The organism is Burkholderiaceae bacterium, from assembly GCA_024235995.1.
In the GTDB taxonomy this organism is placed as follows: Bacteria; Pseudomonadota; Gammaproteobacteria; order Burkholderiales; family Burkholderiaceae_C; genus Ottowia.
This window is the reverse complement of record JACKLI010000001.1, coordinates 836,051-893,483: the sequence shown is the minus strand read 5'-3', so window position 1 is coordinate 893,483 and position 57,433 is coordinate 836,051. Positions and strand designations below refer to the sequence as shown.

Here is a 57,433-nt window from a genome sequence, read left to right as displayed (position 1 = left end):
GCAGGCGGCGCGTGCGCAGCAGCCAGGCCATAGCCTCACGCACGCTGGGGTCGTCGTCGATGATGTGGACGATGGCGGGGTTCATCCTTGGGATTCTAGAAAGCCGGCTGGCGCATCGCGCATGACAAAATGACCGCCCGGCTGCGCCGGGCATGACGAAATGACCAAGACGCCTTGGTCATCGACGCGAAGCGAGGTCATTGAGCGCAGCGAAGTCATTGGTCGTTCATCCAACACTCACAGGTCCATCATGGCATCCACTTCTCCCATCCGCATCGGCATCGTCGGGCACGGCAACCTCGGGCGCGGCGTCGAAGCCGCCATGGCGCACAACCCCGATATGCGCGTGGCCGGCATCTACACCCGGCGCGACCCTGCCGGCGTCAAGCCCCTGGTGGCCGGCACGCCGGTGCACGGCATGGCCGCGCTGGCGGGCCACGCCGGCCAGCTCGACGTACTGATCCTGTGCGGCGGCTCCAAGGACGATCTGCCCCAGCAGTCGCCCGAGCTGGCGGCGCGCTTTTGCATCGTCGACAGCTTCGACACCCACGCCCGCATCCCCGAGCACTTTGCCGCCGTCGATGCCGCGGCGCGCGCCGGCCAGACCACGGCGCTGATCTCGGCCGGCTGGGACCCGGGCCTGTTCTCGATCAACCGCGTCTATGCCGAGGCCCTGCTGCCCGACGGCGAGACCTACACCTTCTGGGGCAAGGGCGTGAGCCAGGGCCACTCCGACGCGCTGCGCCGCGTACCCGGCGTGGCCGGCGCCGTGCAGTACACGGTGCCGGTCGAGGCCGCCATGCAGCAGGTGCGCAGCGGCACGCGCCCGCAGCTGAGCACGCGCCAGAAGCACACGCGCGAGTGCTACGTGGTGCTCAAGGACGGCGCCGACCCCGAGGCGGTGCGCCAAGCCATCGTCGGCATGCCGCACTACTTCGACGAGTACGACACCAGCGTGCACTTCGTCAGCGCCGAGGTGCTGGCGCGCGAGCACGGCCGGATTCCGCACGGCGGCTTCGTCATCCGCAGCGGCAACACCACGGCGGCGCACAAGCACGTCGTCGAATACCGCCTGCAGCTGGACAGCAACCCCGAGTTCACCTCCAGCGTGCTGGTGGCCTATGCGCGCGCCGTGCACCGCCTGCACCAGCAAGGCCGCTTCGGCGCGCTGACGGTGTTCGACGTCGCCCCCGGCCTGCTGTCGCCCAAGAGCGCCGAAGAACTGCGCCGCAGCGATCTGTAAAGGCAGCCCCGTCATGCCAAGCGCCCAGGATCCCTGGGACTTGGAGCGCTTCGTGCAAGCGCAGCAGCGCCACTACGCCGACGCGCTGGGCGAGTTGCGCGCCGGCCGCAAGCGCACACACTGGATCTGGTACGTGCTGCCCCAACTGGCCGGCCTGGGCCGCAGCGACCTGTCGCGGCGCTACGCCATCTCGGGCCTGAACGAGGCACGCGCCTATCTGGCGCATCCCCTGCTGGGCCCGCGCTTGCACGAGTGCGTGGCGGCGCTGAACCGACACCCGGGCCAGAGCGCCACCGACATCCTGGGCCCGATCGACGCGCTCAAGCTGCACTCCTGCCTGAGCCTGTTCCTGCAGGCCGCGCCCGACGGCGAGCCCTTCCAGAGCGCCATCGACCGCTTCTTCGGCGGCACGCTGGATGCGGCGACACTGCGCTTGCTCGCCGTCCCGCCGGCGACGCGCTGACCGGCAAACGCGAAGCACTGCACGGATCGGCCGTCGCGCGTACAATTGCATAGTCATACTATGTAGTTGTACGCTTCGCGATGCCCACACCACATCCTGACGCCTCGGTCGGCGCCGAGTTGCTCGACGTCATCGTGCGACTCAACCGCTGGGTGACGCACCACAGCGACTGGACGCTGCCGGTGGCCCAGATGCGCGTGCTGTCGCAGATCGACGAATGGGGCGAGGCGCGCACCAGCGACCTGGCCCGTGCCGAGCGCTGCAGCCAGCCGACGATGACCGCGCGCCTGCAGCAACTCGAGACGCTGGGCTGGGTGGCGCGGTCGCGGGACCACCAGGACGCACGCGCCACCCCGCTCACGCTCACGGACGCCGGCCGGACCGTGCTGGCCGACGCCCGCAAGGCGCGCGCGCGGGTGATCGACACCCTGATGGCGCCCATGGACGCGCCCCAACGCCAGCGCCTGCACGACGCCACCCGCGCGCTGCGCGAGCTGCTGGACGCCACCTACAACCACCTTCCCCCAACACGCCGTTCATGATGAATTTCCTGCACCAACCCAAGGCCGTGCTGGCCGTTGCCTTCGCCTGCGTGATCGCCTTCATGGGCATCGGGCTGGTCGACCCCATCCTCAAGCCCATCGCCGATTCGCTCGGCGCCACGCCGTCGCAGACCTCGCTGCTGTTCACCAGCTACATGGCGGTGATGGGGCTGGCCATGCTGATCACCAGCGCGGTTTCCAGCCGCCTGGGCGCCAAGCGCACGCTGCTGCTGGGGCTGGCCATCATCATCGTCAGCGCCGGCCTGGCCGGCGCCTCCGACTCGATCGGCGCCATCGTCGGCTGGCGCGCGCTGTGGGGCCTGGGCAACGCGCTGTTCGTCGCCACCGCGCTCACGGCCATCGTCTCCAGCTCGGGCGGCTCGGTGCGCGAAGCGGTGATCTTCTACGAGGCAGCGCTGGGCGTGGGCATCGCGGCTGGGCCGCTGATCGGCGGCGTGCTGGGCACGATCTCGTGGCGCGGGCCGTTCTTCGGCGTCTCGGTGCTGATGACCGTGGCGCTGCTGGTCACGGTATTCCTGCTGCCATCGACCGTGACCCGCTCGCAGCCGACTTCCCTGGGCGAGCCGTTTCACGCCCTCCAGCATCGGGGACTGCTGGGCGTCGCGCTGACCGCGCTGCTCTACAACTTCGGCTTCTTCACGCTGTTGGCGTACACGCCGTTTCCGCTGAACATGAACGCGCACCAGGTCGGACTGGTGTTCTTCGGCTGGGGCGTGGCGCTGGCCATCGCCTCGGTGGTCATCGCACCGCGCCTGCAGCAGCGCTGGGGTACCGTGCCTTCGATCCTGGCCGCCCTGGTCGGCTTTGCGCTGGTGCTCGTTGCGATGGCGGTCTGGACCGAGCACAGGGCGGTGCTGGTGGCCGGCGTGGTGGTGGCCGGACTGTTTCTGGGCATCAACAACACGCTGGTGACCGAGACCGTGATGAACGCCGCGCCGGTGCCACGCGGTGTCGCCTCGGCCGCCTACAGTTTCGTGCGCTTTGCCGGCGGCGCGGTGGCGCCGTGGCTGGCGGGCTTTCTGGGCGAGCGCATCAACGACCACGTGCCCTACTGGGTCGGCGCCGTCGCGGTGCTGCTGGGTGCCGGCGTGCTGGCGTTCAGTCGGCGCCACCTGCTGCACGTCGACACCGTACTGGCGCACGGCGCCGCATCCATGCCGCTGGCGACCGCCCCCCGGTAGCACTCACAAACCCACCGGCAGCACCAGGCTCTCCTTGACCTCCTCCATCACTACGTAGCTGTTGCTCTGCGCCGGCACCGGGATCTGGCGCAGGATCTGGCCCAGCAGGTCGCGGTACTCGCGCATGGCCGACAGGCGCGCCTTGACCAGGTAGTCGAAGGCGCCCGAGATCAGGTGGCATTCCAGCACGCGCGGCTCCAGCAGCAGCGCCTGGCGCACGGCGTCGAACACGGCGGCCGACTTGGACGCCAGCGTCAGCTCGACGAACACCAGCAGCCCGCGCCCCAGCGCCTCGGGGTTGACGCGCGCGTGGTAGCCCAGGATGACGCCCGAGCGCTCCAGCCGGCGCACGCGCTCGGTGCAGGGCGAAACCGACAGGCTGACGCGCTCGGCCAGCTCGGTCATCGAGATGCGGCCCTCGCGCTGCAGCTCTTCGAGGATTTTGCGGTCGATGCGGTCGAATTCCATGATTTCACTTCACAAACGCTGTTATGCAGTGATTTTTACTGAAACCAGACCGATCACCAAGCTATTTCGGTGTCTTTTACCATGGTCATCTCCATAAACTGGCGGCACTGAAAACACGATTTCTGGAGACGGACATGAAAGTCATCGTTCTGGGCGGCGGCGTGATTGGTGTCAGCACCGCGTACTACCTGGCGCGCGCCGGCGCCGACGTGACGGTGCTGGAGCGCGAAAGCGGCGTGGCGCTGGAGACCAGCTTTGCCAATGCCGGCCAGGTGTCGCCCGGCTACTCCACCCCGTGGGCCGCGCCCGGCATTCCGCTGAAGGCCGTCAAGTGGATGTTCCAGAAGCACGCGCCGCTGGCGATCCGCCTGGACGGCAGCATGTTCCAGCTGCGCTGGATGGCCGCCATGCTGCGCAACTGCACCAGCGCGCGCTACGCCGTCAACAAGGAGCGCATGACGCGCCTGGCCGAGTACAGCCGCGACTGCCTGCGCAATCTGCGCGCCGACACCGGCATCGAATACGAGCAGCGCACCCTGGGCACGCTGCAGGTGTTTCGCACCGCCAAGCAGATGCAAGCCGCGCAGCGCGACACCGCCGTGCTGCAGGAGTGCGGCGTGCCCTACCGTCTGATGACAGACGCCAGCGCCCTGACCGAGTACGAGCCGGCGCTGGCCCACGCCAAGGGCCTGGTCGGCGGCCTGCAGCTGCCGGGCGACGAGACCGGCGACTGCCAGCGCTTCACCACCGAGCTTGCCGACAAGGCGCGCGCCCTGGGCGTGCAGTTCCGCTTTGGCGTGGAAGTGGCCGAGCTGCAGCAGCGCGGCGGCCAGATCAGCGGCGTGAAGCTGGCCGGCGAGGCGGGCGAGGTGCTGACTGCCGACCGCTACGTGCTGGCGCTGGGCAGCTACTCGCGCGCGCTCCTGGGCCCGCTGGGGCTGGACCTGCCGGTGTACCCCGTCAAGGGCTATTCGCTGACGGTGCCGCTGGTGGACGAAGCGCGCGCCCCGCGCTCGACCGTGATGGACGAGACCTACAAGGTGGCCATCACGCGCTTCGACCGGCGCATCCGCGTGGGCGGCATGGCCGAGCTGGCGGGCTTTGACCTGGGCCTGAACCCGGCGCGGCGCGCCACGCTGGAGATGGTCACGCGCGGCCTGTTCGACGGCGGCGGCGACCTGCCGGCGGCCGAGTTCTGGACCGGCCTGCGCCCGATGACGCCCGACGGCACCCCCATCGTCGGCGCCACGCCGCTGGCCAACCTGCTCATCAACAGCGGCCACGGCACCCTGGGCTGGACCATGGCGGCGGGCTCGGGCAAGCTGATGGCCGACCTCACGCTGGGTCACCGGCCCGACATTTCGACCGACGGGTTGGGCCTCGATCGCTACTCAAAACAGAGCGCCTCGGGCTTGGTTGGCGCGGGCCACAGGCCTATTCATGCCTGAATTTGGTCGACCCGGCGATGCGTCGCCGGGCCGCGAGAAACCTCAAGCCGGCCGATAGACCTCGGGCTCGAAGGCCAGCGTGGCGAAGTGGTCCTGCAGCGTCTCGGCGCGGCGGATCAGCTCCACCTGGCCATCGGCGCGCAGCAGCAGCTCCTGCGGGCGCAGCCGGCCGTTGTAGTTGAAACCCATGGCATGGCCGTGGGCGCCGGTGTCCTGGATGAGCAGCAGATCGCCCTCCTGCGTGGGCGGCAGCGCGCGCTGCACGGCGAACTTGTCGTTGTTCTCGCACAGCGAGCCCACCACGTCCACCACCGGGTCCTGCGGGCCGGGCGCCTTGCCCAGCACGTCGATGTGGTGGTAGGCGCCGTACATGCCGGGGCGCATCAGCGCCGACATGCAGGCGTCCACGCCGACGTAGTTGCGGTAGATCGCCTTGTGGTTGATGACCTGCGTGACCAGCACGCCGTGCGGGCCGGTGATGTAACGCCCGCTTTCCATGTAGACCTTGGGCTGGTAGCCGTGGCGCTGCTTGAACTCGCCCAGCAGGCTGGCCGTGGCCCGGCCGAGCTTGCGTACGTCGAAGGCTTCTTCGTCGGGGCGGTAGGGGATGCCCAGGCCGCCGCCGATGTTGATGAACTCGAAGCGGATCGACAGCTGCTGGCCGACCTGCGCGATCAGCTCCAGCAGCATCTGCACCGTCTGCACCATGTAGTCGGCGTTGCGCTCGTTGGAGGCCAGCATGGTGTGCAGGCCGAAGCGCCGCGCGCCGCGCTGCTGCGCCTTGCCGAAGGCGGCCACCAGCTGCTCGTGCGCCACGCCGTACTTGGCCTCCTCGGGCTTGCCGATGATGACGTTGCCGGTGCGCGCCGGGCCGGGGTTGTAGCGAAAGCACACCAGCTCGGGCATGCGCGGCACCTTGTCGACCAGGCTGATGTCGTCCAGGTTGAGGATGCAGCCGCCGTCGCCCAGCGCCGCGTCGAACTCGGCCGGCGTGGTGTTGTTGGAGGTGAACATGATGTCCTCGCCCCGCCCGCCGGCCTGGCGCGACAGCTGCAGCTCGGCCACCGAGCTGCAGTCGTAGCCGAAGCCCAGGCTCTGCATGATGCGCAGGATGGCCGGGTTGGGCAGGGCCTTGACGGCGTAGTACTCGCGAAAGCCCGGCACGTCGGCAAAGGCCTCCTTCAGCAGACGGCCGGTGTCGCGGATGCCGGCCTCGTCGTAAATGTGGAACGGCGTGCCGAAGTGCGCGGCGATGTCCTGCAGCGAAGGCAGCAGGCGCTGGCGAAAACCCGAAGACATTGGCATGAGTGCAACCCGATGGCGTTGGTGTTGAGGGGAGAAGCGTTTATTTCTGCAGCGCGTCGGCGATGCGCTGCATCGCCTTTTGCACGTTCTCGAAGCTGTTGAAGGCGCTGATGCGGATGTGGTTCTCGCCGCAGCGGCCAAAGCCGGCGCCGGGCGTGCAGACCACGCCCGCCTGCTTGAGCAGGAAGTCGAAGAAGTCCCAGGAGCCGCGCTCGGAGCGCACCCAGATGTAGGGCGAATTGTCGCCGCCCACGCAGTCGAAGCCCATGCGCTGGAAGGCCTGGCGCACATAGTCCGCGTTGGCCAGGTAATGGTCGATCAGCGCGCGCACCTGGCGGCTGCCCTCGGGGCTGAACACCGCCTCGGCGGCGCGCTGCACGGGGTAGGACACGCCGTTGAACTTGGTGGTGTGACGGCGGCTCCACAGGTCGCGCACCGACACCACCGTGCCGGCCGCGGTGTAGGCCATGCAGCGCTTGGGCACCACCGCGTAGGCGCAGCGCACCCCCGTGAAGCCGGCGGTCTTGGAGAAGCTGCGGAATTCGATCGCCACGTCCTGCGCGCCCTCGATCTCGTAGATCGAATGCGGCAGCTCCGGGTCGCGGATGAAGGCCTCGTAGGCCGCGTCGTACAGGATCAGCGCCTTGTTGGCGCGGGCGTAGTCCACCCAGCCCTTGAGCTGCTCACGCGTGATGGTGGCGCCGGTGGGGTTGTTGGGAAAGCACAGGTAGATCAGGTCGACCGGCTGGGTGGGCAGCGCCGGCACGTAGCCGTTGGCGGGCGTGCATTCCAGGTAGACCAGGCCGGCGTAGCGCCCGTCCTGGCTGGCGCCGGTGCGGCCGGCCATGACGTTGGTGTCCACGTAGACCGGGTACACCGGGTCGGGCACGGCGATGCGGACGTCGCCCGCGAACAGCTCCTGGATGTTGCCGGTGTCGCACTTGGCGCCATCGCTGACGAACACCTCGTCGGCCGAAATGTCGGCGCCGCGCGCCTGGAAGTCGTGCCTGGCGATGGCCTCGCGCAGGAAGTCGTAGCCCTGCTCGGGCCCGTAGCCGCGAAAGGTCTCGGCGCGCGTCAACTCGTCGACGGCCTTGTGCATGGCCGTCACGCAGGCCTCGGGCAAGGGCTGGGTCACGTCGCCGATGCCCATGCGGATCAACTCGCGCCCGGGGTTCTCGTCCTGGTACTCGCGCACGCGCTTGGCGATGTTGGCGAACAGATAGCTGGCTTGCAGCTTCTGGTAGTTCTCGTTGATCTTGATCATGGCTGGATGGCCCTGTGAGCGTGGATGAGGCTCCGCATGCGCCTCTGTCCGCAAACCCTGATGCACGGCCCTCATCGGGCCCTCGCTTTCAGCCAGCCTTGGACCCTCGCCATGGGCGGGGCCCGACTTGATCCCGACAGAGTGTCGGATTTCGGGGCGCTGATTTTAGGGCAAGGCGGCGACAGCCGCTTTGCCCACCTCAAGGCTTGATGATGTTGTCGGGGTTGGGCTGCTGGTCCCTGGGCGCCTGGCTGTAGTCGCCGAACACGCCGTCGCGCTGGCGGATGGCTTCGCGCACGCCGCCTTTTTCGGCCAGCTCGATGAAGGCGGCCGCGTCGGGCGTGTTGCGCATCAGGCCGTCGAGGATGGGGCCCAGGGTCTGCGTCGAGGCCAGGCCCATGTTCTCGTAGGCCTGGTTGACGATCAGCTTCATGGCCGACAGCTGCGACAGCGGGATGCTGGCCAGTTGCCGCGCGACGGTCAGCACACGCGCCTCGAGCTCGGCAAACGGCACCGCCTCGTTGATCAGGCCGACGTCGGCCGCCTCGCGGCCCGACAGCGGGCGGCCGGTGAGCGCGTATTCCTTGGCCTTGGTCAGGCCCAGCCGGTAGATCCACATGCCGCTGAGGTACGAGCCCCACATGCGCGAATAGGGCGTGCCGATGCGCGCGTCCTCGCTGGCGATCACCAGGTCGGCGCACAAGGCGTTGTCGCTGCCGCCGCCCACGCACCAGCCGTGGATCTGCGCGATGACGGGCTTGGACGAGCGCCAGATGCTCATGAACTTCTGGTGCGGCGACAGCGCGGGCGTGGTGGCAAAGGCGAAATCCTTGCCCGGGTCCCAGCGGCCCTCGGTGTTCATGTGCTCGTCCCAGTGGTGGAAGCCCTGGCCGAAGTTGTAGCCGCCGCAAAACGAGCGCCCCGCCCCGCGCAGGATGACGACCTTGACCGACGGATCGCGCGTGGCCTGGTGCATGGCCGCCTCCAGCTCGTCGGGCATGGGCGGCACGATGGTGTTGAGCTGCTCCGGCCGGTTCAGCGTGATGGTGGCGATGGGGCCGTCGACCGTGTACAGGATGGTTTCGAAGTTCATGGGGATCTCCGGTTGGCAGGTGGATGCCAGCTTAGCGCCCGCATGAAAAACCCCCGCGGCATCGCTGTCGCGAGGGTGTCTTTGTGCAGGCGGCGAGCCTGCTCAGGCTCAGGCGTGGTGGCTCGGAAAGCTGAACACCGCGCCCTCGCGCAGCCCCGCCGAGGGCCAGCGCTGGGTGATGGTCTTGCGCTTGGTGTAGAAGCGCACGGCGTCCGGCCCGTAGGCGTGCAGGTCGCCGAACAGGCTGCGCTTCCAGCCGCCGAAGCTGTGGTAGGCCACGGGCACCGGCAGCGGCACGTTCACGCCCACCATGCCGACCTGGATGTGGTCGGTGAAGTGGCGCGCGGCCTCGCCGTCGCGCGTGAAGATGCAGGTGCCGTTGCCGTACTCGTGGTCGTTGATGAGCTGCATGGCCTCGTCCAGCGAGTGCACGCGCACGATGCCGAGCACGGGGCCGAAGATTTCCTCCTGATAAATCTTCATGCCGGGCTTGACGTGGTCGAACAGGCAGGCGCCCAGGAAGTAGCCCTCCTCATGGCCCTTGACCTTCAGGCCGCGGCCATCGACCAGCAGCGTGGCACCCTCGGCCACGCCGCTGTCCACATAGGCCTTGACCTTCTCGAAATGCTGCCGCGTGACCAGCGGGCCCATGTCGTTGCCGTTGTCGCTGCCTGGGCCGACCTTCATCTTGGCGATCTCGGTCTTCAGGCCGGCGATCATCTTGTCGGCCACTTCGTTGCCGACGGCGACGATCAGCGGCACGGCCATGCAGCGCTCGCCGCAGGAGCCGTAGGCGGCGCCCATCATGGCGGTGACGGCATTCTGGATGTCGGCGTCGGGCATCACCACCGCGTGGTTCTTGGCGCCGCCCAGCGCCTGCACGCGCTTGCCGTGCCGGCTGCCGGTGGCGTAGATCGATTCGGCGATGGGAGTGGAGCCCACGAAGCTGATGGCCTTGATGCGCGGATCGCACAGCAGCGCATCGACGCAGTCCTTGTCGCCGTTGACGACGTTCAGCACGCCGGGGGGCAGGCCCGCTTCCAGCGCCAGCTGGGCGATGCGCAGAGCCGACGAAGGATCGCGCTCGCTGGGCTTGAGGATGAAGCAGTTGCCGCACACCACGGCCATCGGCCACATCCACAGCGGCACCATGGCCGGAAAGTTGAAGGGCGTGATGCCGGCCACCACGCCCAGCGGCTGGTGCTCGGCCCAGGAGTCGATGCCGGGGCCGGCGTTGCGGCTGTGCTCGCCCTTGAGCAGCTCGGGCGCGTAGCTGGCGTATTCGATGTTCTCGATGCCGCGCTGCAGCTCGCCGTGCGCATCGTTCAGCACCTTGCCGTGCTCGGCGGTGATGAGCGCGGCGATCTCGTCGGCGTGCGCTTCCAGCAGCCCCTTCAGCTTGCTCATCACGCGGGCGCGCTTGAGCGGCGGCGTGTTGCGCCAGGCCGGAAAGGCTTTCTCGGCGCTGGCGATGGCCGCCTCCACGGTGGCCGGGCCGGCCAACTCGACGCTGGTGGACGAGGTGCCGGTGGCGGGGTTGAACACCGGCTGCACGCGGCCGTGCTCGTGCACGATCTGGCCGTCGATCAGGTGGCCGACGGTGGCGGTGACGTTCTTGTCGTGTTTCATGGAAATGGCTTTCTTGAAGAAAACAGGCCTCTGGCCCGCATCCATGCGGCGCCGTCAGCTATCAAATCAGGAATTTTCAGGTTCAGGCGGTTTCGGCCAGCGCATCGCCCAGCGCGCTCGCCAGGCGGTCGATCTCGGCCGGCGTGCTGATGAAGGGCGGCGCCAGCTGGATGGTGTCGCCGCCGTAGCGCACGTAGAAGCCTTTCTTCCAGCAGGCCATGGCGATCTCGTACGGACGCCTGGCGGGCTCGCCGGGCAGCGGGGCAATGGTCAGGCCCGCGGCCAGGCCGTAGCTGCGGATGTCCAGCACGTGTTTGGTCCCCTTCAGGCCGTGCACGGCGGCCTCGAAGTGCGGCGCCAGCGCCTTGGCGCGGCCCACGCCGTCCTCGCGCTCCAGCAGGTCCAGCGCGGCGATGCCGGCGGCGCAGGCCACCGGGTGCGCGCTGTAGGTGTAGCCGTGGGCGAACTCCAGCATGTACTCGGGCCCGCCCGCGGCCATGAAGGTATCGTAGATCTCCTTGCTGGCCACCACGCCGCCCAGCGGCTGCGCGCCGTTGGTGACCTGCTTGGCGAAGGTCATGATGTCGGGCACCACGCCGAAGGCCTCGCTGCCGGTCATGGCGCCGCAGCGGCCGAAGCCGGTGATGACCTCGTCGAAGATCAGCAGGATGCCGTGCTGGGTGCAGATCTCGCGCAGGCGCTGCAGGTAGCCCACGGGCGGAATCACCACGCCGGCCGAGCCGCTGAAGGGCTCGACGATGACGGCGGCGATGTTGCTGGCGTCGTGCAGGGCGATCAGATCGAGCAGGCGGTCGGCAAGCTGCACACCCCCTTCGACGGGCTGACCCTTGATGAAGCTGCCCATGGGCGGCTGCGTGTGCGGCAGGTGGTCCGCCTCGATGCCCTGGCCGTAGACCTTGCGGTTGCCCACCATGCCGCCCACCGAGATGCCGCCGAAGTTGACGCCGTGGTAGCCCTTCTCGCGCCCCACCAGGCGCGTGCGCCCGCCCTGGCCCTTCAGGCGCCAGTAGGCGCGCGCCATCTTCAGCGCGGTGTCGGCGGCCTCCGAGCCGCTGCCGGTGAAGAACACGTAGTCCAGCCCGGCGGGCGTGAGCTGCTTGATCCGGTTGGCCAGCTCGAAGGACAGCGGGTGGCCGAACTGGAAGCCCGGCGAATAGTCCAGCCGCGCGGCCTGCTGGCCCACGCTTTCTGCGATCTCGCGCCGGCCATGGCCCAGGCCGCTGCACCACAGGCCCGACAGGCCGTCGAAGATCTTGCGGCCCTCGCCGTCGGTGTAGTAGGCCCCCTGGCCCGCCACCACCATGCGCGGGTCGCGCTTGAACTGGCGGTTGGCGGTGAAGGGCATCCAGTGCGCGTCCAGCCAGGCGGCGTCGGTCCGCACGGGGCTGCTGGCAAGGGCGGGGCTGGCGATGGCGCTCATGGCGTTCTCCTCGGATCGGGGCGACAAAAAAAGGGGGCTGAAGCCGCCATTGTCGGCCGGTGATTTAATCGGTCAAATCAGCAAATATTCAAGCTTGTTTGCAAAATGACGCAAGTAAAAGCCCACCAGCCCCGTGCCCGCGCCCTGCTGGGGCAGCTCAGCGACATGGACCTGCGCCTGCTGCAGGTGTTCAAGGCGGTGGTCGAGTGCGGCGGCATGGCGGCGGCCGAGCTGGAGCTGAACATCGGCATCAGCGCCGTCAGCCGCCACGTGAAGGACCTGGAAACGCGCCTGGGCCTGGTGCTGTGCCGGCGCGGGCGCGCCGGCTTCGCGCTGACGGCCGAGGGCCAGCGCGTGTACGACGAGACACTGCGCCTGCTGGCCGCGGTGGATGGCTTTCGCGCCAGCGTTCACGACATCCACGCGCGCATGGGCGGCAAGCTGGCCATCGCGCTGTTCGACAAGACCGCCAGCAACCCCGCCGCGCGCATCCACCAGGCCATCGCCGCGTTTCGCGACCAGGCGCCCGACGTGGCACTGGAGCTGCACGTGGGCACCATCCAGGCGATCGAGCGCGGCGTGCTGGACGGCAGCTTCGCGGTGGGGGTGATCCCGGCCCACCGCAGCTCGGGCAGCCTGCGCTACGAGCGGCTGTTCGGCGAGACCATGCGCCTGTACGCCGGCGCCGGGCATCCACTATTTAATCAGGAGCATGCCGCGCTGAACTGGAAAGCGCTGCAGGCCCGTTCGGACTTCGCCGGCCTGGGCTACCACTCGCCCAACCTGGAGCTGGCGCACGCCCGCCACCTGCAGCGCGGCGCCACCGCGTTCGACCAGGAGGCGATCGCCACGCTGATCCTGTCGGGGCGCTTCGTCGGCTTCCTGCCCGAGCACTACGCCGACGCCTTCGTGCAGCGCGGCCAGCTGCGCGCGGTGGCGCCCGCCACCCTGCACTACGCCTGCGACTTCGTCAGCGTGCTGCGCCGCTCGCCCCAGCCGGCACGCGCGGCGCTGGCCTTTCATCGGGCGCTGCGGGCGGCGCATGCGCCGGCGCATCCGCCACCGTCAGGCCAAAGCTGAACACCGTGCCGCGCGGCCGCTGCGGCTCGTGCACCAGGGTGCCGCCGTGCTGCTCGATGGCGGTGCGGCACAGCGACAGGCCCAGGCCCATGCCCTCGGCCTTGGTGGTGAAAAAGGGCGTGAACAGCTGGCTGGCCACCTCGTCGCCGATGCCGCTGCCGGTGTCCGACACGGCAAAGCGCAGCGCGGCGCGCGCGCCGCGCGGCTGCGGCTCGGGCTGCACCGCCAGGCGCAGCAGGCGCGGCGGCGGGGTGTCGGCCATGGCCTGCATGGCGTTGCGCGCCAGGTTCAGCAGCACCTGCTCGATCATGGTCGGCTCGCACCACACAGCCGGCAGCGTGGGCGCGCAATCGATCTGCACGCGCACGTCCAGCTTGCGCGCCTGCAGCTGCACCAGCGGCAGCACGGTGTCCAGCAGGGCCTCGGGCGCCACCGCCTGGCGCTGGCTGGCGCGCCGGCGCACCAGCTCATGCACGCTGTGGATGACCTTGCCGGCCCGCCCGGCCTGCTCGGCGATGCGCGCCAGTGCCACGCGCACGTCGGCCATGGTCTCGGTCGGCGCGGGCGCGCCGGCCAGCAGGTTGAGCGAGCCGTTGGCGTAGCTGGAGATGGCGGCCAGCGGCTGGTTCAGCTCGTGGCTCATCAGCGAGGCCATCTCGCCCACGGTGGCCAGGCGCGCGCTGGCGGCCAGGCGCTCCTGGCTGGCGCGCGACATCTCCTCGGCGCGGCGCTGCGCCGTCAGGTCCAGCACGGCCCCCATCCAGCCGCTGTGCTTGCCCGTCGGGCCGATCAGGGGGGCCTCGATGATGAGCACCGGAAAGCGCGTGCCGTCCTTGCGCATGAACACCGACTCCACGCCCTCGCGCGACGGCGCCGCGCCGGTCAGCCGCACGGCCTGGCGCTCGGTGTACTCCTGCACGTGTTCGGGCGGCCAGTAGGGCGCGGGCAGGGCGTGGCCGATCAGCGCCTCGGGCGCAAAGCCGGTCATGGCGCAAAAGGCCGGGTTGACGTAGGTGATGCGTCCCTGCAGGTCGCGCGCGCGCAGGCCGGTGACCAGCGAGTCCTCCATCGCCTTGCGGAAGGCCAGCGCCTCGCCCAGCTCGGCTTCGGCCTGCTGGCGCCGCCTGAAGTCGCGCGCCAGCAGGATCAGCACCGTGACCAGCGCGATCGACAGGCCGGTGACCAGCGCCGTCATCACGTTGGGCAGGGTGTCGGGCGCCTGGCGGCCGCCCTCCATGCGCAGCACCAGGGTGTCGCCCGGCAGGTCCAGCAGCAGCTGCGACACGAACAGGCGCGCGCCGCGCCGCGGCCCGCCCTGCACCGCCAGCCGGGTGCCGTCCAGCTCGGTGAAGGCCACGCTCTGGCGCTGGGTGTAGGTGGGCGCCAGCATGCTGCTGAGCATGCCGCTGAGCGAATACGTCACCACCAGGTAGCCGCTGCGCCGCGCGCCAGTGCCGATCGGCAGGCACATCTGCATCACTTCCTCGCCCACGCCGCCCGAGCGCTGCACGAAATGGCTTTCGGTGTAGGCCGCGCCGTCGAGCCGGGCGGCATTGGCGCAGACCTCGCGGATGCGCTGCGCCTGCTGCCCGCGCGGCCCCTCGTCGGGCGGCTCGAAGGGCGGGTAGTAAGGGCTGTCGGCGCTGGCCAGCACGCGCAGGTGGGCGTCGCGCCACTCCACGCGCAGCCAGTCACGGTAGCGGTCCAGCAGCGCCAGCGCGGCGGGCGGCCAGCCCTCGGGCGTGAGCTGCAGCATCGCCAGGCCGTGCAGGTCCTGCTGGCGCCGCGCCAGGCCCTGGCGCAGGGTCTGCACGGCGGCGGCGTTGTCGCGGTCGAGCGCGCGCTGCAGCTCGTCGATCTCGTGGTTGCGCGCCAGCCAGACCAGCACGCCCAGCATCAGCGCCACTACCAGCACCAGCGCCACCCACAGCCGCCAGCGCCGCCACAGCGCCAGCAGGCGCCGCCACCGCGCGCGCGCGCGCCGCGCCAGGCGTGCGGGGTTCACAGCCGCCGGTGCTCCAGTGCCGGCAGTTGCTGGCGCCGGGCGCACAGCGCGGCGGCGTCCAGCTCGGCCAGCACCACGCCCGCGCCCTCGGGCCGCTGGGCCAGCACCTGGCCCCAGGCATCGACCACCATGGAGTGGCCCCAGGTGCGCCGGCCGTTCTCGTGCACGCCGCCCTGGGCGGCGGCGACCACGGCGCTCAGGTTTTCGACCGCGCGCGCGCGCAGCAGCAGCTCCCAGTGCGCCCGGCCGGTGACGTGGGTGAAGGCGCTGGGCACCAGCAGCAGGTCGGCGCCCTGCGCCGCATAGGTGCGGTACAGCTCGGGAAAGCGCAGGTCGTAGCACACCGACAGGCCGACGCGCCAGGCGTGGCCGTCGCGCGAAGGCAGCTCGAACACGACCGGCCGGCTGCCGGCGGCCAGCACCGCGGCCTCATCGTACTGGCGCTCGCCGTCGTTGAAGCGAAACAGGTGGATCTTGTCGTAGTGCGCCACGCGCTCGCCCGTCGGCGCGAACACCAATGAAGCATTACGAACCCGGCGCTCATCGCGCGGCTCGCACGACAGCGGCAGCGTGCCGCCCACGATCCACAGCCCCAGCTCGCGCGCGGTGGCGGACAGCCAGGCCTGGATGGACCCGCTGCCCAGCGGCTCCTGCAGCGCCAGCTTGTCGGTGTCGCGCCGGCCCATGACGCAAAAATACTCGGGCAGCACCGCCAGCTCGGCGCCCGCGGCGGCGGCCTCGGCCAGCAGGGCGCGGGCCGCGCGCAGGTTGGGCTCCACCTGCGTGCCGGAAACCATCTGGATGGCGGCGACGTGCATCATTTCTCCTTCGGTGCGCTGGCCGCGGCGGCAGCGGAAGCGGCGGCCGCCGCGGCATCGGCCGACGGCTTGACCGGCACCACCTCCGGATTGTCCCAGCTGCCGGTGATCTCGAACTCGCGCGTGGCGGCCTGCGCCAGCGGCTGCTTGAGCACCAGCTGCGCGACGAAGGCGCCCAGCCCGATGGCGGGGTTGATCAGCGCCGTCGCCAGCGCGGCGGTGCCGGCGTCGATCTCGGGCACCACCAGCACGCGCAGCTTCTGCGTCTCCGCATCCAGGTTCACCTGGCCGTCCATCAGCACGGCGGCGTTCACGCCCTTCATCTGCAGGTTGCTGGTGCGCGCCACGCCGTGCGTGACCTTGGCGTCGCCGCGCACAAAGTCGAACGCGAAGCCGCTGCTGAACACGTCGCGGAAGTCCAGCGTGAGGCGGCGCGGCAGCGCCTGCAGGCTGAGCACGCCCAGCAGCTTGGCCAGGCCCGGCTCGGCCTTGAGGAACTGGCCGGCGCCGATGTCCAGGTGCAGCTGCCCGTCCATGCTGGCGTAGTGCGGCGAGTAGGGCGAGCCCACCCAGCCCAGCTCGCCGGCGACCTGGCCCTGGCCGCCGCGCAGCACGCCGGCCATGCCGAAGCGCGCCAGCAGGGCGCCGGCGTTGCGCACCTCCAGCTTGAAGTCCAGCGCGGTGCGCCGCTGGTCCTCGGCGCTGCGCACCGAGCGCGTGCCCGGCGGCAGCGCCGGCGCGCCCGGCTGCGCGGCCCAGCGGCCGCTGGCACTCAGGCTGGCTTCGGGCACCGTCAGCGCCAGCCGCGTCAGCTGCCATTCGTGCAGCGCCTCGGCGCCGGGCGCGGCGCGGGCCTTGTCCACGTCGAGGTTGACGGCCTGCACCTCCAGCCGGCCCAGCTTGCGGCCGTGCAGCTCGAAGTCGTCGACCACGATATCCAGCGCCGGAATGCGGCTGGGCGGCTGCTCCAGCGCGTTGGCGTCGGCCGCGTCGCTGGCGGCCAGGTTCAGGCGCGACAGGCGCGCGCGCACGGCGCCGGGCTGGCCGCGCGCGCCCTCGGTGTACTCCAGGCGCCCGGCCAGCTCGCGCGCCTGCACCTGGGTTTGCCAATGCGTGCCGCTGCGCGTGGCGCTGGCGTGCAGATCGTGCAGCTTGCGCTCGTCCACGCGCAGCACGCCGACGTCGAAGCTCCAGTGCTCGGGCAGGCCCTCGCCGTTCCAGGCCGGCGACGCCTGGCCAGGGGCGGGCGCGGCGGCCAAGCGCTCGACGGCGCGCTGCCAGGCGTCGGCGTCGATCTCGGGCCAGCGCACGCTGGCGTGCACGCCGGCCGTGGGCAGCGCCAGGGGCTGGGCCGCGGCCTGCCCCAGCGCCACCGCGCCGCGCAAGGGCACGTCGGCGCCGTACTGCAGCTGCAGCGCCAGGCGCTCGGCCAGCTGCACCCGCAGGAGCTCGGCCGCGCCGCCGGCGGCGCCGGCTGCCGGCCCCAGCTCCACGCGCAGCGGCCAGGCGGCATCCGGCGGCTTGTCCAGCGGCGCGGGCCAGTCCAGCGCCAGGCCGCGCAGCGCGCTGTGCACGTCCAGCTGCATGGCCTCGCCCTGAAAGCCGAGCTCCAGCTGATAGTCGGCGCTGCCGCTGGCCTGGCGCGCCAGCGCGGCCACGGCGCTCCAGGCCGGCCCCCCGTCGCCCGCCTGGCGCAGGCCCTCGGCGCTGGCCTGGCCGCTGGCCTTGATCAGCACCCGGGACGCCTCCGCCACCGTGCCGCCGCTGACCTGCACCGGCCCGCCCAGCGCGCGGGCCTGGGCGCCTTCGATGGCAAAGCCCGCTTCGGAAAAGCTCACCGCGCCGCTGGCCTGCTCCAGCGGCGGCGCCGCGGCGGCCAGGCGCAGCGTGTTGCCGGCCAGCCGCACGCGCCCCTGCACCTTGGCCTGCTCGATCGTTTGCACCGGCAGGTCCAGCTTGAGCTCGAGCGTGGCGTCCCCGCTGGCGCTGGCGCCATCCAGCGCGTGATGCGTGAAGTCGGCCACCGGCGAGCCGCGTACGATGGCCAGCGCCGCCGCCAGCGGCCCGCTGCCCGTGGCCTGCACCTGCACCCGGGGCTGCTTGAAGTCGGGCACGCTGGCCTCGATGCCGGCCCAGCGCCAGTCGGCGTGGCCCTGCACGTGGGCGGCGCCCGCGTGCACCTGCATGCCGGCGCGCTCGAACACCAGCTCGCCGCCCAGGCCCTCCAGCGCCGGCCAGGGCGCCTGGCCCTTGGGCTGCAGCCGGGCAGGCACGTAGCCCAGCAGCACGCCGCTCACCGGCGCGGCGATGCGGAACGTGCCCACCTCGCCCGGCAGGTTGTAGGGCAGCTCGTGCAGCCTGCCCTGCACGCGCACCGTCACGTCGCGGCCTTCACCCTTGCGCACGGCGTCGCGCACGTAGTGGCGCGCGGGGGCCGGAATGCCGAGCGGCAGGTAGCGGTACACGCGCGCGCCGTTGGCCCGGCTGAAGCGCCCCTGCAGGTCGAGCACGCCCGGCCAGCGCGCGCCGCTGCCGTCGGCGTTCTCGCCGCTGTGCCAGCGCGCCGAAAAGCGCCCGGCGGCATCAGGGTTGGCCAGGGTCAGTTCATCGACCTGCACGTCGATGCGATCGCCCTGCAGGCGCCACTGGGCCTGCATCTTCAGCTCGTCCAGCGGGATGCGCGGCTCCTCGAACACGCCCGGAAAGCTGAGCGCGCCGCCGGCCATGCTCACGCTGGCGTGCCCGCCGGCGGGCCCGGCGTCCAGCTGCAGCGCCGCGCCCTCCACGCCGGGGATGCCGGGGCGGGCATGGCCCCTGGCGTCCGGCGGGCGCGCCAGCGCCTCCACCCGCAGGCCCGTGGCCTGGGCCTGCAGCCGCCAGTCGCTGGGCGATGGCAGCGGGCCGTCCCAGCGCGCGTCCACCCGCTCGATCCGTCCGGCCACCGGCTGCTGCCGCAGGCGCTCGCCCCACTCGGGCGGCAGCGGCAGGCTGGCGGCCAGCCGCGCCAGGGTGGCCAGGTCGAGCCGGTCGGCCTGCAGCGTGCCGCCGGCCGCGCGATGGCCGAAGCTCAGGTTGCCGCCCGGCCAGGCCGTGCCGTCGGGCAGCGTGAAGCGCAGCGCCTGCGTCGACGCCTGAAAGCCGTCCGCCTGGCGGCGCCAGGCCAGGCGCGTGCTCAGCTCGGCCAGGGCCAGCGGCGCCAGTTGCGGCGCCAGGGTGATGGACGCGCCCTGCAGGGCCACGTCGGCGCGCGCGTCCACCGGCGAGCCCCGGCGCACGTCCAGCCACAGGCGCAGTGCGGCGGCGCCGCGCAGCCCGCCCACGCCCTGCGCCTGCAGCCAGGGCGCCAGCGGCGCCGCGGCGGCCGCCTGCACGCCCGGCAGGCTGGCGTACAAGCGGCCGTCCCAGCTTTGCCAGCGCCCGGCGTGGCGCTCCAGCAAGGCCTGGCGAAACTGGCCGATCAGCGTGAAGCGCTCGCCCCAGCCGGGCGGCGGCGTGGCGTCCACGCGCCACTGGTGGCGGCGCAGGCCGTTGCGCAGCACCGCGTCGATGCGCTCGAAGGCCACCGGCGGCGCGCCCTGCTGGGCGTCGGCCCAGGTCAGGCGCGCGTTGCGCAGCACCAGCTCCTCCTGCGCGAACAGCCAGTCGGCGGCGCGCATGTCGCCTGCCGATGGGGCGCTCAGGTCCAGCCCGCCCAGCCACCACCGGCCCTGCGCGTCGCGCGCCAGCGCCACGTCGGCGTCGTCGATCACCAGCTGCTCGACGCCGCCGCGCAACAGCGAGGCAACCGAGAACACCACCAGCGCGCGCGGCACCTGCAGGCCGCCCTGGCCGCCCGCGCCGGGCACGCGCAGATCGTGCACCGCCACCTGGGGCACCAGGCCGTTGGCCTCGACCGTGAGTTCGCCCAGGGTAACGGGCGTGCCCAGCGCCTGCGTGGCCAGCGCCTGCAGGCGCGGACGAAACGCGTCGATTCGCGGCACAATGAACCAATGCAGTGCCGACCAGGCCAGCACGCTGAGCAGCAGCAGCGCGCCCACGATGCGTACGGCCCAACGCACGGCAACGGCAAGAACGCGGATCGGAAAGGGACTCAAGAGCGTGCGCGTGAAGCAGTCGATGAAAGCCGACCGGCGGCAGGGGAAAAGAAATTATGACCCGCGATGAGGCGCCAGGTTCGGTGCCGACACCCGATTCGCCCAATCCGGCGGGGGCAACGCATTCACGCCTGGTGCAGCGCCTGCGCCGCCGCTACGCCGACGAGCTGCCGCTGCTGCCGCCCGGCACGCCCGACGCCGCCGGCATGGACGCCACCTTGCAGCGCCTGCGCGCGCGCGGCCACGCCACCGGCGCCGCGCTGCGCATCCTGCGCCAGCTGGTGATGGAGCGGCTGGTGGTGCTGGACTGCGAGCAGGGCGCGCCGCTGCAGGCCGTGACCGCGGCGATGACCACGCTGGCCGAGCGAGCGCTGGACGTGGCCTGCACCGAGGCCTTCGAGCAGCTCGACGCCCGCCACGGCGCGCCCCTGACGGCGGCCGGCGAGCGCGCGCAGCTGTGGGTGGTGGGCATGGGCAAGCTGGGCGCGCGCGAGCTCAACGTCTCCAGCGACGTCGACCTGATCTACATCTACGACGCCGACGGCGAAACCGCGGGCCGCGAGGGCGGCGCCGGCCGCATCTCGGTGCAGGAATACTTCACCCGCGCGGTGCGCCTGGTCAGCACGCTGATCGGCGACGTGACCGAGCACGGCTTCGTGTTCCGCGTCGACCTGGCGCTGCGGCCCAACGGCAACTCGGGCGCGCCGGCCAGCTCGCTGGCCACGCTGGCCGAATACATGCGCGTGCAGGGGCGCGAGTGGGAGCGCTTTGCCTGGCTCAAGAGCCGCGTGGTGGCGCCGCGCGCGGTGCTGGCCGGCGGGCCGGTGCAGGCGCTGCGCTCGGTGGTGCAGCCCTTCGTGTTTCGCCAGTACCTGGACTACAGCGTGTTCGACGCGCTGCGCGAGCTGCACCGCCAGATCCGCGACCACGCCAACAAGCGCAGCGCCGGACGCCCGGCGCGCGCCAGCGACGTCAAGCTCTCGCGCGGCGGCATCCGCGAGATCGAGTTCATCGTGCAGCTGCTGCAGGTGGTGCGCGGCGGCCAGTACCCCGAGCTGCGCACGCGGCCCACGCTGGGCGCGCTCGAACGCATCGCCCGCGCCGGCCTGATGCCCGCCGAGGCCACCGAGGCGCTGGCGCGCGCCTACGTGTTCCTGCGCCGGGTCGAGCACCGCATCCAGTACCTGGACGACCAGCAGACGCACCTGCTGCCCACCCACGACGAGGACCTGTCGTGGCTGGCGCGCACCATGGGTTACCCCGACCTGTGCGCCTTCCTGGGCGAGTTCGACGGCCACCGCGAGGCGGTGGCCGAGCAGTTCGACCAGCTGCTGGGCGGGCCCGAGCCCTGCAAGGCCTGCGGCAAGCTCAGGCCCGGTCCCGCCGGCCAGCCCGCGCCCGACGAAGGCGCCGACCTGAGCGCGCTGGCCGGGCTGGCCGAACACGCCGCCGTACGCGCCGAGCTGCAGCGCTGGTGCACCTCGCCGCCGGTGCAGGGCCTGGGCGAGGAGGCCCGCCAGCGCCTGCTGCGCCTGATGACGCGCACGCTGCAGTGGCTGAACGCCGGCCGCGTGAGCGACACCGCCGTGCTGCGCTTTCTGGAATGGCTGGAGGCGCTGCGCCGCCGCCAGAGCTACCTGGCCCTGCTGCTGGAGCGCCCCGCCGCGCACGAGCGCCTGCTGCGCGTGCTGGGCACCGCGCGCTGGCCGGCGCGCTACCTGATGCGGCATCCGGGCGTGATCGACGAGCTGGCCAACCCCGACCTGCTGGCCGGCCGCTTCGACGCCGCCACGCTGGAGCGCGAGCTGCACGAGCGCCGCAGCGCCCTGGCGCGCGGCGGCGAGGACGACGAGGAAAACCTGCTGGCCCTGCTGCGCCGCGCCCACCACGCCGAGGTGTTCCGCACCCTGGTGCGCGACGTCGAGCGCAGCATCACGGTCGAGCAGGTGGCCGACGACCTGTCGGCGCTGGCCGACGCCATCCTGCGCGTCAGCCTGCGCTGGTGCTGGCCGCTGGTGCGCCACCACCACCGCGCCACGCCGCAGCTGGGCGTCATCGGCTACGGCAAGCTGGGCGGCAAGGAGCTGGGCTACGGCAGCGACCTGGACCTGGTCTTCGTCTACGACGACGACCACGAGCAGGCCGCCGAGATCTACGCCGCGCTGGTGCGCAAGCTGATCACCTGGCTGACGCTCAAGACCGGCGACGGCGACCTCTACGAGATCGACACCGCCCTGCGCCCCAACGGCGGCTCGGGCCTGCTGGTGACCTCCTTCGGCGCCTACGCCGACTACCAGCAGCAGCGCGGCAGCAACACCGCGTGGACCTGGGAACATCAAGCGATGACCAGAGCAAGGATGGTGCCCCCACGCTCCCCTGCTGCGCATGGTCCGCTGCCCCCCGAGGGGGCCCTCGCCGCCTTGGGGCGGCCCGGCGGCGGCGAGATGGTGCCGCCGCAGGCGCCTGATGAAATCTCCACCGAGCCGTCACCGATGGAGCAGCGCTTCAACGCCGTGCGCCACGCCGTCATCACCGCGCCGCGCGACCGCGCCGCGCTGCGCGCCGAGATCGTGGCCATGCGCGAGCGCATGCGCGGCGCGCATCCGGTGCCCGCGGGGCGGTTCGACGTCAAGCACAGCCCCGGCGGCATGATCGACGCCGAGTTCGCCACCCAGTACCTGGTGCTGGCGCACGCCGGCGAACACCCCGAGCTGGAGCCCAACCTGGGCAACATCGCCCTGCTGGCGCGCGCCGAGGCCGCGGGCCTGCTGCCCGCCAACGTGGGCCAGGCCGCCGCCGACGCCTACCGCAGCCTGCGCCACGCCCAGCACCTGGCACGGCTGGACGAGCAGCCCACCCAGGTGGCGCCCGAAACCCTGGCCAGCGAGCGCGCGGCCATCGGCGCGCTGTGGCAGGCGGTGTTCGGCGCGCCTGCAACGGCCACCCGCTGAATACTCTTTTTTTGATAGCTTGACGGGCATGATCCATGCCCGCTAAAGCCATTTTTCTTTAAATGTTGCGCTGCCGGGCCCACCGGGCGCCCATGGCCTCCAGCGGCGGCCGGGCTCAGTCGCGCATCAACGCCTCGATCTCGTCGGGCGCCACCGGCACGCCGCGCGTGATCAGCTCGCAGCCGGCCTCGGTCACCACGGCGTCGTCCTCGATGCGGATGCCGAGGTTCCAGAACGCCTCGGGCACGCCCTCGGCCGGGCGCACGTACAGGCCGGGCTCCAGCGTCAGCACCATGCCGGCGCGCAGGATGCGGCTGGGGCGGTCCTTGATGACTTCACCCGACAGCGGGTCGGTGCGCTCGCTCACCTGGCCCAGCTCGCCGGGTTCCACGTAGCTGCCGCAGTCGTGCACGTCCAGGCCCAGCCAGTGGCTGGTGCGGTGCATGTAGAACGGAAAGTAGGCGCGCTTTTCAATCACGTCCTGCGCGCCGCCCACCTTGTCCGCATCCAGCAGGCGCACATCCAGCAGGCCCTGGGCCAGCACCTTCACCGCCGCCTCGTGCGGGTCGTTGAAGCGCGCGCCCGGCCGCGTGGCGGCGGCCGCCGCGTCCTGGCTGGCCAGCACCAGCTCGTACAGCGCGCGCTGCGGGCCGCTGAAGCGCCCATTGGCCGGAAAGGTGCGCGTGATGTCGCTGGCGTAGCCGTGCAGCTCGCAGGCGGCGTCGATCAGCACCAGCTCGCCGTCCCTGATGGGCGCATTGCCGGCGCGGTAATGCAGCACGCAGGCGTTGGCGCCAGCAGCCACGATGCTGGTGTAGGCCGCAAACTCCGAGCCGTGCTGGCGAAACTCGTGCAGCAGCTCGGCCTCCAGGTGGTATTCGCGCACGTCCTCGCCGGCGCGCAGCATGCGCGCCGAGCGCTGCATGGCGCGCACGTGCCCGCCCGCGCTGATGGCGCCGGCGCGGCGCATCAGCGCCAGCTCGTGCGCGTCCTTCACCAGGCGCATCTCGTCCAGCAGCGCGCAGGCGTCGCGCTGCGCCTCGGGCGTCAGCGCGCCATAGCGGGCGCGCGCGCGCACTTTTTGCAGCCAGCCATCGATGCGCGACTCCAGCCCCGCGTGCGTGGCAAACGGGTACCACACGGTGCGGGTGTTTTCCAGCAGCCTGGGCAGCAGCACGTCCAGTTCAGCCACCGAATGCGCGGCGTCCACACCCAGCGCGGCGGGCGCGGCCTCGGGGCCCAGGCGATAGCCGTCCCAGATCTCGCGCTCGGCGTCCTTGGGCTGGCAAAACAGGGTGCTGCGCCCGTCAGAGGCCAGCACCAGCCAGGCCTCGGGCTCGTCGAACCCGGTCAGGTAATGAAAGTAGCTGTCGGGCCGGTACGGAAAGTCGCTGTCGCGGTTGCGCCGCTGCACCGGCGCGGTGGGGATGATGGCCACGCCGCCGGCGCCCAGTTGGGCGGCCAGGCGGGCGCGGCGGGCGGCGTGGGGGGATGCTGCTGGCGCGGTCATGCCTTGATCATGACACGCGCCCAGCCAGCATGCAGGCCGGCTTACTTCAGCTTGCCCGCCGACAGGTCCATGATCGCGCGTGCCGTCAGATACAAGCGCGGCACGATGCTGTCCAGCTGTACGTACTCGGCGTTGTTGGAGTGCGCGCCGTAGCCCGACAGGCCAAAACCCTCGACCACCGCGCCGCGGGCCTTGAGGGCGGCAAAGGCCGCGTCGGTGCCGCCGCCCGTGGCCTTGCCCAGCACCTTGAGCGGCAGACCCAGCTCGTCCCGATAGACGGCGCTGCAATACTCGGCCAGGCGGCGCGAGAAGTCGTTGGCCTCCAGCGGCGGACGGCGCACCTCGAACTTCAAGTCCACCTTGGCCGCCGGCAGCAGCTTGGTCTGCACGCGCGCCTGCAGCTCTTTTTCCAGCCCATCGAAGTCCGACACCTTGAGCGCGCGCGCATCGCCCTGCGCCGTGGCCTCGGCCGGGATGACGTTGCGGTTGGTGCCGGCCTTGGCCAGCGTCCAGTTCAGCTTCAGGCCCTGCTCGGGCCTGGACAAGTCCTTGAGTTGCAGCAGCTGGTGCGCCAGCTCCGTCAGCGCGTTGACCCCATCCTCGGGCTTGACGCCGGCGTGCGAGGCCTTGCCCTGCACCTTCAAATAGGCGGCGCCGATGCCGCTGGTGGCCAGGCGCAGCGAGCCGTCGGTGCCACCGCCCTCGAAGGAAAACACCGCGTCCTGGTCGGCCGCCAGCCGCGTGATGGTGCTGCGCCAGGCGGGCGAGCTGATTTCCTCGTCGCCATTCATCAGCACGGTGAGTTGCCCGTAGTCCTTGAAGCCCAGTTTATTGAGCAAGGTCACCGTGTGCAGGATCAGCGCCAGGCCCTGCTTGTCGTCGGCAATGCCCAGGCCATAGGCCTTGTTGCCGTCGATGCGAAACGGCTGGTCCTTGAGCATGCCCTTGAGGTACACCGTGTCCATATGGCCGATCAGCATGATCTTCGCCTGGCCCTGGCCCTTGAACACCGCCTGCACGGCGGGGCCCAGCTTGTCGGGCGTGTCGTCCAGCCGGTACACGTCATGGGACTGCAGCACCTGCACCTCCCCGCCCAGCGCCTTGAGCTGCGTGGCCACACGCTCGGCGATCTGGTTCAGGCCGTCGATGTCCTTGCTGCCCGATTCGATCTGCACCAGATCGCGCAGGGTGTCGAGCAGGGGCTGCTGCTCCTGTTGCGCCAGCTCATGCACGGCGGCCACGGGCGCGGCCTGGGTCGGGGCGCTGGCCAGGGTCAGCAGCAGGGCCGCAATCAACGGTCGCAAGGCGGGTTGCATGGTTTGTTTCCTGAATCCGTGATGAAAACGCTCATTATGCGAACATCGACCCACGCGAATCTTCAAGACGCCGGAGTTCAAGCGCCACCGGACGCCAAACGGCATCTGCCCGATCAGGTTCTGGGCAAGCGATCGACTGCCGTTTCCAGGTTCAAGGTCTCGGACGGCAGGCAGCCGAATTGCGCGCGGTATTGCGCACTGAAGCGCCCCATGTGCACGAAGCCGTGCGCCAGCGCCACGTCGGTGACGCTGGCCCTGGCCGCGCCGCCCGCGCGCGCGGCCGTGCGCAGCGCCAGGTGCGCGGCCTGCAGGCGCTGGTGGCGGGCATAGGCCAGCGGGGAGGCTTCGCCGTGGCGCTTGAACACCCCCTCCAGCGTGCGCGGGCTGACGCAGGCGTGGCGCGCAATGTCGGCCAGCAGCAGGGGGCGGTCCAGGTGGGCGTGGATGTAGTCCTTGGCGCGGCGCAGGCTGCGCGCCTCGATGGGCCCGCTGGCGGGCGGCGCGCCGGGCTCCAGCAGCAGGCAGGAGAACGCGGTCAGCAAGAAGCCCTCGATGGCGGCCACGGCGCTGGGGTGGGCCTGCCATTGCGCGCCAAAGCAGTCGATGTTGCGCGTCAAGTCCAGCATGGCCTGGCACCAGGCGGCCACCTCGGGCTCCTTGCGGCAGCGCGACAAAGCCATGCGCGGGGGCAGTTCGTCCTCGCCCACGTAGCCGTGCACCAGCCGGCTGGGCGCCTGCAGCAGCAGCATGGTGCAGTCCCGGCTCCAGCGCATGCGGCTGGCCACGCGCGGGCGCAGTACGCTGAGCACGGCGTCGTCCACGTCCACCTCGTCATCGCCGCAGCGGACCTGGGCCCGCCCGCTCAGGGGCAGTTGCACCAGATAGAAGTCGCCGCGTTCGCCGGGGTCGATCACCACCTCGGCGCCGTAGTGCAGCACGTTGATGGCCGACTGCCCCAGCGTCACCCGGTTGTGGCGCACGTCCAGGCCGTGCGCATCGCCGCGCAGCTCCAGCCGGTGCGGCGAGAACACGTCGCCCACGCGCTGGCACGCCTCTTCGGCCGAACGCGAGCGGATCAGCGGAAACGAATCCAGCAGACGGGCGCAAGAGGTCGCGGACGCAAGCAGGGTGGGCATCGGGAAATCGGGTATTTGCTTTAAGCTTGAAGTATCAACGACCGCTGCCGTCTGACGCTGGGGGTTTTCCCTTGGTTTTGGCGGCTTGCAACGCAAAATGGACAAGGGTATTCGCGAATCGGCTTGCAGCAGGTGGGCGCAAGGCGGCAGCATTGCGCCACGAGCCCCGGCTTTTCATCGAACCTTCCAGGAGACTACCCATGAGCACATCGCTAACCCAATTCGCGCAGGACATCGCCTCGGGCGCACTGAAGATCGTCGATCTGACCCACACCCTCTCGTCCGAGTTTCCACCGCTGGTGCTGCCGCCGCAGTTCGGCCAGGTGTGGGCCTTCAAGCAGGAGACGATCAGCCACTACGACGATGCCGGCCCCGGCTGGTACTGGAACAACTTCTCCTGCGGCGAACACACGGGTACCCACTTCGACGCGCCGGTGCACTGGATCACTGGAAAGGACTATCCCAACAACAGCGTGGACACGCTCGATCCCAAGGCCTTCATCGGCCCGGCCTGTGTGGTGGACTGCAGCCAGGAGGTGGCGGCCAACGCCGACTTCAACCTGGACGTGAAGCACCTGGAGGCCTGGGAGGCCAGGCACGGCAAGATCCCGGCCGGCGCCTGGGTGCTGTTTCGCACCGACTGGAGCAAGCGCATCAGCGACCCGGCTGCCTACGCCAACGTGAAGGAAGACGGCGCGCACACCCCCGGCCCCACGCAGGCGGCGGTGGAGTGGCTGGTGAAGCGCGACGTGCGCGGCTTTGGCGTGGAAACCATCAACACCGACGCCGGCCAGTCCTACGCTTGGCCCGTGGCCTACCCCTGCCACACGCTGATGCATGGCGCCAACAAGTACGGCCTGCAGTGCCTGACCAACCTGGACCAGTTGCCCGCCACCGGCGCCGTCATCCTCAGCGCGCCGCTGAAGATCAAGAACGGCTCGGGCAGCCCGCTGCGCGTGCTGGCGCTGGTTCCTTGAAACCGCACCCCGAAGTCTGAAGAACGCAGCGGCGGTCGGGCCTGGCCCGGCACCGCCGTGGATGAGCCTGCGGCATCAACGCATCGCCCAGGCCAAGGAGAAGTGAAATGGCGGAACGCTCGTTTGTGCAAGAGGTCGAGCAACTGAAGGTGCCCGCAGGCACGGTGTTTCGAGGCGAGGGCATCCTGGCCGTCACCAAGGCCCTGCTGGAAGCTGGCGTGGGCTACGTCACGGGCTACCAGGGCTCGCCCATCTCGCACCTGATGGACGTGCTGGCCGACGCCCAGCCGATTTTGAAGGAGCTGGGCGTGTATTTCGAGCCGGCGGCCAGCGAGGCGGCGGCGGCGGCCGCCCTGTCGGCCTCGGTCAACTACCCGGTGCGCGGCGCGGTGACGTGGAAGTCCACCGTGGGCACCAACGTGGCCTCCGACGCGCTGGCCAACCTGGCCTCGGGCGGGGTGCTGGGCGGCGCGCTGATCATCGTGGGCGAGGACTACGGCGAGGGCTCGTCCATCATGCAGGAGCGCACCCACGCCTTCGCCATGAAGTCGCAGATGTGGCTGCTCGACCCGCAGCCCAACCTGCCGGCCATCGTCAAGGCGGTGCACGACGGTTTTGCCCTGTCCGAGGCCAGCAACACCCCGGTGATGCTGGAGCTGCGCATCCGCTCCTGCCACCTGCACGGCAGCTTCGTCACGCAGGCCAACCAGCCGCCAACCTTCACGCTCAAGCAGGCGCTGGAAAATCCGCGACGCGATGTCAACCGCATCGTGCTGCCGCCGGCGTCCTTTCTGCACGAGAAGGAAAAGATCGAGCAGCGCTGGCCTGCCGCCGTCAAGTTCATCCAGGAGCACCACCTCAACGAATTCCAGGACGGCGACGGCAGCCTGGACGACGTGGGCGTGATCATGCTGGGCGGCATGAGCAACAACACGCTGCGCGCGCTGATGCAGCTCGACTTGGCCGACCTGTTCGGCACCTCGCGCGTGCCGCTGTACATCCTGAACGTGGCCTACCCGCTGGTCGAAGACGAGGTCATCCGCTTTTGCCAGGGCAAGAAGGCGGTGCTGATGGTGGAGGAAGGCCAGCCCGACTACCACGAGCAGCACCTGAACACCATCCTGGGCCGCCACGGCCTGCCCACCACCGTGCACGGCAAGGACGTGCTGCCCATGGGCGGCGACTACAGCGTGGACGCGCTGCGCAAGGGCCTGCGCGGCTTCTTCGAGCGCCACCGCCCCGACGCGCTGGGCAGCAAGGTGACGCAAACCGTGTCGCGGCGCAAGGACGAGGGCGCCATCACGCCCATGCCGGCCGCGCCCGCCGCCGCCGAAGTGGCTGAGGTGCCCGAGGTGGCCGCCGCCATCGGCAAGCTGCTGCCGCCGCGCCCACCGGGCCTGTGCGTGGGCTGCCCCGAGCGGCCCATCTTCTCGGCCTACAAGCTGGCGGAGCAGGAGCTGGGCGTGCACCACGTGTCATCGGACATCGGCTGCCACCTGTTCCAGATCATGCCGCCGTTCGAGATCGGCGCCACCACCATGGGCTATGGCCTGGGCGGCTCCAGCGCCTCGGCCTTCAACGCCGGCGGCCAGTTGGGCGCCAGCAAGAAGGCGGTGGCCTTCATGGGCGACGGCGGCTTCTGGCACAACGGCCTCACGTCCGGCATCGCCAACGCGGTGTTCAACCAGCAGAACAACGTCTTCGTCATCGTCGACAACAACTACTCGGCGGCCACCGGCGGGCAGGACATCCCCTCCTCGCGCAACACCAATCCCAACCGCAGCACCCAGCACCCCATCGAGCAGGCGGTGCGCGGCGTGGGCGTGAACTGGGTGCGGCTGATCGACCGCACCTACGACGTGGGCCGCATGAAGCAGGCGCTGCACGAGGCCCTGACCTCCACCGAGCCCGGCCCCAAGGTGGTGATCGCGCAAAGCGAATGCATGCTCAACCGCCAGCGCCGCGAAAAACCACAAAAGGCCCTGGCCATCAAGCAGGGCGAGCGCGTGCTCAAGGAGCGCTTCGGCGTCGACGCGGCGGTGTGCTCGGGCGACCACGCCTGCATGCGCGTGTCGGGCTGCCCCAGCCTGACGCTGGCGCCCAGCGGCGACGCGCTCAAGCCCGACCCGGTGGCCAGCGTGGACGAAGCCTGCGTGGCCTGCGGCCACTGCGGCGAGGTGGCCGATGCCGCCGTGCTGTGCCCATCGTTCTACAAGGCGCACAAGGTCAACAACCCCAGCAGCTGGGACCGCTGGCTGGCCGGCCTGCGCCGCGGCGCCGTCGGCTGGCTGCAGGGCCGCCGCGAGCGCCAGCGCGCCGCGCGCCAGCTCTACGCCCCAACCATCGACGAGGTGCGCGCATGAAGCCCCGCATGATCACCATCGCCATCATGGCCCTGGGCGGCCAGGGCGGCGGCGTGCTGGAAGACTGGATCACCACCCTGGCTGAAGACGCCGGCTGGACGGCGCAGGCCACCTCGGTGGCCGGCGTGGCCCAGCGCACCGGCGCCACCATCTACTACATCGAGCTGGTCGAGCCCACGCCGGGCCAGACCCCGGTGCTGGCGCAGATGGCCGTGCCCGGCGAGGTGGACATCCTGATCGCCGCCGAGCTGATGGAAGCCGGCCGCGCCGTGGCGCGCGGCCTGGTCACGCCCAACCGCACCACCGTCATCACCAGCACCCACCGCACCTTTGCCGTGCAGGAAAAAGTGGTGCCAGGCGACGGCGCCGCCGACAGCGCCGCCGTGCTGGCGCTGGTGCGCAAGGCCGCGCGCCGCACGGTGGCCGATGACATGCAGCAACTGGCGGTGGACCATGGCACCGTCATCTCCGCGCCCTTGTTCGGGGCCTTGGCCGCCTGCGACGTGCTGCCGTTTCGGCAGCAGGCCTTTGAGCAGGTGGTCGAGCGCGGCGGCAAGGGCGTGCAGGCCAGCCTGAACGCCCTGCGCGCCGGCGCCGAGCTGGCCCGCACTCGCCCCACGCCGCCCGCGCTGGCGGCCAAGGCCGAGGCCATGAAGACCGCCCCGCGCCCGCTGCCCGACAAGGCCGCCAGCCCGGCCCTGGCGCCGCTGCTGGCGCGCATCCGCACCGAGTTCCCGCCGGCGGCTTGGCCCTGGCTGGGCGAAGGCCTGGCCCGCGTGGCGGACTGGCAGGACGCCGACTACGGCCGCGAATACCTGGACCAGGTCGCGCGCTTTGCCAAGCGCGATCCGGCCCCCGCCAGCGCCGAACTGACGGTGGCCGCCGCGCACTGGATCGCGGTGGCCATGTCCTACGACGACGTGATCCGTGTGGCCGAACTGAAAACCCGCGCGGAGCGTTTCACACGCATTCGCGGCGAGGTGGGCGGCAAGGCCGATGACGTGGTGGGCATGGAGGAATATTTCCACCCGCGCCTGGAAGAAGCCATGGGCCTGCTGCCGGCCGGCTGGGCCGACTGGCTGGACCGCTCGCCCCGCCTGAAGGGCTGGCTGGCCCCGCGCCTGAACAAAGGCCGGCGCATCCAGACGCACACCTTCAAAGGCCATCTGCAACTGCACCTGGTGGCCGGCCTGGCGCGCTGGCGCCGCGGCAACCGCCGCCACGCCGAGGAAGTGGCGCACACGCAAGCCTGGCTGGCCGTGGCCGAGAAAGCGTTGGAGACGGGCGACGCCGCCCTGGCCACCGAGGTGTTGCGCTGCCGTCAGCTCATCAAGGGCTACAGCGACACGCATACGCGTGGTACGGGCAAGTTCGACCGCCTGATGTATGCCGTCCCCCAGTTGAGCGGCCAGCCCGAGGCTGCCGCCCGCCTGGCGAGCCTGCGCGCGGCGGCGGCGCTCGACCCGAAAGGCAAGGCGCTGGGGGAGTGCGAGTCTGAGCTCGGCCTGCGAACGAAGGTGCCCGCGTAGCCACCGCGCACACAAGGCTGCGTGCCTTGTGACTCCCCGTTGAAGACTGTCATCAAACCACCAGGAGACATCACCATGGCAGAAGCACTGGTCGCGGACCGCATGGAGGACCATGCACTCGAGTCCGTCCCTGAAGATCATCGGCAGAACTGGTTGCAGATCACCTGGGGAACGGCGGGCATCGTCACCACCCTCATCCAGTTGTTCATCGGGGCGCTGGTCACTTTCGTGGCCGGCCTCAAGCTCGGCCTGCTGGCCGGCGTCCTGGTGACCCTCATCGGCGGCTTGCTCGGCTGGGGTGCGGGGCACATCGCCTACCGCACGGGGCTGTCGAGCAGCGTGATGTCGCGCGAGCACGGGTTCGGCGTGCGTGGCTCGCTGCTGATCGCCGCCGTCTACGGTTTCATGATCATTGGCTTCCTGGCGCTGGAGAACGCCCTTCTGTACAAGGGGTTCTTGTTCTATTTCCAACTCCAGGACACCCTGGCGAACCAGATCATCATCTACGGCCTCCTGACGATCGCCTGGATCCTGCTCACGGCCTTTGGCTTCAGCCTTGTGACCCGGTTTGCATCATGGATGCTGATCGGCTTTCTGGCGGTGCTGATCTACATGGTGGTTGACGTCATCGTGACGTCGGGCCAATCGTGGCGTGATGTGATGCAGTATGGGACGCAGATGCCCCCCGAGGTTCTGGCGGGCATGGGAGCGAGCACCGAAGCCGGCAAGTTCGCCTTCGCGGTCAATGTGCTGATCGGCTCGGCCGGCGCCCTGGCGCTGGTGGACGCCGATCTGGGGCGCTACGCCCGCACCTCGCGCGACATCGGCATCGCGGCCTTCCTGGGCAACATCGCCATGGACATCCTGATGCTCGGCATCGGCGGCATCGTCATGTACGCCGGCATGGGACAGATCATCCAATACCACGTCACGGTGGGCCACATGGCCAAGGAGGCCGCGCAGCAGATCGCGCTGCAGAGCCCGGACAGCGTGGCGGCCGCGTTCATCATCTTCGGCGGCGTCATCGGCACCATCCTGATGGTGCTGGCCCAGTCCAAGGCGCAGGTGCTCAATACCTACAGCGCGTCGCTCTCGCTGACGGCCTTCTTCGACGCCCTCTTTGGGTGGCGCCCGGGGCGCATCGCGTTCGTCATCCTGGCCAACCTGATCGGCTGCCTGCTGCTCGTCGGCGCCATTCTCAATTGGGTCCAGTCGTTCCTGACGATCCTCGGCATCTTCACCACCTGCTTCGTTGGCGTGATGCTCGCCGACTACTTCATCGTCAAACCGAGGCAGCGCGCCAGCGGCCATGGCGCGGCCAAGACACCGCAGGTCAACTGGTCGGGCGTGATCACCGTATTCGTCGCCTTCGTTCTGGCGCACTACGTGCTCAACAAGAACATGCCGATCGAGTTCTTCACGTCGCTGCCGATCAGCGTGGTGCTGTATCCCATCCTGCGTCTGGGGTCTGGCGGCAGGCTCTGATCGCGACGGGCCACCCGCCCTGATTCACGCATTGCCTCAAATGGTGCGCAGTCCACTGCGGATAGGGCAGCCACACGTCCGGTCCGGCTATCTGAAGCGCAGAGAAGCGTCTCGGGCCGGGCGGGGGTCGGAGCCGTTCGTCCCAGTCAGCTGGGAGACGGCGATGAACCTGGTGGAAGGAGGTCTGCGTCGGGTGAAATCCGAGTTTGGCAATGAAGCCATTTACGGCGGCTCCTACGGCTGGGCGAGCGCGGGCCGGCTGCACCACGCCCCCAGCGTTTTGAAGCGATTTTTTGGGTTGTTTGGGGGCTACGTCGACAAACGCGGCAATCACAGCTTTGGCTCGGCGATGCACATCGCACCTTATGTGATCGGCTCGTCGAGCGTCACCTTGATGGCGGTTCCATGGGTGCATATTGCCGAGCACACCGAGCTGGTCGTGATGTTCGGCGGCGCTCACGCCAAAACATGCAAATCGACTCCGGTGGCGCGGCGATGCACGAGGCGCAGCAGTGGATGGAACGTATCGTGCGCTCGAAGGTTGAGTTCATCAACATCAGCCCGGCCCGTGATAACACTCCCGACCTGCTGAAAGCCGATTGGCTTCCCATCGTGCCCAACACGGATACGGCGATGATGCTCGGACTCGCCCATGTGCTGGTGAGCGAAGACCTGCATGACAAACGATTTCTGGCGCTCTATTGCGAGGGCTTCAAACCGTTTCGGCGTTATTTGATGGGCGAGGCCGACGGGGTGCCCAAGGATGCCGCGTGGGCCTCCCGCATTTGCGGCGTCGGTGCGGACACGATTCGTGGCCTTGCCCGCCGCATGGCGGCGAAAAAAACGCTGATCACCACGGCCTGGGCGGTGCAGCGGGTGGATCATGGTGAGCAGCCGGTGTGGATGACCATCGCGCTGGCCAGCCTGCTGGGCCGCATTGGCGAGCCCGGTTGCGGCACCCGTTCCATCACAACTCCAACCTGAACCGGTACGTGCGCGCCTGGCGACAGCCGGACTTCGTGGTGGTGCATGAACCGTGGTGGAATCCTCCCGCCAAATATGCCGATGTCGTCTTGCCGGCGACGACCACCATGGAGCGCAACGACATCATGGCGGCCGAGTTGCAACGGCACTGGGCGGCCATGCATCAGGTCATCCCGCCCGTGGCTCAATCGCGCAACGACCTCGATGTCTTCGCGGAACTGTCGGAACGGATGGGCTTCAAGGAAGCGTACACGGAAGGGCGCAGCGAAATGCAGTGGCTGCGCCACATGTACGAGCCGGCCCGCGCCAAGGCGATCGAGCTGGGTTATGCGCCACCGGACTTCGACACGTTCTGGGAGCAGGGGTCGTACGAGTTTCCGTCCGACGGGAATTCCCTGGAGCCGGTGATGCTGTCCGAGTTCCGCGCCGATCCTACGGCACATCCCCTCAAGACGCCCTCTGGAAAGATCGAACTCTTTTCCCAGCGCATCGCGGAATACGACTATGAAGATTGCCCGCCGCACCCGACCTGGCTGGAGCCGGCGGAATGGCTCGGCGGCGCCAAAGCCAAGGAGTTCCCGCTGCATCTTCTGTCGCACCAGCCCGCCGGCAAACTTCACAGCCAGCTGGACCCCAGCGAGGTCAGCGTTCAATTCAAACGCGACGGCCGCAAGGTGCTGAATCTCTCGCCGCGCGATGCCGCCGTGCGCAGCATTGGGGATGGCGATAGCATCAAGGTCTACAACGACCGCGGGGCATTTGTCGCATCGGCGCGTGTCAACGACGGCCTGATGAACGGTGTGGCGCAGGTGCCGACCGGGGCGTGGTTCGACCCGGAAGAGCCGGGCGCCGCGGCTTCACTGGAAAAGCATGGCAACCCCAACGTCGTGATGCTGGATAAGGGCACATCGCGCCTAGGGCAAGGATCGGTGGCGCAGACGGTGTTGATGCAGGTCGAGGAATTTGCGAATCCGCCCCGTGTCACGGCGTTTGACCTGCCCCATTTTTCCGGCGAATAGCAGCCCTCCAGATGGGCATGCCGATCTCGTATGGGTCATAAAGAAGTCGCAGCCCTGAGCCGCAGCGGGATGCTGTAACCCGCCCCACGCCCATCACCCCGTGTAGCGCGGCCAAGCCGCGGAGCGCGCCTACGCGCAGAAAGCCTGGGGCGCGCCATCCGCCGCCCGCTGTTATCCGGCGCTGGAATCCGGCCCCGGCGGCAACTGCATCAGGCGATGCAGCGCGCCGATCAGCCACTGCGCTTCCTGCGAGTCGATGGACTGCAGAACCTGCGCCTGGTGGCCGAGCGCGCGCCGCAGGTGCCGCCGGGCCACTTTCTGTCCTTGCGGGGTCAGCGCCACCAGCGTCTGGCGCCTGTCCGACGCCATGTTGCCGCGCATCACCAGGCCCTGGCGCTCCATGCGCTGCACGATCTTGCTGAGCGTCGGCTGCTTGGTGAGGGTCAACTGGCTCAGGGTGCCGATGGTTTCGCGCGCGCCGTCCGCCAGGCTCGCCAATACGCGCCATTCGGTCACCGACAGGCCGGCCGCCTCGACCTCGCGGTGGAACTCCCCCGAAATCCGATGGCTTGCCTGCGCCAGCAGATAGGCCAGGTAGCCGTCGATGAAACGGGCGGGCTCTGGAGACGTCGCCGGGGGCTGGGCATTGGCACGGAAGGATCGTTGGGTCACCGTCCGAGCATAGCGCGGGCCGCCATCGAAACCGGGCTTGATCGCACGTGGACTGGGGTTTTCCCTTGTATTTGCATGAATTTTCATGAATGTAGTTGACATCTAAATCAATTATTTCTACATTGACCATCAGGCCATCGAGAAGCGGGCTTTCCTGCACCCACCGGCCCCCACCGACTTCAACAACCCGACCATGACCGGCTCCACCCTCATCGTCTCCGAAGTGCGCACCGAGACGCCACTGATCCGCCGCATCCGCCTGGCCCACCCGCAGGGGCAGGCGCTGGCGCCGCTGGCCTCGGGGGCGCACCTGCAGGTCATGGTGCCGGGCCTGCCCGAGCGGCGCTGCTACTCCATCGTTCAGCTCTCGTCCGCCGAGGTGCTGGATGCCGCCCCGCGCAGCCACTGGATCGCCGTGCGCCGCGAGGAGCCAAGCCGCGGCGGCTCAACCTGGATGCACCAGTTGAAGGTGGGTGACGCCGTCACCGTGGGCGAACCGCGCAACGAATTCCCCTTGCACGCAGCCCAGGCCGGCGAAGCCCCCGCCGTGCTGATCGCCGGCGGCATCGGTATCACGCCCATCGCCAGCCACGCCGCCGCGCTCACGGCGCAGCAGCGCCCTTTCGTGCTGCACTACAGCAGCCGCAGCCGCGACCAGTTCGCCCTGCTGGACGAGCTGAAGGCCTTGTGCGGCGACGCCCTGCACCTGCACGCCGACGACGAGGCCGCCACGCGCCTGGACCTGGCGGCCCTGCTTGACGGCTGCCGCCCAACGCAGCCGCTGTACATCTGCGGGCCCAAGGGCATGATCGACGCCGCCATCGCCGCCGCCACGGTGCGCGGCTGGACCAAGGAGCACATCCACATCGAGCTGTTCGTCGAGGCCACGTCGCAAAAGGGCGATGGCGCGTTCGAGCTGGAACTGCGCCAGTCCGGCAAGGTGCTGCAGGTGCCGGCCGACAAGACCATCCTGGAGGTGATGGAGGCCGCCGGCTGCGATCCGATGTTCGACTGCCGCCGCGGCGAATGCGGCGTGTGCCAGGCCACCGTGCTGGAGGGCGTGCCCGACCACCGCGACTACTTCCTGAGCGATGCCGAAAGGGCGTCCAACCAACTCATCCAGACCTGCATCTCGCGCGCCAAGTCGCCCCGGCTGGTGCTCGACGCATAGACCGCCACTGCAAGGAGACACCCATGGGACGCTACACCGACAACCCCGCCGCCATTCGCGCGCTGGTGCGCGAAGCCGAAGTCCACAAGGACACCTACGTCGATCCCGAGCTGTTCGAGCTCGAGATGGAACACCTGTTCGCCAACACCTGGGTCTATGTGGGCCACGCCAGCCAGGTGCCCAAGAAGGGCGACTTCTACACCACCACCGTCGGCACCGAGCCCGTCGTCATGGTGCGCCACACCGACGACAGCATCCGCGTGCTGTTCAACCGCTGTCCGCACAAGGGCGTGAAAGTGGCGGCCGAGGCCTGCGGCAACACCGGCAAGTTCTTCCGCTGCCCCTACCACGCCTGGACCTTCAAGACCGACGGCTCGCTGCTGTCGATCCCGCTCAAGAAGGGCTACGAGAACACCGGCTTCGACTGCTGCGAGGCCAGCGGCGGCATGGCCGCGGTGCAGGCCGTGCATGTCTACCGTGACTTCGTCTTCTGCCGCCTGAACCCCGAGGGCATCTCGTTCGAAGATTACTTCGGCCAGTCGCTCTCGACCATCGACTTCATGGTCGACCGCTCGCCCCAGGGAAAGCTCGAAGTCGTCGGCGGCGTGCTGCGCTACATCAACCGCTGCAACTGGAAGATGCTGGTGGACAACCAGACCGACACCACCCACCCGATGGTGGTGCATGAATCGTCGGCCGGCACCGCGGCATCGACCTGGAGCCAGGTCCCCGCCGGCACGCCCAAGCCGATGGCGGTCGAGGTGTTCACGCCCTTCGTCAGCTCCTACGAGTTCTTCGATGAATCGGGTCTGCGCGTCTGGCCCAACGGTCACGGCCATGACGGCGTGGGCCGCTCGATCCACTCGGACTATTCGGGTATCCCGGGCTACACGGAAGCCATGGTGGCAGCCTATGGCGAGGAGCGCACCAAGGCCATCCTGGGCGAGGCCAGGCACAACACCATCCTGTTTCCCAACCTGACGATGAAGGGGCCGATCCAGACCATGCGCATCTTCAAGCCGATTGCGGTGGACAAGACGCTGGTGGAATCCTGGACCTTCCGACTCGTGGGTGCACCCGACAAACTGCTCGAGCGCACGCTGATGTACAACCGCCTGATCAACGCGCCGACCTCGGTCGTCGCGCACGACGACACCGAGGTCTACGAGCGCGCGCAGGAGGCGCTCAAGAGCCGCGGCCGCGACTGGATGAATTTGTACCGTTCGTACGATCCGAAGGAACCGCGCAACGAGGCGCACTTCGAGACCAACGGCACCAACGAGCTGCAGATGCGCAACCAGATGCGTGCCTGGGCGCATTTCATGACCGTCAGCATGGAGCAGAAGAGCGAAGGGAGCGCAGCATGAGCACGGTCACCGACAGCCAACTGATCGACTTCGTCTACCAGGAAGCCGACCTCATCGACGCGCAGCAGCTCAACGAGTGGGAGGCGCTGTTCAGCGACGATGGGCACTACTGGATGCCGCTCACGCACGGCCAGACCGATCCCATCCTGCAGGGTTCGCTGATGTACGAGGACAAGCTGCTGCTGAAGATCCGCGTCGAGCGCTTTTTCGGCAAGCGCACCTTCTCGCAGCAGCCGCACACCCGCAGCCATCATTTGCTGCAGGCGCCGCGCATCGTCTCGCGCGACCATGCCGCCGGGCGCTACACGCTGCGCACGGCATTCCATTTCGTCGAAACCCGCCAGGACGACCAGTTGCTGCTCGCCGCCTGGGCGACGCATGAGCTGGTGGTGGTCGACGGCCAATTGCGCATCAAGCTCAAGCGCGTGGATCTGGTCAACTGCGACGCGGCCCTGCCCAACATCCAGTGTTTCATGTAAGCCATCCATGAGCGACGCCATTGCCCGCTTCGATCCTGCGGCACGCACGCTGCCGGCGATGCTCGCGCACCAGTGCGAGCGCTTTGCCGATCGCACCTTGCTGGTGGCCGGCGACAGCCGCTGGCGCTATGCCGATGCGCTGCGCACCGCGCGCGCGATGGGCGCGCTGCTGCAGGCCCACGGTATCCGCGCGGGCGACCGCGTGGCGCTGATGGTCGGCAACCGCCCCGAGTTCTTGCAGGTCTTTCTCGGCTGCGCCTGGATCGGCGCCGTTACGGTGCCCATCAACACCGCCGCGCGCGGCGTCAACCTGCGCCACATCCTCAGCAACTCGGGCGCGCGCCTGTTCGTCGGCGAGGCGGGCACGCTGCCGGCCCTGGCGGGGCTGGAAGATCGCGCGGCGTTGCCGCTGGAACGCGTCTGGAGCGTCGACGCGTCGGACGCCGGGGGCGTCGAGCCGATGCCCGCGCTCGGCGACACGCTGGCTGAAGCCGCGGCGATCCAGCCCGGTGACACGCTCGCCATCCTCTACACCTCGGGCACGACCGGCCTCTCGAAAGGGGTGTGCTGCCCGCACGCGCAGTACTACTGGTGGGCCCGCTATTCCGCCGAGCTGCTGGGCCTGCGCGACGGCGACGTGCTGCTGACCACGCTGCCGCTGTTCCACACCAACGCACTGAACGCCTTCTTCCAGGCGCTGCTGACCGGCTCGACGCTGGTGGTCGAGCCGCGTTTTTCCGCGTCCGACTTCTGGGCCGCGCTGGTGCGCCACCAGGCCACCGTCACCTACGTGCTCGGCGCCATGGTGCCGATCCTGCTGTCTCGCGATCCGTCGCCCGACGACCGCGCGCACCAAGTCCGCATCGCACTGGCGCCGGCCATCCCCACGCGTTTTCACGACATCTTCAGCCAGCGCTTCGGCATGGCGCTGCTCGACGGCTACGGCTCGACTGAAAGCAACTTCGTCATCGGGCTCGACGCCGAGCAAAAACCCGGCAGCATGGGCCGTCTGGTGCCCGGCTTTCAGGCGCGCGTAGCCGACGAATGGGACGAGGCCGTGCCCGACGGCACGCCGGGCGAACTGCTGCTGCGCGCCGACGAGCCGTTCGCCTTCGCCTCAGGCTACTTCGGCATGCCCAACAAGACCGTGGAAGCCTGGCGCAATCTGTGGTTTCATACCGGCGACCGCGTGGTGCGTGATGCCGACGGCTTCTACATCTTCCTCGATCGCCTGAAGGACGCGATCCGCCGCCGGGGCGAGAACATCTCCTCCTACGAGGTCGAGCAGGTGCTGCTCAGCCACCCGGCGGTTGCGCTGGCGGCCGTCTTCCCCGTGCAGAGCGAGCTGGCCGAGGACGAGGTGATGGCCGCGCTCGTGCCACGCGAAGGCATGACGCTCGATCCGGTCGAGCTGATCCGCTTTTGCGAGCCGCGCATGGCCTACTTTGCCGTGCCGCGCTTTCTCGAATTCATGAAGGAACTGCCCACCACCGAAAACGGCAAGGTGCAGAAATTCAAGCTGCGCGAGCGCGGCCGCACCCCCGCCACCTGGGACCGCGAGGCGGCCGGCATCAAGGTCAAGCGCTGAGATGAAACGACACCCCCCTGAGCGGCTGCGCCGCTTCCCCCCGCTCTCGCAGCGCTGCGCGCTGCGGGCAGGGGGACGCCGCCCGTGCGGCGGGGCGGCCCTTGCACGGCGGCCCTGGCTTGGGGTGCGCCAGTTTCATGCCTTGCGGGTGGCGCTCAGCGCCATGGATCACTGAGATGACAACCTATCTTCAGCGCAAGGGCTACGAAGGCGTGGCGCTCGCCATGCCGGTCACGGTGCCGTACGAGCGCTACACCACCAAGGGCGCGCACTGGTACGTCGGCCAAGCCGTTCGGGCGCTGGTGCAGGGCTCGGGCCTGGCCAAGGAGCGCATCGACGGCCTGACGGTCAGCAGCTTCTCGCTGGCGCCCGACACCGCCGTGGGCGTGACGCAGCACCTGGGCCTGTCGCCGCGCTGGCTCGACCACATTCCCACCGGCGGCGCCTCGGGCGTGATGGCGCTGCGCCGGGCCGCGCGCGCGGTGCAGTGCGGCGACGCCGAGGTGGTGGCCTGCGTGGCGGGCGACACCAACCACGTCGATTCGTTTCGCCAGACACTGGGCGCCTTCAGCCATTTCGCGCGCGACGCCAGCTACCCCTACGGCGCGGGCGGACCCAACTCGATGTTCGCCTTCATCACCGCGCACTACATGCGCCGGTACGGCGCGCGGCGTGAGGACTTCGGCCGCATCGCGGTGGCGCAGCGCACGAATGCCCTGGGCAACCCCAACGCCCTGTTCAAGAAGCCGCTGACGCTCGACGAGTACATGGCGGCGCGACCGGTGTCCGACCCGATCCACCTGTTCGACTGCGTGATGCCCTGCGCCGGCGCCGAAGCCTTCCTCGTCATGGCGCCCGAGCGCGCGCGCGATCTGGGCCTGCCGCACGTGCTGCTGCGCGGCGCGATCGAACGGCACAACGCCTACAGCAGCGACCCGGTCATGGTCTGCGGCGGCTGGGCCATGGACCGCGATGACCTGTATGCACAGGCCGCCATCCAGCCGCGTGATATCGGCGTGATGCAGACCTACGACGACTACCCGGTCATCGTGATGATGCAGTTCGAGGACCTGGGCTTTTGCGCCAAGGGCGAAGGCCCCGACTTCGTGCGTTCGCACGACCTGACGCATGCGGGCGACTTCCCACAGAACACCAGCGGCGGCCAGCTCTCGTGCGGGCAGGCGGGCGCGGCGGGCGGCTTCATCGGCATGACCGAAACCATCCGCCAGCTCACGGGCCAAGCCGGTGCGCGCGGCGTGGCCGATGCACGCTACGGCCTGGTGGGCGGCTTCGGCATGGTCACCTACGACCGCTGCCTGTGCACCGGCGCCGCGATCCTGGAGGCCGCTGCATGACGTTGCCGTTTGCCAAGCCGCCGCGCAAGAACCCCATCCTGCGCACGCCACAGATCAACCTGCCGCCCAGCGCGCGCGGGCGCGTGGCGCTGGGCCTGACGGCCGCCGCCGCCGAGGGGCGCTTCGTGCTGCAGGTATGCCAGGACTGCGGCGCAACCCAATACCCACCGCGCGAAGCGTGCTATCAATGTTTGTCGCCCGCGCTGCACTGGCAGGAGCAGAGCGGCGCGGGCGAGTTGCTGGCCGAGACCACGCTGGCGCACAGCAACGACCTGTATTTCCGCGAGCGCCTGCCCTGGCGCCTGGGCATGGTGCGGCTGGACGCCGGCCCCAGCGTGATGGTGCACCTGCACGGCGAGGTGGGTGCCGCGCCGGCCCGTGTGCACGTGGGCGTGCGGCTGGACCGCGCCGGCCAGGCGGTGTTGATTGGTTTGCCGGAGAAAGGATCGGAGCACATGACGGACGACCCGATGCTGCGCGAGATGGCCAGCGACCCGAAATTCCGCAAGGTGCTGGTCACCGACGGCAAATCGCCCGTGGGCCAGGCTGTGGTCCGTGCGCTGGCCAAGGCCGGGGCCGACCGGATCTGGGTCGGCCAGGCCGAGCCCTGGAAGCAGCCCGAAGGCTTTGCCGAGCTGGCCGCGCTGCCGCAGGTGACGCTGGTGGATCTGGACGTGCGCGACGAACGCTCGGTGCAGGAGCTGGCCGCGCTGATCGGCGCCAAGGTGGACATCGTCGTCAACACCGCCGAACTGCACCGCAACGCCGGCATCGCGGGGCGGCGCGGCACCGACGTGGCGCGCGAGGAGATGGAGGTCAACTACCTGGGCCTGCTGCGCCTGGCACAGGCCTTCGGCCCGGTGCTCAAGGCGCGCTCGGCCGATGGGGCGGCGCACGCCACGGCCTGGGTCAACCTGCTGTCGATCTACGCGCTCAGCAACTATCCGGCGGAGGGCACGTTCAGTGCTTCCAAGGCCGCTGCGCTGTCGCTGGCGCAGTGCCTGCGCGCCGAGATGCGCGGCGCGGGCATCCGCGTGGTCAACGTCTTTCCGGGGCCGATCGACGACGAATGGAACCAGAACCTGCCGCCGCCCAAGCTGGCACCGCAGGCCGTGGCCAGCGCCATCGTCAAGGCGCTGCAGGGCGGCGTGGAGGACGTCTATCCAGGTGACATCGCGCAGGACTGGCTGGCGCGCTGGCGCGACAACCCCAAGGTGCTCGAACGTGAACTCGCTGCGGGAGGGCAGTGATATGAACCCAAGCCATCCGCTGGGCCAACTCGCCACCGCCTTGCAGGGCGGGAGCGTGCGCGTGGTCGATCTCTCGCACACCCTCAGCACCGACTTCCCCACCCTCGGCCTGCCGCCCGAGCTGGGCCAGTGCCAGCCGTTTCGCATCGAGCAGGTCTCGGCCTACGACGAGCGCGGCGCCGCCTGGTACTGGAACAACATCTCGTGCAGCGAGCACACCGGCACGCACTTCGACGCGCCGATCCACTGGATCACCGGGCGCGATCGCGCCAACAACGCGGTGGACGCCGTGCCGCCCGCGCACTTCGTCGCTCCGGCTTGCGTGATCGATTGCAGCGCGCAGGCCGCGCGCAACGCCGATTACCTGATGACCGTGGCCGACATCGAGGCGTTCGAGGCGAAGCACGGGCGCATTCCGGCCGGCAGCTGGGTGCTCATGCGCACCGACTGGTCGCACCACTGGAGCCTGCGCCGCGACGCGCGCGCCTACCAGAACTACGACGCCACCGGCCAGCACACGCCGGGGCCCAGCGCCGAGGCGGTGCGCTTTCTGGTCGAGCAGCGCGATGTGCTGGGTTTCGGCTCCGAGACCATCGGCACCGACGCCGGCCAGGCCGCGCACCTGCTGCCGCCCTACCCCTGCCACACGCTGATGCACGGCGCGGGCAAGTACGGATTGCAATGCCTGGCCCATCTGGAACAGTTGCCGCCCACGGGTGCGCTGATCGTCGCGGCGCCCCTGAAAATCGAACATGGCAGCGGCAGCCCCTTGCGCGTGTTTGCGCTGGTGGCCAACCCAGGAACCCCTTCATGAGCGAACCCCGTTACACCGCCCTCGTCACCGGCGGCTCGGCCGGCATCGGCGCCGACATCTGCCAGCGCATGCTGGCCGAGGGCTGGCACGTCGTCAGCCTGGCGCGGCGCGCGCCCGAGTGGCAACACCCGAATCTCACGGCCATCAACGTCGATCTGCTCGACGCAGCGGCGACCGCGCAGGCGGCGCGGGATGTGGCCGCGCGCTTTGCCATCAGCCACTTCATCCACAACGCCGGCGTGATCTGGCCGCACCTGCTGCAGGACGCCACGGTGGATGAACTGCAGGGTCTGACGCAAATCCACCTGGGCAGCGCGCTCACGCTGATGCAGGCCGTGCTGCCGGGCATGGAGCAGACCGGCTTCGGCCGCGTGGTGCTGATGTCCTCGCGCGGTGCGCTGGGTCTGGCCACGCGCACCAACTATTCGGCCACCAAGGCCGGCATGATCGGCATGGCGCGCACCTGGGCGCTGGAGCTGGCGCCCAAGGGCATCACCGTCAACGTGGTGGCGCCCGGCCCGATCCAGACCCCCATGTTCTACGACGTGGTGCCGGCCGGCAGCGAGCGCGAGCAGAAGCTGGCCGCCAACATCCCCGTGGGCCGCATCGGCCGGCCCGACGATGTGACCCGCGCCGTGATGTTCTTTGCCGACCCTGCCAACAGCTTCGTCACCGGCCAGACGCTGTACGTCTGCGGCGGCGCCAGCGTGGGCACGCTGACCATTTGACCCCTACCCACCCCCACACCAAGGAGACCTTCCCCATGCGACTGCCCCAACTTCTCAAGCGCGCCGCCTTGCCCATCCTGCTGGGCTTGGGCTGCGCCGCCGCCACCGCCCAGGTCAAGGTCGGCGTGGTCTATTCGGCCACTGGCCCCACCTCGCTGATCGGCATTCCGCAGAAGAACAGCATCGCCCTGCTGCCCAAGAAGATCGGCGATCTGACGGTGGAATACATCGGCCTGGACGACGCCAGCGACCCGACGCAGACCGTGACCAACGTGCGCAAGCTGCTCGCCGAGCAGAACATCGACGCGCTGATCGGCCCCTCCGGCTCGCCCAACGCCATGGGCGTGATCCAGTTCATGGCCGAGGCTGGCGTGCCCATGCTGGCGCCGGTGGGCACCGCGGCCGTGGTTCAGCCCATGGACGACAAGAAGAAGTGGGTGTTCAAGACCACGCAGAACGACGAGATCATCGCCACAGCCTTGTTCGACCAGATGGCCAAGACGGGGGTCAAGACCCTGGGCTTCATCGGCCTGGCCGACCCCTTTGGCGAAAACTGGTACCGCGTGGCCAGCGGCCTGGCCGAAAAGCACGGCATCAAGATCGTGGCCAACGAGCGGTTTGCGCGCAGCGACAGCTCGGTGGTCGGCCAGACGCTCAAGCTGATCGGCGCCAACCCCGACGCGATCCTGGTGAGCGCCACCGGTGGCTCGGCCGTGCTGCCCCAGGCCTCCCTGATGGACAAGGGTTACAAGGGCAAGATCTACCAGACCCACGGCGCGGCGCTGCCGGCCTTCATCAAGCTGGGTGGCAAGAAGGTGGAAGGCACCATCATGGCCGCCAGCATGATGCTGGTGATGCCCGAGATCGCCGACAGCAACCCCGTCAAGAAGGTGGCCGCCAAGTACATGGCCGACTACGAAAAACTCTACGGCGAGCCGCCCGCCACCTTTGGCGCCAACGTGTACGACGCCGGCCTGCTGCTGGCCAACGCCATCCCCCAGGCCGCCAAGGCAGGCAAGCCCGGCACCAAGGAGTTTCGCGCCGCGCTGCGCGATGCGCTGGAAAAAACCAAGGAGCTGGTGGGCACCCAGGGCGTGTACAACATGACGCCGCAGGACCACAGCGGCTTCGATGCGCGCGGGCGTGAGCTGATCACCGTGCGCGACGGGCGCTTCGTTCTGTTGAACAAATAAACCGCCTCGGGCAAGGGGCGCTGCGGGAAACTGCCCCTTGTCAAACCCGCGGCACGGCGGCAAAGTGCGCTCTTTTCGGGCCATCGACGACCAGGTTCGCCATGCTCTCCCCGCCGCGCACGGGCTCCCCCTTGCTGCAGGACCACCCGGTCTTTGCCAGCCGCGACATCGAGCACGCCCGCGCCCAGGTGGCGCGGGTGTTCTGCACCCATGACCTGCGGCAGGTGGACGCGGGGCAGCGGCTGGACTGCCGCATGCACCGCGTGGGCGTGGGCGCGCTGTCGCTCAACTACCTGTGCTACGGGGCCGACGTCGACATCACGCCCGGCCTCCTGAACGACTTCTACCTGGTGCAGATCCCGCTGTCAGGCCGCGCCGACATCCGCTACGGCCGCCAGCAGGTGCACTCCGATGCCGCTACCGCCGTCATCCTCTCGCCCCACCAGGGCGTGGCCATGCGCTGGCAGGCCGACTGCGCGCAAATCCTGCTGCACATTCCGCGCGCGCTGATGGAGCAGCGCGCCGCCGACGACCCCGAGCAGCCTCATACTTCCCTGGACTATCAGTTGGCCCTGCCGCAACGCAGCGGCCCGGCCGCCCCCTGGTGCCAGATGGTGCTGGACCTGGCCCGCAACATCGACGCCAACGGCGCTGCCTGGCTGCGCCACCCGGCGGCCACCGCCGCGCTGCAGGACGTGCTGCTGCGTGGCCTGATCGGGCTGCAGCCCCACAGCCAAAACGCGCAGCAGCGTGGCGCCGCCCCGGCGCCGGCCCTGCCGCGCCACGTGCGGCGGGCACAGGAATTCATCGAGGCGCAGGCCGATCAGGCCATCACCCTGGTGGACATCGCCCGCGCCGCCTGCGTGAGCGAGCGCGCCTTGCAAGAGGGTTTTCAGCGCCACCTGGGCACCACGCCCCATGCGCTGCTGCGCGACGTGCGCCTGGATCGCGTGCACGCACAGTTGCGCGCGGCGGCCAGCGGCGGCCAGCCGGTGGCCCTGCACGACGTCGCCCACCGCCACGGCTTTTTCCACCTGGGGCGCTTTTCGGCCTACTACAAGGCGCGCTTCGGCGAAACGCCCTCGGTCACCCTGCAATCCAATACTGCGCACGGCGGATAGCATGGCCGCGCATTCCGGATAATTCACGCCTGAAGCATTGCGCACACTCTCCCGACCGGCATCGCCCCCTGCGAAGCCGAGACAAGGAGACATATGAGCATGCAAGACAAGGTCGCCATCGTCACCGGTGGCGCCACCCTGATCGGCGAAGGCGTGGTGGCGGCCCTGGTGGCCGAAGGCTGCAAGGTGGTCATCGCCGACATCGACGCCGCCAAGGGCCCGCAGGTGGCCCAGCGCCACGCGGGCAGCCGCTTCATCAACACCGACGTATCCGACGACGCCTCGATTGCCGCCTGCGTGGCCGAGACCGCTCGGACTTTCGGTGGCATCGATTACCTGGTCAACTGCGCTGCCAGCTACGTGGACAACGGCGTGGCCTCCACCCGCGCCGAATGGAACCAGAGCTGGAACGTCAACGTGGTCGGCGCCGCCATGATGCTGCAGGCCTGCGCGCCCCACATGCAAAAGCGCGGCGGCGGCGCGGTGGTCAACTTCGCCTCCATCTCGGCCTTTGCCGCGCAGACCGGGCGCTGGCTGTACCCCATCAGCAAGGCCGCCATGGTGCAGTTCACGCGCAATGCGGCGCTGGACCTGGCGGCGCAAAAAATCCGCGTCAACGCCGTCTCGCCGGGCTGGACCTGGTCTTCGGTCATCGAGGGCATGGCCGGCGGTGACAAGGCCAAGGCCGACGCCGTGGCCGCCGACTACCACATCCTGGGCCGCCTGGGCCTGCCCAGCGAGGTCGCCAACGTGGTGGCTTTTCTGCTGTCGGACAAGGCCAGCTTCGTCACCGGCACCACCTACGCCTGTGACGGCGGTTACCAGGCCCTCGGCCCCGAGGCCCGCACCGCCGCCATTGGCCGCCTGACGGGCTGATGCCCCCACCCCAACCCTCCCCCAGCGGGGGAGGGAGCAAGCAACCCCAGAACACCCCAACGGAGACAAACCCATGACCACCCAAACCCCCCGCACCATTGCCATCATCGGCGGCGGCCAGGCCGGCCTGCTGCTGGGCGTCGGCCTGCTCGACCAGGGCCACCAGGTCAGCATCTACACCAACCGCGACGGCGCCAGCTTCTGGAACGGCAAGGTCATGTCCTCGCAGTTCATCTTCGACCCCAAGCTGCAGGTCGAGCGCGACTGGAAGATGAACCAGTGGGAAGCGCAGTGCCCCAACACCGACGGCATCTCCTTCGTCATTCCCAACCCCGACGGCTCGGGCACCAAGGCGATCCACTGGCATGCCGCGCTGCACAAGCCCGGCCAGGCCGTGGACCAGCGCCTGAAGTACCCCGGCTGGATGGACGAGTTCGTGCGCCGCGGCGGCAAGCTGCACATCGTGGACGTGGGCGTTGCCGAGATGGAAGATCTGGCCGGCACGCACGACCTGGTGCTGCTGGCCGGCGGCAAGGGCGAGGTGGTCAAGCTGCTGTCCACCAACGCCGAGCGCTCGCCGATGAAGGAGTCCATGCGCAAGCTGGCGCTGACCTACGTGACGGGCATGAAGCGCCACGACTACATCGAGTGCGTCAACTTCAACCTGATCCCCGGCGTGGGCGAGTATTTCTGCTTCCCCTCGCTCACGGTGGACGGGCCCTACGGCTCGGGCAAGACCAAGGTGTGCGACATCATGGTGCTGGAGGGCGTCAACGGCGGCCCCATGGACCGCTGGCACGAGTGCAAGGACGCGGCCGACCACCTGCAGATGAGCCTGGACATCCTCAAGCAGTTCCTGCCCTGGGAGTACGAGCGCAGCAAGGACTGCCAGCTCACCGACGACAACGGCATCCTGGCCGGGCGCATCACGCCCACCGTGCGCAACCCGGTGCTCACCCTGCCCTCCGGCCGCAAGGTGATGGGCCTGGGCGACGCGGTGATCGTCAACGACCCGGTCACCGGCCAGGGCTCCAACAACGCCACCTGGGGCGCCAAGCACTACTTCGAGGCCATCATGGCGCGCGGCAGCCAGCCGTTCGACGAAGCCTGGATGAACCGCACCTTCGACGACCTGTACAACGGCTACGCCGAGAAGGTGGTGCGCTGGACCAACAGCCTGCTGTTCCCGCCGCCCGAATACATTGTCAACATGATGGGCGCCGCCCAGGGCATCCCAGCCCTGGCCTCGCGCCTGGCCAACGGCTTCAACGACCCGACCGACTACGCCGAATACTGGTTCGACCCCGCCGCCAACCAGCGCGCCATCGAAGCAGCGGCGCAGAAGGGAGCCGCGGCGTGATCGACGCGCGCGAGCTGCGCAACGCACTCGGGCATTTCGCCACCGGGGTCACCGTGGTCACCACGGTGGGCCCCGGGAGCGAGCCCATTGGTGTCACGGTCAACAGCTTTGCGGCACTCTCCCTCGATCCGCCCCTCGTGCTCTGGAGCCTGGCCAAGAAATCCTGGAGCTTGCCTGCGTTCCAGAGCACCCGCCATTTCTGCATCCACGTGCTGGCGCACGACCAGCAGGCGGTGTCCGACCGCTTTGCCAAGGCGGGCGAGGACAAGTTCGCGGGCCTCGACATCGGTCAAGGCCTGGGCGGCGTGCCCCTGCTGCCCGGCTGCATGGCGGTCTTCCAGTGCGCCGTGGAGTATCGCTACGAGGGCGGGGACCACATCATCCTGATCGGCCGGGTCGAGCACCTGACGACGCGCAGCACCGCCCCGCTGCTTTTCTATCGGGGACGCTATGCCGTTCCAGAATACGAGCATGCCGCGGATCAAAAACGCGTGAAACTCACCCTGGATACCTGACAACATACCTGACGACACCATGAGCAAATTCGACGCCATCATCGTGGGCAGCGGCATCAACTCGCTGGTGTGCGCCGCCGTCATGGCGCGGCGCGGCAAGAAGGTTTGCGTGCTCGAGCGCGAGGCGGTGCTGGGCGGCTGCATCCGCACCGATGCGCTGACGGCGCCCGGCTTTCTGCACGACACGATGTCTACCGCGCACCCGCTGTTCGTCACCTCGCCCGGCTACGCCGAGCTGAAGGATGCACTGCACGGCGCCGGCCTGGCCTACGTCAACAACGCCACGCCCACCGGCGTGCTGCTGCCCGACGGACGCTCGTTCATCCTGCGCACCTCGCGCGACGAGAACGTGCGCGCCATGAACCAGCTTGCGGCCGGCGACGGCGACGCCTACCGCGCCGGCGTGGGCTTTGTCGAGCAGAACGCCGAGCTGATCTTTGCGCTGCTGGGCAACGAGCTGTGGAGCTCGCAGATCGGCAAGATGATGCTGGGCCGCGTGTGGAAGCAGGGCGCCCACGAGACGGTGGGCTTTTTCGGCCCCGCCATGCAAAGCGCGCGCGCCTGGCTGAGCACGCGTTTTCAGTCCGACCTGGTGCGCGCGGTGCTGGCGCCCTGGGTGCTGCACACCGGCCTGGGGCCCGAATCGCCCATGTCGGCGCTGATGGCGCAAGTCATCGCCTTCACGCTGGAGGCCGTGGGCCTGCCCCTGGTGCAGGGCGGCAATGCGCGCACGGTCGATGCCTTCAAGGCCATCATCGAGCAGGCCGGCGGCGAGCTGCACACCGGCGTGGACGTGGCCGAAATCCTGATCCAGGGCGGCAAGGCCCAGGGCGTGCGCGCCAGCGACGGGCGCCAGTGGCTGGGCAAGAACGTGGTGTGCAACGTCACGCCCACCCAGCTGTATGGCCGGCTGATTCCGCCCGATGCCACGCCCGCGCCCATTCGTCAGCAGGCGGCCGAATACCGCTACGGCAAGGGCAATATGCAGATCCACCTGGCCCTGTCGGCCCCGCCGCAATGGGCCGATCCGGCGCTGGCCCAGGTGACCTATCTGCACCTGACCAGCGGGCTGGACGGCGTCTCGCGCGCCGTCAACGAGGCCGAGCGCGGCCTGCTGCCCGCCGAGGGCACCATCTGCGTGTGCCACCCTACCGCGCTCGACCCGTCCCGCGCGCCCGCCGGCCAGGCGGTGCTGTGGATTCAGCTGCCTGAATGCCCGCGCGTGGTGCGCGGCGACGCGCTGGGCCAGATCGCCACGCCCGCCGACGGCCGCTGGACGGACGAGCTGCGCGAGCGCTACGCCGACCGCATCGTGGAGCGGCTGGCGCGCTTCATCCCCAACCTCAAGGGCAGCATCGTGGGCCGCGCGGTGATCTCGCCGGCCGACCTGGAGCGCCTGAACATGAACCTGGTGGGGGGCGATCCGTATGCGGGCGAATGCAGCGTGGACCAGTACATGTTCTGGCGCCCGCTGCGCGGCACCAAGGACCACGCCACGCCCATCAAGCAGCTGTGGCACATCGGCGCGTCCACCCACCCGGGACCGGGCCTCAGCGGCGCATCGGGCTTTCACGTGGCCAACGCGCTGGCCAGAAAGTAGGGGCCAGCAGGGGCCAAAGAGACACTCGGCCCCAATTTCGTGCAAAAAGTCATAATTTGACACCTGCACGAAATTTTTATTACATGACACCCTCTCGCTTTCTCCTGGCCGGCGCCGTGCTGGCGCTTGCCACCCTGGGCCTGGGTCCGGCCGCCGCCCAGGCCGGCCCCGCCGCCGCCGCCGCCGCTGTGCCTGCGGGCCTGCTGTTTGCCGTGAGCGAAGGCACCTCGGGCGGCGGCAGCGCCGTCACCGACGAGCAGATGGCGGCCAAGTACCGCCCGTTGACCGAGGTGATGCAGCAGGCCCTGGGCCAGCCGGTGCGCGTCAAATACGTGCGCGACTTCCGCGCGCTGGAGGAGGGCATGAAAAGCGGCGCCTTCGACCTGGTGCTGGCCCGCCCCAGCGACTACCCGGCGCGCGGCGTGCGCGACCACGGCTATCGCGCCGTCACCACCACGCGCCCCGACGGCCACTGCCTGCTGGTGGTGCCCAAGGACTCGCCCTACCAGAGCATCGCCGACGTCAAGGACCTCGGCCACAAGCGCCTGATCCTGCCCGAGGCCATTGCCTACATGACGACGTTCTGCACCGCCGAGCTGCGCGACCGCGGCCTGCGCGTGCGGCCCGAGCAGACCTATTACGTGCGCGAGCAGGCGGCCATCCCGTTCGCGCTGCAGAACAAGCTGGCGCAGATCGGCGGCATCGCCTCGTATTCCGGCGCGGCCAAGCGGCTCGAGCGGGACGGCCTGCGCGTGCTGCACACCAGCCGCCCCCAGCCCTTTTTGCCGCTGATCGCGGCGGCGCGCATCACGCCCGAGCAGGTCAGCGCCCTGCGCGCCGGCATGGTGGCGCTGGCCGCGACCCCGCAGGGCGCCAGGGAACTGGCCGCCATCGACCTGAAAGGCTTCGACACCGACCCCCAGGCGCGCCTGCTGGCCCTGCTGCAATGGCTGGAGGCCAAGGAGCCGGCGGCGCAATGAAAACGGTTTGACCCTCCACGACGAATCGCCCCGGCCGAGCCAACGCTCGACCGGGGCGATTCGTCATGGGCCTAGGTCAGGCCTGTCGGCCTGCCCGGCGCGCTCAGGCGCCTTCGCCGCTGGCCACGCGGTGGCCGTGGGCGATGGCATCACGCGTGGCGGCACGCACCTCGGCGCGGGTCACGTCGCTGGACGCGGCCTGCACGGCCACACCGCTCTGCTCACCGGCGGCCGGCATGTTGCGGGCCGCATCGGCGCGCACGTCCTGGCGCTGCACGCTGCTGGCCAGCACCGGCGCATCGGCAAAAGGCGCTTCGCCGGCGGCGGGCGCGGCAAAGGCGTTGCCCGACAGCAGCAGGGCGGCGGAAACGGCGGCGATGGAGGCATGGATCTTGGTCATGATGGCTTTCCTTTCTGGATCTGAATCACTCGGTTGAGGTGTCGAAGGTTTGCGTTGCTTGCCTTCGATGGAACGTAGTTTCCGTCAACCGACTGGTTTAAAAAAGCCATTTGAAGTGATTTGACTGTTTCCTATCCGGAAACAATGCGATCCGCTATTGCAGCGCCGCCAGGCGCTCCGGCGTGCCCACGTCGGTCCAGGCGCCGGTGTAGAGCCGGGCGCCGACCTGCCCGGCGGCGATGGCGCGGCGCAGCAGCGGCGCCAGCGGGGCGGCCGTACCCTGCGGGTTGCCGGGCGCAATGTCGCACCAGGGCGGCTCGAACAGCGCGCGCCGGTACAGCCCCACGGTGCTGAACGTCCAGCGCGGGCCGTCTGCTGGCGCCTCATTCAGCGCCAGCCCGTCCGCGCCGATGCCGAAGTCGCCCGCCGGGTGGTGCGGCGGGTTGGGCACCAGCCACAGCTGCGCCAGGCGGCCGCTGGCGGCAAAGCGCGCGGCGACCTCGGGGTCGAACACGAAGCCGGGTGCAAAGATGTCGCCCGCCAGCACCCAGAACACGTCGCCTGCCGCAGGTGCCAGCCATGGCAGCACACGGGCGATGCCGCCGGCCGTCTCCAGGGCGTGGCCGAAGTCGCGGCCCTCGGACGAGAAGCGGATGGTGGGACGATCATTTATTGATAGCTGCTCGCACCCACCTGGTCCGGGCTGCAAGCCAAAATAATCCTCGATCTGCTCGCCCAGCCAGGCCGTGTTGACGAGCACCTCGCGCACGCCGCCGCGCGCCAGCGCATCCACCCACCACTGCAGCAGCGGCTGGCCGCGCACGCGCAGCAGCGGCTTGGGCGTGTGGTCGGTCAGCGGGCGCATGCGCTCGCCGCGACCGGCCGCCAAAATCAGCGCGCGCGGCGCGGGGCATGCGTCCAGGGTCATGACGTGACTGTAGAAGATCGGCGGCGCGCGCTGGACGCCCGTGCCACACCGGTTTATTATTACGTCCGTAATAACGTCTGGAGCCTGCCATGCACACCCTCAAGCTCACGCAGATCGGCAACTCGGTGGGCGTGATCCTGCCCAAGGATGCGCTGGCCAAGCTCAAGCTGCAAAAGGGCGAATCGGTGTTTCTCACCGAGTGCGCCGACGGCTTCATCCTCACGCCCTACGACCCGGCGCTGGACGAGGAGCTGACCGCCGGGCGCGAATTCATGCGCGAATACCGCGATACCTTCCACCAGCTGGCCAAATGAGCTGGCGCTGGACCAGCAAGCAAGCGCTGCTGCTGCTGCATGCCGAAAGCCTGGCCGAGCACGGCGGCAGCCCCGGCATCCGCGACGAGGGGTTGCTCGACTCGGCCCTGGCGCGCCCGCAAAACCTGCTGGCCTACGGCGAGCCGGATGTGGCCGCGCTGGCCGCCAGCTACGGCATGGGCGTGGCGCGCAACCACCCCTTCATCGACGGCAACAAGCGCGCCGCGCTGCTCGGCATCGGCCTGTTTCTGCACCTGAACGGCTGGCGCCTGACCGCCAGCCAGGCCGACACCACCCGCACCATGCTCGCCCTCGCCGCCGGAGAACTCCCCGAAGACGCCCTGGCCGACTGGCTGCGCCAGCACGCCGCGCCGCGCTCCTGAACGGCCGGCGGTGGGCATGCCGCACCTTTTCGCCACCCGAGCTGACTGAGCAGCTGCGCACGATGGACAAGGCGCGCCTGGTCAAAAGGCTGAGCGCGCTGGCGACGACGTTCAGGACGCGGCAGGAAATCGTTGCCTGACCGCCGTGCGCCAGGACCTCAAGCCCGCAGCGCCGCCGGCATCTCCGGCCCGATCTTGAACACCCCGCTGGCGCGCGCGCAGGGCACGCCGTCGGCCGTCACCAGCCCCTGCGCGAACACCAGCGTGCGCGTGGCGCGCAGCAGCTCGGCCGTGCCCTCCAGCCAGCAGCCCAGCGGCGCGGGCGCCAGGTAGTCGACCTGCAGGCTGATGGTGGGCAGAAAGCGCTGGCCCAGCTCGGGGCTCTTGCGGTGCACCGACAGCGGGATCAGCATGTCGCAGAAGCTGGCCGTCATACCGCCGTGCAGCACGCCCATGGGGTTGAGGTGGCGCGGCTCCACGCGCAGGCCCAGGCGCACGTCGGCGCCCTGGTGCAGCAGGTAGAGCGGGCCGTTGATGCCGATGAATTCGCCGCCGGCGGGCAGCGCCTGAAAGCCGGGCGGAATGGCGGGATGCGACAGGGACACGAGGGGCTCCGGATGCAGTGCAACGGGCGAGCATAGCGGCACACGCGGCCCGGCGGTGATCGCAGGCGACAGCAAAAAGACGATCCGCCCCCCGTTGGAATCCCATTTGAATCGCTGGCTCGCAGGGCCATTCGTGCCCGGTAAAATCAGGGGTTTACCCCCGCCGCACCCGCCCACTGGAGCCGCCCACATGGCAAACCCCAACCGCATGGCCAACGCGATTCGCGCGCTGGCCATGGACGCCGTTCAACAAGCCAAGTCGGGCCACCCCGGCGCGCCCATGGGCATGGCCGACATGGCGGTGGCGCTGTGGGCGCGCCACCTGCGCCACAACCCGGCCAACCCGCACTGGGCCAACCGCGACCGCTTCGTGCTATCCAACGGCCACGGCTCGATGCTGCTGTACGCGCTGCTGCACCTGACGGGCTACGCGCTGCCGCTGCAGGAGCTGAAGAACTTCCGCCAGCTGCACAGCAAGACCCCCGGCCACCCCGAGGTGGACGTGGCCCCGGGCGTGGAAACCACCACCGGCCCGCTGGGCCAGGGCCTGGCCAACGCGGTGGGTATGGCGCTGGCCGAGAAGCTGCTGGCCAGCGAGTTCAACCAGCCCGGCCACGCCATCGTGGACCACCACACCTACGTGTTTCTGGGCGACGGCTGCCTGATGGAGGGCATCAGCCACGAGGCCTGCGCGCTGGCCGGCGCCTGGAAGCTGGACAAGCTGATCGCGCTGTACGACGACAACGGCATCAGCATCGACGGGCGCGTGCAGCCCTGGTTCGTCGACGACGTGGCCGGGCGCTTCAAGGCCTACCAGTGGAACGTGATCGGCCCGATCGACGGCCACGACGTGGCGGCGGTGGACCGCGCCATCGCGCAGGCCAAGCGCGCCAGCGGCCAGCCCACGCTGATCATCTGCAAGACGCACATCGGCAAGGGCAGCCCCAACCGCCAGGACACGGCCAAGGCGCACGGCGAACCGCTGGGGGCCGACGAGATCGCGCTGACGCGCACGGCGCTGGGCTGGGAATACGGCCCGTTCGAGATCCCGGCCGACGTGTACGCCGACTGGGACGCCAGGCTGGCCGGCGACGCCGCCGAGCAGGCGTGGGACGCCGCCTTGGCCGACTACGCCGCCGCCCACCCCGCGCTGGCGGCCGAGCTCGCGCGCCGCATGGCGGGCGAGCTGCCCAGGAACTTTGCCCAGGTGGCCGTGGACGCCGCCGTGGACGCACACAAGAAGGCCGAGACCGTGGCCAGCCGCAAGGCCAGCCAGATCGCGCTGGAGGCCTTCACCGCCGCGCTGCCCGAGCTGCTGGGCGGCAGCGCCGACCTGACGGGCTCCAACCTGACGCACACCGCCAGCACGCTGAACCTGCGCTTCGACGCGCAGGGCGCGGTGGTCAGGAACGACGCCGGCCAGGGCGGGCGCCACATCAACTACGGCGTGCGCGAGTTCGGCATGGCCGCCATCATGAACGGCCTGGCGCTGCACGGCGGCTTCATCCCCTACGGCGGCACCTTCCTGACCTTCAGCGACTACAGCCGCAACGCCATCCGCATGGCGGCGCTGATGAAGCAGCGCGTGGTGCACGTGTTCACGCACGACAGCATCGGCCTGGGCGAGGACGGCCCCACGCACCAGAGCATCGAGCACGCCGCCAGCCTGCGCCTGATCCCGGGCCTGGCCGTGTGGCGCCCGGCCGACACCGCCGAAACCGTGGTGGCCTGGGCCGTGGCGCTGCAAGACAGGCACCAGCCCACCGCGCTGCTGCTGAGCCGCCAGAACCTGCCTTATCTGCCCAAGCGCGATCTGGGCGACATCTCGCGCGGCGCCTACGTGCTGAGCGAGCCGGGCGACGTGGGCCTGAAGAAAAAAGCGCAGGCCGTGCTCATCGCCACCGGCAGCGAGGTGCACCTGGCGCTGCAGGCGCAAACGCTGCTGGCGGCGCAAAAGATCGCGGTGCGCGTGGTCTCCATGCCCAGCACCACCGCCTTCGACCAGCAGGACCTGAAGTACAAGAAGGCCGTGCTGCCCGCCGGCCTGCCGCGCATCGCCGTGGAGATGGGTGCCACCGACGGCTGGTGGAAGTACGGCTGCGCGGCGGTGGTGGGGCTCGACCGCTTCGGCGAGTCGGCGCCGGCGCCGGCGCTGTTCGAGCACTTCGGCTTCACGCCCGAGAACGTGGCCGCCACCGTGCGCGCCGCGCTGGGGCGCCGCTGAGCGCGGTTTCAAGCCCAATCGGCCTCCAGCCCGCGTCAAACAAGCGCAAGCAGCTATCAGTTACTTAGCAAAAAGGAAACGTGTCATGACCATTAAGATCGGCATCAACGGCTTCGGGCGCATCGGGCGCATGGTGTTTCGC

49 protein-coding genes (2 of these 49 cut by a window edge) are annotated in these 57,433 nt (G+C 69.5%); 33 read left to right on the top strand and 16 right to left on the bottom strand.

Annotation, left to right across the window (positions count from 1 at the left end; genetic code table 11):
* Positions 1–85 carry the beginning of a response regulator transcription factor gene (locus H6927_04415; GenBank protein MCP5217335.1) on the bottom strand. The gene continues 653 nt to the left of window position 1, outside the view, so the window shows 85 of its 738 coding nt (coding positions 1–85); its start codon is at positions 83–85; the stop codon falls past the left edge of the window.
* Between the two features lie 165 nt (positions 86–250).
* Between H6927_04415 and H6927_04410 the strand changes: the two genes are divergently transcribed.
* From H6927_04410 to H6927_04395, 4 genes are all read left to right on the top strand, one after another.
* On the top strand, positions 251–1,243 hold the full coding sequence (locus H6927_04410; GenBank protein MCP5217334.1) for a diaminopimelate dehydrogenase: 993 nt from the start codon (positions 251–253) through the stop codon (positions 1,241–1,243).
* 13 nt (positions 1,244–1,256) lie between these two features.
* Complete coding sequence (locus H6927_04405; GenBank protein MCP5217333.1) at positions 1,257–1,706, top strand: DUF1810 domain-containing protein; 450 nt, start codon at positions 1,257–1,259, stop codon at positions 1,704–1,706.
* An 80-nt stretch (positions 1,707–1,786) separates the two neighbouring features.
* Positions 1,787–2,248 carry a MarR family transcriptional regulator gene (locus tag H6927_04400; GenBank protein ID MCP5217332.1) on the top strand — a complete coding sequence of 154 codons (462 nt, stop codon included), beginning with the start codon at positions 1,787–1,789 and terminating at the stop codon, positions 2,246–2,248.
* The gene (locus H6927_04395) at positions 2,248–3,450 is read left to right on the top strand and encodes an MFS transporter (protein MCP5217331.1); all 1,203 of its coding nucleotides are present in this window, start codon (positions 2,248–2,250) and stop codon (positions 3,448–3,450) included. Before H6927_04400 ends, H6927_04395 begins: the two co-directional genes overlap by 1 nt.
* Positions 3,451–3,453: 3 nt before the next feature.
* Here H6927_04395 and H6927_04390 read toward each other — a convergent pair whose 3' ends face one another.
* Positions 3,454–3,921, bottom strand: a complete 468-nt coding sequence (locus tag H6927_04390) for a winged helix-turn-helix transcriptional regulator (protein ID MCP5217330.1) — start codon at positions 3,919–3,921, stop codon at positions 3,454–3,456.
* 131 nt (positions 3,922–4,052) lie between these two features.
* Here H6927_04390 and H6927_04385 point away from each other — a divergent pair, with 131 nt between their 5' ends.
* Positions 4,053–5,366 carry a D-amino acid dehydrogenase gene (locus H6927_04385; GenBank protein MCP5217329.1) on the top strand — a complete coding sequence of 438 codons (1,314 nt, stop codon included), beginning with the start codon at positions 4,053–4,055 and terminating at the stop codon, positions 5,364–5,366.
* Positions 5,367–5,408: 42 nt separating this feature from the next.
* Here the strand turns inward: H6927_04385 and lysA are convergent, their stop codons facing one another.
* From lysA to H6927_04360, 5 genes are all read right to left on the bottom strand, one after another.
* Entirely contained in the window at positions 5,409–6,671 is a 1,263-nt protein-coding gene (gene lysA / locus H6927_04380; protein MCP5217328.1) for a diaminopimelate decarboxylase, read from the bottom strand.
* A 40-nt stretch (positions 6,672–6,711) separates the two neighbouring features.
* Positions 6,712–7,938 (bottom strand): LL-diaminopimelate aminotransferase, encoded by a 1,227-nt coding sequence (locus tag H6927_04375; protein ID MCP5217327.1) that lies wholly within the window; start codon positions 7,936–7,938, stop codon positions 6,712–6,714.
* Between the two features lie 199 nt (positions 7,939–8,137).
* The gene (locus tag H6927_04370) at positions 8,138–9,037 is read right to left on the bottom strand and encodes a crotonase/enoyl-CoA hydratase family protein (protein ID MCP5217326.1); all 900 of its coding nucleotides are present in this window, start codon (positions 9,035–9,037) and stop codon (positions 8,138–8,140) included.
* 102 nt (positions 9,038–9,139) lie between these two features.
* Positions 9,140–10,660: a CoA-acylating methylmalonate-semialdehyde dehydrogenase gene (locus H6927_04365; protein ID MCP5217325.1), complete on the bottom strand. Its 1,521-nt coding sequence runs from the start codon at positions 10,658–10,660 to the stop codon at positions 9,140–9,142.
* 82 nt (positions 10,661–10,742) lie between these two features.
* Positions 10,743–12,101, bottom strand: a complete 1,359-nt coding sequence (locus H6927_04360; GenBank protein MCP5217324.1) for an aspartate aminotransferase family protein — start codon at positions 12,099–12,101, stop codon at positions 10,743–10,745.
* Between the two features lie 105 nt (positions 12,102–12,206).
* Between H6927_04360 and H6927_04355 the strand changes: the two genes are divergently transcribed.
* Entirely contained in the window at positions 12,207–13,181 is a 975-nt protein-coding gene (locus H6927_04355; GenBank protein MCP5217323.1) for a LysR family transcriptional regulator, read from the top strand.
* Here H6927_04355 and H6927_04350 read toward each other — a convergent pair.
* Complete coding sequence (locus H6927_04350) at positions 13,072–15,303, bottom strand: PAS domain S-box protein (GenBank protein ID MCP5217322.1); 2,232 nt, start codon at positions 15,301–15,303, stop codon at positions 13,072–13,074. The two genes, H6927_04355 and H6927_04350, sit on opposite strands and share 110 nt — an antisense overlap.
* A 700-nt stretch (positions 15,304–16,003) precedes the next feature.
* Entirely contained in the window at positions 16,004–20,062 is a 4,059-nt protein-coding gene (locus H6927_04345) for a TIGR02099 family protein (protein ID MCP5217321.1), read from the bottom strand.
* A 92-nt stretch (positions 20,063–20,154) separates the two neighbouring features.
* Here H6927_04345 and glnE point away from each other — a divergent pair, with 92 nt between their 5' ends.
* Positions 20,155–23,049, top strand: coding sequence for a bifunctional [glutamate--ammonia ligase]-adenylyl-L-tyrosine phosphorylase/[glutamate--ammonia-ligase] adenylyltransferase (gene glnE, locus H6927_04340; protein MCP5217320.1), 2,895 nt, complete (start codon positions 20,155–20,157; stop codon positions 23,047–23,049).
* A 115-nt stretch (positions 23,050–23,164) separates the two neighbouring features.
* On the opposite strand, the gene H6927_04335 is transcribed toward glnE, so the two are convergent.
* The 3 genes from H6927_04335 to H6927_04325 all read right to left on the bottom strand — a co-directional run bounded on the left by H6927_04335 (position 23,165) and on the right by H6927_04325 (position 27,011).
* Entirely contained in the window at positions 23,165–24,559 is a 1,395-nt protein-coding gene (locus tag H6927_04335; protein MCP5217319.1) for an aminopeptidase P N-terminal domain-containing protein, read from the bottom strand.
* Between the two features lie 41 nt (positions 24,560–24,600).
* On the bottom strand, positions 24,601–25,875 hold the full coding sequence (locus tag H6927_04330) for a M20/M25/M40 family metallo-hydrolase (protein ID MCP5217318.1): 1,275 nt from the start codon (positions 25,873–25,875) through the stop codon (positions 24,601–24,603).
* Between the two features lie 113 nt (positions 25,876–25,988).
* Positions 25,989–27,011 carry an AraC family transcriptional regulator gene (locus H6927_04325; GenBank protein MCP5217317.1) on the bottom strand — a complete coding sequence of 341 codons (1,023 nt, stop codon included), beginning with the start codon at positions 27,009–27,011 and terminating at the stop codon, positions 25,989–25,991.
* A gap of 200 nt (positions 27,012–27,211) precedes the next feature.
* Here H6927_04325 and H6927_04320 point away from each other — a divergent pair, with 200 nt between their 5' ends.
* The 7 genes from H6927_04320 (at position 27,212) to H6927_04290 (ending at position 35,368) form a co-directional block, all read left to right on the top strand.
* On the top strand, positions 27,212–27,988 hold the full coding sequence (locus tag H6927_04320; protein ID MCP5217316.1) for a cyclase family protein: 777 nt from the start codon (positions 27,212–27,214) through the stop codon (positions 27,986–27,988).
* Positions 27,989–28,095: 107 nt separating this feature from the next.
* On the top strand, positions 28,096–30,351 hold the full coding sequence (locus H6927_04315) for an indolepyruvate ferredoxin oxidoreductase subunit alpha (protein ID MCP5217315.1): 2,256 nt from the start codon (positions 28,096–28,098) through the stop codon (positions 30,349–30,351).
* A complete protein-coding gene (locus tag H6927_04310) occupies positions 30,348–31,880 on the top strand; it encodes an indolepyruvate oxidoreductase subunit beta family protein (GenBank protein ID MCP5217314.1) in 1,533 nt (510 codons plus the stop codon). Before H6927_04315 ends, H6927_04310 begins: the two co-directional genes overlap by 4 nt.
* A gap of 75 nt (positions 31,881–31,955) precedes the next feature.
* Positions 31,956–33,365 carry a cytosine permease gene (locus H6927_04305; GenBank protein ID MCP5217313.1) on the top strand — a complete coding sequence of 470 codons (1,410 nt, stop codon included), beginning with the start codon at positions 31,956–31,958 and terminating at the stop codon, positions 33,363–33,365.
* Between the two features lie 40 nt (positions 33,366–33,405).
* On the top strand, positions 33,406–33,957 hold the full coding sequence (locus tag H6927_04300; protein MCP5217312.1) for a molybdopterin-dependent oxidoreductase: 552 nt from the start codon (positions 33,406–33,408) through the stop codon (positions 33,955–33,957).
* Positions 33,882–34,349: a molybdopterin-dependent oxidoreductase gene (locus H6927_04295; protein MCP5217311.1), complete on the top strand. Its 468-nt coding sequence runs from the start codon at positions 33,882–33,884 to the stop codon at positions 34,347–34,349. Before H6927_04300 ends, H6927_04295 begins: the two co-directional genes overlap by 76 nt.
* An 8-nt stretch (positions 34,350–34,357) precedes the next feature.
* Positions 34,358–35,368: a molybdopterin-dependent oxidoreductase gene (locus tag H6927_04290; GenBank protein ID MCP5217310.1), complete on the top strand. Its 1,011-nt coding sequence runs from the start codon at positions 34,358–34,360 to the stop codon at positions 35,366–35,368.
* A 171-nt stretch (positions 35,369–35,539) separates the two neighbouring features.
* Here the strand turns inward: H6927_04290 and H6927_04285 are convergent, their stop codons facing one another.
* Positions 35,540–36,127, bottom strand: a complete 588-nt coding sequence (locus H6927_04285) for a winged helix-turn-helix transcriptional regulator (protein ID MCP5217309.1) — start codon at positions 36,125–36,127, stop codon at positions 35,540–35,542.
* A gap of 106 nt (positions 36,128–36,233) precedes the next feature.
* Between H6927_04285 and H6927_04280 the strand changes: the two genes are divergently transcribed.
* The 15 genes from H6927_04280 (at position 36,234) to H6927_04210 (ending at position 52,437) form a co-directional block, all read left to right on the top strand.
* Positions 36,234–37,211, top strand: coding sequence for an oxidoreductase (locus tag H6927_04280; GenBank protein MCP5217308.1), 978 nt, complete (start codon positions 36,234–36,236; stop codon positions 37,209–37,211).
* Between the two features lie 23 nt (positions 37,212–37,234).
* Positions 37,235–38,578, top strand: coding sequence for a Rieske 2Fe-2S domain-containing protein (locus H6927_04275; protein MCP5217307.1), 1,344 nt, complete (start codon positions 37,235–37,237; stop codon positions 38,576–38,578).
* Positions 38,575–39,057, top strand: coding sequence for an aromatic-ring-hydroxylating dioxygenase subunit beta (locus H6927_04270; protein MCP5217306.1), 483 nt, complete (start codon positions 38,575–38,577; stop codon positions 39,055–39,057). Before H6927_04275 ends, H6927_04270 begins: the two co-directional genes overlap by 4 nt.
* Before the next feature lie 7 nt (positions 39,058–39,064).
* Positions 39,065–40,645 (top strand): ATP-dependent acyl-CoA ligase, encoded by a 1,581-nt coding sequence (locus tag H6927_04265; GenBank protein ID MCP5217305.1) that lies wholly within the window; start codon positions 39,065–39,067, stop codon positions 40,643–40,645.
* 176 nt (positions 40,646–40,821) lie between these two features.
* Positions 40,822–42,000, top strand: coding sequence for a thiolase family protein (locus H6927_04260; protein ID MCP5217304.1), 1,179 nt, complete (start codon positions 40,822–40,824; stop codon positions 41,998–42,000).
* On the top strand, positions 41,997–43,250 hold the full coding sequence (locus tag H6927_04255; GenBank protein MCP5217303.1) for an SDR family NAD(P)-dependent oxidoreductase: 1,254 nt from the start codon (positions 41,997–41,999) through the stop codon (positions 43,248–43,250). Before H6927_04260 ends, H6927_04255 begins: the two co-directional genes overlap by 4 nt.
* 1 nt (position 43,251) lies before the next feature.
* Complete coding sequence (locus tag H6927_04250; protein ID MCP5217302.1) at positions 43,252–44,064, top strand: cyclase family protein; 813 nt, start codon at positions 43,252–43,254, stop codon at positions 44,062–44,064.
* Positions 44,061–44,792: an SDR family oxidoreductase gene (locus H6927_04245; protein MCP5217301.1), complete on the top strand. Its 732-nt coding sequence runs from the start codon at positions 44,061–44,063 to the stop codon at positions 44,790–44,792. The genes H6927_04250 and H6927_04245 overlap by 4 nt, the downstream gene beginning before the upstream one ends.
* A 35-nt stretch (positions 44,793–44,827) precedes the next feature.
* The gene (locus H6927_04240; protein ID MCP5217300.1) at positions 44,828–45,985 is read left to right on the top strand and encodes an ABC transporter substrate-binding protein; all 1,158 of its coding nucleotides are present in this window, start codon (positions 44,828–44,830) and stop codon (positions 45,983–45,985) included.
* A gap of 101 nt (positions 45,986–46,086) precedes the next feature.
* Entirely contained in the window at positions 46,087–47,106 is a 1,020-nt protein-coding gene (locus H6927_04235; GenBank protein ID MCP5217299.1) for an AraC family transcriptional regulator, read from the top strand.
* A 93-nt stretch (positions 47,107–47,199) separates the two neighbouring features.
* Positions 47,200–47,982, top strand: a complete 783-nt coding sequence (locus H6927_04230) for an SDR family oxidoreductase (GenBank protein ID MCP5217298.1) — start codon at positions 47,200–47,202, stop codon at positions 47,980–47,982.
* A 73-nt stretch (positions 47,983–48,055) separates the two neighbouring features.
* On the top strand, positions 48,056–49,342 hold the full coding sequence (locus tag H6927_04225) for an FAD-binding oxidoreductase (GenBank protein ID MCP5217297.1): 1,287 nt from the start codon (positions 48,056–48,058) through the stop codon (positions 49,340–49,342).
* On the top strand, positions 49,339–49,857 hold the full coding sequence (locus H6927_04220) for a flavin reductase family protein (protein ID MCP5217296.1): 519 nt from the start codon (positions 49,339–49,341) through the stop codon (positions 49,855–49,857). Before H6927_04225 ends, H6927_04220 begins: the two co-directional genes overlap by 4 nt.
* Before the next feature lie 19 nt (positions 49,858–49,876).
* A complete protein-coding gene (locus H6927_04215) occupies positions 49,877–51,457 on the top strand; it encodes an NAD(P)/FAD-dependent oxidoreductase (protein ID MCP5217295.1) in 1,581 nt (526 codons plus the stop codon).
* 83 nt (positions 51,458–51,540) lie between these two features.
* The gene (locus H6927_04210; GenBank protein ID MCP5217294.1) at positions 51,541–52,437 is read left to right on the top strand and encodes a phosphate/phosphite/phosphonate ABC transporter substrate-binding protein; all 897 of its coding nucleotides are present in this window, start codon (positions 51,541–51,543) and stop codon (positions 52,435–52,437) included.
* 103 nt (positions 52,438–52,540) lie between these two features.
* Here H6927_04210 and H6927_04205 read toward each other — a convergent pair whose 3' ends face one another.
* Both H6927_04205 and H6927_04200 read right to left on the bottom strand, forming a co-directional pair.
* Positions 52,541–52,837: a hypothetical protein gene (locus H6927_04205; GenBank protein MCP5217293.1), complete on the bottom strand. Its 297-nt coding sequence runs from the start codon at positions 52,835–52,837 to the stop codon at positions 52,541–52,543.
* 154 nt (positions 52,838–52,991) lie between these two features.
* On the bottom strand, positions 52,992–53,765 hold the full coding sequence (locus H6927_04200) for a nucleotidyltransferase family protein (GenBank protein ID MCP5217292.1): 774 nt from the start codon (positions 53,763–53,765) through the stop codon (positions 52,992–52,994).
* A gap of 89 nt (positions 53,766–53,854) precedes the next feature.
* Here H6927_04200 and H6927_04195 point away from each other — a divergent pair, with 89 nt between their 5' ends.
* Both H6927_04195 and H6927_04190 read left to right on the top strand, forming a co-directional pair.
* The gene (locus H6927_04195; GenBank protein MCP5217291.1) at positions 53,855–54,079 is read left to right on the top strand and encodes an AbrB/MazE/SpoVT family DNA-binding domain-containing protein; all 225 of its coding nucleotides are present in this window, start codon (positions 53,855–53,857) and stop codon (positions 54,077–54,079) included.
* Positions 54,076–54,462, top strand: a complete 387-nt coding sequence (locus H6927_04190; GenBank protein MCP5217290.1) for a type II toxin-antitoxin system death-on-curing family toxin — start codon at positions 54,076–54,078, stop codon at positions 54,460–54,462. Before H6927_04195 ends, H6927_04190 begins: the two co-directional genes overlap by 4 nt.
* Before the next feature lie 158 nt (positions 54,463–54,620).
* Here H6927_04190 and H6927_04185 read toward each other — a convergent pair whose 3' ends face one another.
* Positions 54,621–55,259, bottom strand: coding sequence for a PaaI family thioesterase (locus tag H6927_04185; protein ID MCP5217289.1), 639 nt, complete (start codon positions 55,257–55,259; stop codon positions 54,621–54,623).
* Here H6927_04185 and tkt point away from each other — a divergent pair.
* Together tkt and gap are read left to right on the top strand one after the other, a co-directional pair.
* Positions 55,258–57,291: a transketolase gene (gene tkt, locus H6927_04180; protein MCP5217288.1), complete on the top strand. Its 2,034-nt coding sequence runs from the start codon at positions 55,258–55,260 to the stop codon at positions 57,289–57,291. The two genes, H6927_04185 and tkt, sit on opposite strands and share 2 nt — an antisense overlap.
* Before the next feature lie 85 nt (positions 57,292–57,376).
* Positions 57,377–57,433 carry the 5' portion of a type I glyceraldehyde-3-phosphate dehydrogenase gene (gene gap / locus H6927_04175; GenBank protein MCP5217287.1) on the top strand. It continues 945 nt past the right edge of the window, so only the first 57 of its 1,002 coding nucleotides appear in the window; the start codon lies at positions 57,377–57,379; its stop codon lies beyond the right edge, outside the window.

What these genes read in the sequence shown, in the direction of transcription:
- H6927_04410 (MCP5217334.1), top strand. Translation starts at nt 251, where the DNA reads ATGGCATCCACTTCTCCCATCCGCATCGGCATCGTCGGGCACGGCAAC.
- H6927_04405 (MCP5217333.1), top strand. Translation starts at nt 1,257, where the DNA reads ATGCCAAGCGCCCAGGATCCCTGGGACTTGGAGCGCTTCGTGCAAGCG.
- H6927_04400 (MCP5217332.1), top strand. Translation starts at nt 1,787, where the DNA reads ATGCCCACACCACATCCTGACGCCTCGGTCGGCGCCGAGTTGCTCGAC.
- H6927_04395 (MCP5217331.1), top strand. Translation starts at nt 2,248, where the DNA reads ATGAATTTCCTGCACCAACCCAAGGCCGTGCTGGCCGTTGCCTTCGCC.
- H6927_04385 (MCP5217329.1), top strand. Translation starts at nt 4,053, where the DNA reads ATGAAAGTCATCGTTCTGGGCGGCGGCGTGATTGGTGTCAGCACCGCG.
- lysA (MCP5217328.1), bottom strand. Translation starts at nt 6,671, where the DNA reads ATGCCAATGTCTTCGGGTTTTCGCCAGCGCCTGCTGCCTTCGCTGCAG.
- H6927_04375 (MCP5217327.1), bottom strand. Translation starts at nt 7,938, where the DNA reads ATGATCAAGATCAACGAGAACTACCAGAAGCTGCAAGCCAGCTATCTG.
- H6927_04365 (MCP5217325.1), bottom strand. Translation starts at nt 10,660, where the DNA reads ATGAAACACGACAAGAACGTCACCGCCACCGTCGGCCACCTGATCGAC.
- H6927_04360 (MCP5217324.1), bottom strand. Translation starts at nt 12,101, where the DNA reads ATGAGCGCCATCGCCAGCCCCGCCCTTGCCAGCAGCCCCGTGCGGACC.
- H6927_04355 (MCP5217323.1), top strand. Translation starts at nt 12,207, where the DNA reads ATGACGCAAGTAAAAGCCCACCAGCCCCGTGCCCGCGCCCTGCTGGGG.
- glnE (MCP5217320.1), top strand. Translation starts at nt 20,155, where the DNA reads ATGACCCGCGATGAGGCGCCAGGTTCGGTGCCGACACCCGATTCGCCC.
- H6927_04335 (MCP5217319.1), bottom strand. Translation starts at nt 24,559, where the DNA reads ATGACCGCGCCAGCAGCATCCCCCCACGCCGCCCGCCGCGCCCGCCTG.
- H6927_04330 (MCP5217318.1), bottom strand. Translation starts at nt 25,875, where the DNA reads ATGCAACCCGCCTTGCGACCGTTGATTGCGGCCCTGCTGCTGACCCTG.
- H6927_04325 (MCP5217317.1), bottom strand. Translation starts at nt 27,011, where the DNA reads ATGCCCACCCTGCTTGCGTCCGCGACCTCTTGCGCCCGTCTGCTGGAT.
- H6927_04320 (MCP5217316.1), top strand. Translation starts at nt 27,212, where the DNA reads ATGAGCACATCGCTAACCCAATTCGCGCAGGACATCGCCTCGGGCGCA.
- H6927_04315 (MCP5217315.1), top strand. Translation starts at nt 28,096, where the DNA reads ATGGCGGAACGCTCGTTTGTGCAAGAGGTCGAGCAACTGAAGGTGCCC.
- H6927_04310 (MCP5217314.1), top strand. Translation starts at nt 30,348, where the DNA reads ATGAAGCCCCGCATGATCACCATCGCCATCATGGCCCTGGGCGGCCAG.
- H6927_04305 (MCP5217313.1), top strand. Translation starts at nt 31,956, where the DNA reads ATGGCAGAAGCACTGGTCGCGGACCGCATGGAGGACCATGCACTCGAG.
- H6927_04300 (MCP5217312.1), top strand. Translation starts at nt 33,406, where the DNA reads ATGGTGCGCAGTCCACTGCGGATAGGGCAGCCACACGTCCGGTCCGGC.
- H6927_04295 (MCP5217311.1), top strand. Translation starts at nt 33,882, where the DNA reads ATGGAACGTATCGTGCGCTCGAAGGTTGAGTTCATCAACATCAGCCCG.
- H6927_04285 (MCP5217309.1), bottom strand. Translation starts at nt 36,127, where the DNA reads ATGAAAATTCATGCAAATACAAGGGAAAACCCCAGTCCACGTGCGATC.
- H6927_04280 (MCP5217308.1), top strand. Translation starts at nt 36,234, where the DNA reads ATGACCGGCTCCACCCTCATCGTCTCCGAAGTGCGCACCGAGACGCCA.
- H6927_04275 (MCP5217307.1), top strand. Translation starts at nt 37,235, where the DNA reads ATGGGACGCTACACCGACAACCCCGCCGCCATTCGCGCGCTGGTGCGC.
- H6927_04270 (MCP5217306.1), top strand. Translation starts at nt 38,575, where the DNA reads ATGAGCACGGTCACCGACAGCCAACTGATCGACTTCGTCTACCAGGAA.
- H6927_04265 (MCP5217305.1), top strand. Translation starts at nt 39,065, where the DNA reads ATGAGCGACGCCATTGCCCGCTTCGATCCTGCGGCACGCACGCTGCCG.
- H6927_04260 (MCP5217304.1), top strand. Translation starts at nt 40,822, where the DNA reads ATGACAACCTATCTTCAGCGCAAGGGCTACGAAGGCGTGGCGCTCGCC.
- H6927_04255 (MCP5217303.1), top strand. Translation starts at nt 41,997, where the DNA reads ATGACGTTGCCGTTTGCCAAGCCGCCGCGCAAGAACCCCATCCTGCGC.
- H6927_04250 (MCP5217302.1), top strand. Translation starts at nt 43,252, where the DNA reads ATGAACCCAAGCCATCCGCTGGGCCAACTCGCCACCGCCTTGCAGGGC.
- H6927_04245 (MCP5217301.1), top strand. Translation starts at nt 44,061, where the DNA reads ATGAGCGAACCCCGTTACACCGCCCTCGTCACCGGCGGCTCGGCCGGC.
- H6927_04240 (MCP5217300.1), top strand. Translation starts at nt 44,828, where the DNA reads ATGCGACTGCCCCAACTTCTCAAGCGCGCCGCCTTGCCCATCCTGCTG.
- H6927_04235 (MCP5217299.1), top strand. Translation starts at nt 46,087, where the DNA reads ATGCTCTCCCCGCCGCGCACGGGCTCCCCCTTGCTGCAGGACCACCCG.
- H6927_04230 (MCP5217298.1), top strand. Translation starts at nt 47,200, where the DNA reads ATGAGCATGCAAGACAAGGTCGCCATCGTCACCGGTGGCGCCACCCTG.
- H6927_04225 (MCP5217297.1), top strand. Translation starts at nt 48,056, where the DNA reads ATGACCACCCAAACCCCCCGCACCATTGCCATCATCGGCGGCGGCCAG.
- H6927_04215 (MCP5217295.1), top strand. Translation starts at nt 49,877, where the DNA reads ATGAGCAAATTCGACGCCATCATCGTGGGCAGCGGCATCAACTCGCTG.
- H6927_04210 (MCP5217294.1), top strand. Translation starts at nt 51,541, where the DNA reads ATGACACCCTCTCGCTTTCTCCTGGCCGGCGCCGTGCTGGCGCTTGCC.
- H6927_04205 (MCP5217293.1), bottom strand. Translation starts at nt 52,837, where the DNA reads ATGACCAAGATCCATGCCTCCATCGCCGCCGTTTCCGCCGCCCTGCTG.
- H6927_04200 (MCP5217292.1), bottom strand. Translation starts at nt 53,765, where the DNA reads ATGACCCTGGACGCATGCCCCGCGCCGCGCGCGCTGATTTTGGCGGCC.
- H6927_04195 (MCP5217291.1), top strand. Translation starts at nt 53,855, where the DNA reads ATGCACACCCTCAAGCTCACGCAGATCGGCAACTCGGTGGGCGTGATC.
- H6927_04190 (MCP5217290.1), top strand. Translation starts at nt 54,076, where the DNA reads ATGAGCTGGCGCTGGACCAGCAAGCAAGCGCTGCTGCTGCTGCATGCC.
- tkt (MCP5217288.1), top strand. Translation starts at nt 55,258, where the DNA reads ATGGCAAACCCCAACCGCATGGCCAACGCGATTCGCGCGCTGGCCATG.
- H6927_04185 (MCP5217289.1), bottom strand. Translation starts at nt 55,259, where the DNA reads ATGTGGGCGGCTCCAGTGGGCGGGTGCGGCGGGGGTAAACCCCTGATT.